This is a genomic window from Pseudoalteromonas fuliginea (assembly GCF_000690055.1).
Lineage (GTDB): Bacteria > Pseudomonadota > Gammaproteobacteria > Enterobacterales > Alteromonadaceae > Pseudoalteromonas > Pseudoalteromonas fuliginea.
In genome coordinates this window covers 1-57,671 of the sequence record NZ_JJNZ01000059.1, presented here as the reverse complement: position 1 = coordinate 57,671, position 57,671 = coordinate 1, and the positions used below count along the sequence as shown (strand labels likewise).

Below are 57,671 nucleotides of genomic sequence, written 5' to 3'. Positions count from 1 at the left end.
AAAAGCTAAATACACTAAATTATTTTATCAAGTGTCTAGTATTCATTGCTAACGTATAATTTGATTGATACAACGTAGTAGCACACAATGAATTTATAGCTTTTGTGGTCAAAAGCTCAAAAGTTAACGTGAAATAAAGTTTTTTTAAGTAAAACTGTAAACTAAATCAGCTAAATTAAGTTAGGCAATTTTGCCGCTTATATGATTTAACCTACAAAAATCTATCCTTTAGGAGAGGAAACATGAAAACAATGACTCAAAAACAACAGGGTTTCACCCTAATTGAATTAATGATTGTAGTAGCAATCATCGGTATTCTTGCTGCAATTGCATTGCCTGCTTACTCAAACTATCAAGCAACATCTAAATTGACTGCTGGCTTAGCTGAGATATCTGCCGGTAGAACAGGTTTCGAACTAACTTCAAATAGTGGCACGACTCCTACAAATGAACTTATTGGCTTACAAAACACAACAAAAAACTGCACAATAAAGACAGATGCTACTGGTATTGAGTGTGCTATTTTGAATGCACCAACCCAAGTAACTGGTGCAAAATTAAAGTGGAGTCGTACGTCTACCGGTGGCTGGTCTTGTGCTACAACTGGCATTACTGGTGACAAAACTTTAGCTCCTAAAAGCTGTCCACAATCTTAACCATTAATTGATTCTTAAAAGCGCCTCACGGGCGCTTTTAAGCGTGTAAGAATAAAAATTTATGAACCAAGTGAATATAATAAAAATATTAGTTATTAGTTTATTTTTTCTATTCACTTTGACTCCTTTAATGCCGATAACCTCCTACGACTATCATAATCACCAAAGAATCATTCAAATATTTTTTTTGTCTGCTATAAGCCTATTATTAGTTCTCATTTTAATACGCAATAAAGGTGTTTCTATTGTTTCATCATCAAATCGAAGAACCAAAGTATTACCTATTATTTTTATTTTTAGTGGCTGTTTGTCGTCGTTTATAAGTAAAGAAACTAGCTTCAGTTTATTTTATACACTCCACATAAGCTTGCTTTTTATAACTCTACAAAGTCTAAGTTCAATTAATAATAAAAAATCTATTTTGTTCATTATCTATGTGTTAATAATCGCTCACACAAGCTTAATTTTAATATGCTTGCTTAATATAATTTTTACACTTTCTGAGCAACAACCTTTAAATCCATACATCATCTACTCTGGCTTTATTAACATTCGTTTTTTTAACCAAGTACAGGTGTTTATTCTTCCATTTTTGGTGCTACTCCTAAAGTTTAAAGGCATTCAGCGTGTTGTATTTATTATTTTATTTTTAAACTTATTACTTATATTTATTGGGCAAGCTCGTGGGGCTTTACTCTCATTTTTAGCTTTCTCTATTTTTGCTCTTGCTTTAAAAACTACATTAAAAAAACAAGTACTTATTGGATTAGCCTGCCTTGCTTTAAGTTGTATTACTTTTTATGCCCTGGATTCATTAAATAAAGGAGGTACTGAAATACTACGCACATCCACATCAGGTCGTGTTGACCTATGGTTAAATACTCTTTCAAGCTTATCTATAAAGCATTTATTTATAGGAAATGGCCCTGGAATATTTGAAATGTCACTTGGAAACTCAGCCCCTTTTAGCCACCCACACAATTCATTAATTGAAATTTTAAATGAGTGGGGACTAATCGCCCTTATATGTATTTTAACTGCTGTTTTTACAACCTTTAAGAAAGCTGTCACACATTTAAGAGGCCATAAAAAAGACGTCATTACTGAAAGCCTATTTTACTCATTTGCTATTGGCGTTATTTATTCACTATTTTCTGGTGTTCATGTAATGCCTGTTTCGCAAACATTATTATTCATAATGTGGGGATTGTTACTTGGAAGAATCAATAAAAAAAATGGCCCACTTATTTACATAAATAAATGGGGAAAAGCTATTATTACTATTTTATTCATATTCGGTTGGTACTTTTATTTGCAACAGGCAATTAGCGTGTATAACAACATAGACCCTGATAATGGCTATATTTATGGGCCTCGATTCTGGTCTGTCGGTCAGCGGGAATAAATCGTGAATAACTTTTCTATCAAGGATCATTTGTTTACGTTATGCTTCTCTTATAAAAGTCGATTTCATTAAAAGATCAAGCTGGATATTTTTATGGCAAAAAAACAAGAAGACAAGGGACTCGACATATTTCAGTGGGTCGGTGTTAGTGCACGAGGAAAACGCCTTGAAGGTGAGCTCGCCGGAAATAGTATCGCGCTAGTAAAAGCACAGCTTCGTAAGCAGGGTATTACCCCCTCAAAAGTTAAGCGTAAGCCGAAACCTTTATTTGGTATTCAGAGTGTTCAAAAAATAACACCTAAAGATATCGCCTTGGTTACTCGCCAAATTGCCACTATGCTAATGGCTGGCGTCCCCTTAATTCAATCTATTGAGATGATAGCTTCTGGCTCAACAAATAAAAGCGTTACCAAGCTTATCTCAGCTGTAGGCGATGATGTAAAAGCTGGTCAGCCTTTGTCATTATCACTTAGAAAATATCCACGTTATTTTGATGACTTATATTGTGATTTAGTGGAATCTGGCGAGCAGTCAGGAGCACTTGATAAAATATTTGATCGCATAGCTATTTATAAAGAAAAATCAGAAGCGCTTAAATCAAAAATTAAAAAAGCAATGTTTTACCCCATTTCGGTATTAGTTATTGCCGGCATTGTAACCTCGATATTATTAATATTTGTAGTACCACAATTTCAGGATATTTTTGCAGGGTTTGGGGCTGAACTTCCTCCATTTACATTATTCGTAATTAGTATTTCTGACTTTATGCAGGCTTATTGGTGGATGATTCTGATTGCGATAGTGGTTTTTGGCTGGACTTTTAAAGAAGCTAAATTAAGAAGCCTAAAGCTCAGGGATGCAACCGACAGAGCCATACTTAAGCTCCCTGTTATTGGCATGATTTTAAACAAAGCAGCTGTGGCACGTTACGCGCGAACACTTTCGACCACATTTGCTGCCGGTGTTCCATTAGTTGATGCACTTGATTCAGCAGCAGGTGCTTCGGGCAATGCAGTGTACCGTTATGCTATTTTAGATATTAAAGCAGAGGTTAGCTCAGGTAACCAAATGAACTGGGCAATGAGAAACTCAAAAATCTTCCCTGACATGGTAATCCAAATGGTTGCTATCGGTGAAGAATCTGGCTCGCTCGATGGTATGTTAGCTAAGGTCGCGACTATTTATGAGCAAGAAGTAGACGATGCTGTAGATGGCTTATCGAGCTTACTAGAGCCATTAATTATGGCTGTATTAGGTGTACTTGTTGGTGGTTTAATTGTTGCTATGTACCTCCCTATTTTCCAACTCGGTTCTGTTATTTAATTATTTGGTTTTTATATGCAAAGTATTGTAGAAGTAATGCAAAATGAGCTGTGGTTTTATCTAACCACCGTTGGCTTGGTTAGTTTATGTGTGGGCAGCTTTTTAAATGTAGTGATTTATCGCCTACCACTTATGATGCAAAAAGAATGGCAAAGTGAGTGCAGAATAATGTTAGAAGACGAGCTTAAAAATAGTAAAGCAATAAATAACGAGCAATTTAATTTAGTAAAGCCAAACTCAACCTGCCCAAAGTGCAAAACAGCTATTAAACCTTGGCAAAATATTCCTGTTATTAGCTGGTTATTTTTAAAAGGAAAATGTGCAAGTTGTAATAACCCTATATCAATACGCTATCCTGCAGTCGAAGCCATTACAGCAATATTAAGCTTATTTATTGCTTATACTATGGGCGCAAATGAACAAGCTTTACTGTATATATTGATTACTTGGGCATTAGTTGCACTAACCTTTATTGATATAGACCATATGCTATTACCCGATCAACTTACATTACCACTAGTATGGCTTGCTTTAATAGCGTCAATAATGGGCTATACCGTAGCGCCGAGCGATGCAATTATGGGGGCGGTTTTTGGTTATTTGAGCCTATGGAGTGTATTTTGGCTATTTAAGTTACTAACGGGTAAAGAAGGTATGGGCTATGGCGACTTTAAATTACTCGCTGTATTTGGTGCATTACTTGGTTGGCAATCACTACTTAGCATTATATTACTTTCAAGTGTTGTTGGCGCTGTTATTGGCATTGTATTACTCAGTATTCAAGGAAAAGACAAAGCAACCCCGATCCCATTTGGTCCTTACCTTGCCATTGCAGGCTGGATCACTATGCTATGGGGCACTGAATTACAAAACATTTATTTTAATTTAATTGGTTATTAAAATGAGTGAGCAAATAACTAAACTCTCTAGCAATAAAAAAAACAATTGGGTTTTGGGTTTAACAGGTGGTATTGGCTGCGGAAAAACAGCTGTTAGTGACATGTTTGAGAAACTTGATATAACCATTGTTGATGCGGATATTATTGCTCGCCAAGTAGTTGAGCCCAAGAGCTGCGGTTTAAATGCAATAATAACGCACTTTGGCAATACGTTATTACTTAGCGATGGCACGCTAAACAGAAGTGCCTTACGAGAGCGCATTTTTACTAACGATGCAGATAAACAGTGGCTAAATAACTTGCTGCATCCTCTTATTCGCAAAAAAATAGTCGCTGATTTAAATGCCGCTAATAGTGCTTACGTGGTTTTAGTTGCCCCGTTATTATTTGAAAATGGTCTCGATAAGTACTGTAACCGAACCCTACTCATTGACGTGCCTAAAAATGTCCAAGTCGAGCGCACACTTAAGCGTGATAATGTGAGCTTTGAACAAGTAAATAGTATTATTGCAACACAAATGTCTCGTGAAAATAAACGTAAAAAAGCAGATGATATTTTAAATAATGATAGGGATTTAGCGTTAGTCAAATTATCACTTCGGTCTCTACATACTCGTTATATGCAATTAGCATTAAAAAATGCGAGTTAGATAACCCGAACTCTGGATAATAAATCTATCTTAAGCTGTTACTTTCAGCGCTAACTGCGTTGAAATATCTAGCTAGAGAAAACTAAATTTAAATATTATTATGGTTCAATATGTTAGTAAATCCCTTAATCAGAGTTCAGGTTAAGTAATTTAAAACAATAAGATAATTTATAAAACAATATTTAGTTAGCAAAACTAGTCCATCTGATGAAGAATAATATAATCTCCTTGTTTTTTCTGATAAATTGCTAATCATTAACGAATTAAGCAGGTGCGCAATGAATATTAACTCACCGTTACTAAGAAAATTTATTACCCTTGGCCGTATTGATGCAGATACCGTTAAAGTAAAACAACGAGATTTTGCCTCAACCGCCGAGCTTATTGCCAAATGTGGAAACATCAATAGCAAAGATTTAGCTGAGCAATGTATTGATTTATTTCGCGTACCTTATTTCGATTTAAAAGACTTTGAACCTGCAAGGATCCCAGCAGAACTTGTAAAAGAAAAGTTGATCCGTAAACACCATATTTTACCCTTGGTGCAAAAAGGTAGAAAAGTATACATAGCCGCGTCTGATCCGACCGATTATGGTGCGTTTGAAAACTATGAATTTAGTACCGGCTTATCCTGTGAAATAGTAGTAGTTGACTACATTGAACTTGATAAAAAAATTGACCAATTGCTTGATGCAACTGGTAGCTTAAATTTAAGTGATGACGAATTTAAAGAATTTGCTGATTTAGAGAGTGAAAACACTAAAGAAGCCACCCCAAAAGATGATGAAAAAGATGATGCACCTATCATTGTTTACATCAATAAAATCCTAATGGATGCCATTAAAAAAGGGGCCTCTGATTTACACTTTGAACCTTATGAGCATAAGTACCGCATCCGTTTTCGTATTGATGGTATTTTACATGAGGTAGCCAGCCCACCTAATACCTTAGCAACAAAACTTTCTGCACGAATAAAAGTAATGTCACGCCTAGATATTGCCGAAAAACGTAAACCACAAGATGGTCGTATAAAGCTAAAAATTACTGAACGTAAAAGTATCGATTTTCGTGTAAGTACAATGCCGACCCTGTGGGGGGAAAAAATAGTAATGCGTATTCTTGATTCATCAAGCGCAATGCTAGGTATTGATGTATTAGGCTACGAGCCGGAGCAGAAAAAACTCTATATGGATGCGCTTGCTCAGCCTCAAGGGATGATTTTAGTTACAGGACCAACGGGCTCGGGTAAAACAGTATCACTTTACACTGGTTTAAATATACTTAATCAACCAGAGCGTAATATTAGTACCGCAGAAGATCCTGTCGAAATTAATCTCGAAGGTATAAACCAAGTGCAAATTAATATTAAAGCCGATATGACCTTTGCAAATGCATTACGTGCATTTTTACGCCAAGATCCTGATGTCGTCATGGTAGGTGAAATACGTGACCTCGAAACAGCTGAAATATCAATAAAAGCGGCGCAAACAGGTCACTTAGTACTATCAACTCTGCATACTAATTCAGCACCTGAAACGATAACTCGGTTATTAAATATGGGCGTACCAGCGTATAACGTAGCAAGTTCAATTAGTTTGATTATAGCCCAGCGCTTGGCTCGACGTTTATGCCCTAAATGTAAAACACCGGAAATATTACCAAACGAAGAACTTACCCGCCAAGGTTTTAGCGAGCAACAAATTAGTGAAATGACCCTCTATGCACCAAAAGGATGTGATAGTTGCACTGATGGTTATAAAGGTCGTGTCGGTATTTATGAAGTAATGCAAATAACACCAGAGATAGCACAAATTATAATGCGTGGCGGTAATTCATTAGAAATAGCAGAAGTATCACTTAAAGCAGGATTTAATAACTTGCGATTATCAGGTATTCGTAAAGCGGCTGATGGAATGACTTCGCTTGCTGAAATTAATCGAGTAACAAGTTTTTAAAGATCCATAGTTAAAAGCGACAAGGTTCTGAACACTAAATTCAGAGCCTTACTTATACCTAGAGACTCATATCTAAGTAATGTAAAATGCAAAAAAAGATTGTAGAGAGTAAATTATGCCTACTATTGTAAACTGCCCAACCTGTAAAGCTAAAGTTGAGTGGTCAGAACAGAGCCCACATCGGCCTTTTTGTTCTAAACGCTGCCAACTAATTGATCTTGGTGAGTGGTCGTTTGAAAATAATAAAATTTCAGCGCCAATTACATCAGCACAAGAGTTTAGCCAAGATATGATTGAAGATATTGAAGCTATGATGGCCAAAAATGAAGATGACTTTTTTAAATAATTTATCTCCATAATGCCTAAAAACGAAAACCAGCATTACGCTGGTTTTTTAGTATTTACAAAAAAGTAAAATTAACTTTTTTGTTTACGGTGCTTTTTATTCATACGCTTTTGCATTTTAGTAAATTTCTCTTTTTGCTCAGCGTTAAGTACTTGCATTACTTGGTGCTGCGTTTTTAGTTTAATTAAACCAAATTGTTCACCCTTTTCATGGCGTTCATTTAATAACTCTTTAGCTGCATTTTCATCAAATGTTGCAGCCGAAAGTAACGCATCCATTTTTGCTTTATGCGCTTCTCGCATCGCTTTACGAGCTTCTTTATCGTCGCTACGTAATGCTTTCATTTGTGTTTTTTGCGCTGCAAAAATAGCTTTTAGCTTAGTTTGCTGCTCATCTGTTAGGCTTAATTTTTCAACGCCGCGCTCAGAAAGTAAAAAACGAGCTTGAGAATGACCTTGTTTATGCCCGTCAGCTTTAGCCATAACACTACCGGCACCAAGTGTTGCTGTTGCCAGGCCAAAAACAAGTACTAATTTAGAAAGTGTATTTAATTTAGTCATAATCATTACCTTAATTATTTGGTTTAACTATTGGTTCAATTTGTGTGGTTGTGACTGCTTAATCAACTAAGTTAACTATACCTAACTCAATGCAAAGTAACGCAAAGCAGTGTAAAGGTTGTGTAAAGATTCACTTTTGCACAATTTAGTGGGTAAAATAACGCCATAAGCAACTCTAAGGGTTTGTAAATGAAACTATTAATGATTGACGACGATACCGGCCTTTGTGAGCTATTAAGTGAATATTTAACTGCCCAAGGTTTTGAAATACAAAGCGTACATGACGGCGAACAAGGTCTTAAGCTAGCGCAAGTAAACGATTATGCGTTAATACTACTTGATGTGATGCTACCAACTCTAGATGGCTTTGAAGTACTTAAACAACTTAGACAAACAAAATTAACGCCGGTAATAATGCTTACAGCAAAAGGGGAAGATTTCGATCGTATTTTCGGATTAGAACTTGGCGCAGACGACTATATCCCTAAACCATTTAATCACCGTGAGTTACTTGCGCGTGTTAAAGCGATTACACGCCGTATAGAACATATTAATAGCTTTAACATTACTACCAGTAATAAGTTACAGGTTAATGGGATCACTGTTAACTTAGCCGCTCGAGAAGCGTCTGTTAATGATCATACACTTACATTAACAGGCACCGAATACGAAATACTAGCCCTTTTAAGCAAAAATGCAGGCGAAGTAGTCAGTAAAGAACTCATAAGTGAAGAGGTACTTGGCCGTCGCTTAGCTTCCTTCGATCGCTCTATTGATATGCATGTAAGCAATATCCGTAAAAAAATAGCTGAGCATATTTCAGGCGAGCGAATCAAAACAATGCGAGGAACAGGTTATGTCTTTATCCAAGGAGAATAAAGTAGGCTCTTTGTCTTGGCTTAAACATCCTGGGCATTACTTATTCTTTAAAATATTTATATGGTTTTGGCTAACTATAATAGGCACGATTACAGCACTGGTTTTCTTAAGCAACATTACGGCAATCAACGCCGTTAGTAACGAGCCATTACACGGTCCGATGGAAAAAAACTTACTCTATACAGCCAAAAGTATAGAACGCTCTGTTGTAAAACATAAGCGGACACTGAGTGATATGTTGTCTCACCCACGCTTATCTAAACGTAAGTTATTATATTTAAGTGCTGAGCAACAAGAAGACTCATTAACAAATAAAGAAGTCCCGAATGACGTTGATTTGAGCCTACTTAATTTTACTAAGACAATGTCACCGCAAATTATTTTTACTGAAAAGTATCAAGCATTTGGCCCTATTCAAATTACAGTACCCTCGGGCAACTTTTACTTGTATGAAATAGACATAAATCATCAGCCACCTTTGTTCCTTCGCTTAAAGCTTATGCCTGGATGGATGAAAGTTTCTATCGCCATCATCGCTTCTCTAATTTTAAGCTTTTTATTTAGTCGTAACTTAATTGCCCCTATAAATAGCCTAAAAAAAGCAGCTGTTAAATTATCTGGTGGTGATTTAAGTGCTCGAGCGGCCATTTCAGTAAGCAGAAAAGATGAACTCGGTATACTCGGTCGTGATTTTAACAGCATGGCTAATCAATTAGAGCAATTAATTAGCTCGCAAAAACGCTTACTTGCAGATATATCACATGAGTTACGCTCACCTCTTACCCGCTTAAAAATGGCAACGGGCCTTGCTCAAATGCAAGCAAATGAAGCGAGTCAGTCCTATTTACTGCGCATAGAAAAAGAAGCGAATCAACTAGACAAAATGATTGCTGATGTACTGCAAGTGTCTCGTTTAGAGGCGAAAAGTCAGGCACTTTCACTTCAACAACAATCATTGCAAATTATAATTGACCATGTGCTTAACGACGCACAATTTGAAGCAAAACAAAACAACAAGCAATTACAGATTATGGGAAGTGCAGACATTAGTGTTAACTGTGATGAAACACTAATTGCCAGCGCACTTGAAAATTTACTACGTAATGCGATTAAATACGCCAATAGCACTATTAGCATTACTCTAAAGCATACTGATGCCATTTATATAGAAATATGTGATGATGGACCTGGAGTCCCTAATAACCAACTTAATAAGCTCTGTGAACCATTTTTTAGACAGTCAGATGCGCGAGACCGAGTTAGCGGCGGTACGGGGTTAGGCTTGGCAATTGCCAAAAATGCAATTACTGCACATGGTGGCAACTTAGTATTATCGAATAAAGAACAAGGCGGCTTATGTGCAAATATAACGTTGCCAATAATTAAAGAGTAAACAATGTTTTATAGTAGTGAGAACGAGCTTAAAAGTAACCAACCGGCCATTAGTAACTTTTTTGATAATACACTGACAAAATCTTATTTAAATACACCTTATGGACAACTTTTTTACGCTTACGCTATCCCAAAAAATCCACACATTGCGATTGTTATTAGCTCAGGTCGTATAGAGGGCTTAGAAAAATATAAAGAGTTACTATGGGAACTTTATAATAATAATTATGCGGTGTTTATAATTGATCATCAAGGCCAAGGTCGTTCTTACAGGCATTTAAAAAACAAGCACAAAGGCTACGTAAAGCGCTTTGAAGATTATGCCGCCGACCTTCATTTATTTAATAAAGAAGTTGTAGATAATTATTGGCAAGGTAAAAAGGTATTAGTCAGTCACTCAATGGGGGGGGCTATTGCATTTGATTATCTTGCACATTTTGAACACACTTTTAGTGGCGCGTTTTTATCTGCGCCAATGCTCGACATTTACACCAAAGGCACACCAAAACCTTTAGCTAAATTAGTCGCAAGTACTGCAACATTACTTGGCTTTCAATACAGCTATGCGCTCGGACAAACAGATTATACGCCTGATGAGTTTGCTATAAATACCCTGACCAGCAGCCCAATACGTTACGAACTATTTAGGAAAGCCTACAAACAAGAGCCTAAATTACAACTTGGTGGTGTGACTTATGGTTGGCTACACACTACTTTTGCATTTATTTCATCCGTGAATAAATTAACGGTTAATATTCCACTTTATATTGCCAGTGCTCAAAATGATGAAATAGTTGATAACAGTGCGCAATATAAACTGGCAAACAGGCACGAAAATACAATACTTGAGAGCTTTGCCGACGCTAAACACGAACTATTTTTTGAACGCGATGAAATACGCCAACCACTGCTTAAAAGCTTATATCAGTTTTGTGAATCGGTGACGATTTAATAGCTAATTGTGTTAAGTTTTATTGTAATAGTGCAATTTAATTCATTAAATTGCTCAAAGATTTATACAGGCTGGTATTACAAATCAATATGCTAAAAATCGCTTAATCCGAGTTTAAGTTAAGCACCGACAATGGATCGAGGTGGATCAGAATATCGACCTCAGATTCAAACTCTTTGGTTATCAATACTTCTACTTCATCAGCCACGTTATGCGCACGAATCAAACTTAAATTGTCATCAAGCTCTAAATGCATTTGGATAAATTTTATCTTACCGCCTTGGCGAGTACGAATGCCATGTACGCCATGTACATCAGCATGCGCTTTAGCTATTTCAAATATGCTTTGCTTTTCGTCATCTGGCAGCTCTTTATCCATTAAGTGATCGGCACTATCTCTGGCTATTTCCCAGCTGTTATAAAGTAAGTAACCCGCTACGCCAATAGCAAAAACAGGATCGGCATACAATACGCCATAGTATGCTAATAAAATAGCGAGCAACACGGCGGCATTTAAAATCAAGTCGCCTTTGTAATGTACTGAATCAGCTTTTATTGCGATTGAATCGGTGTACTTAATCACTTTATTTTGTACAAATACAATAACCAAGGTACACGCAATAGCAAAAATGCTAACCCACACGCCTAATAAAGAATGACTGAGCTGTATTGGGTTAAATAATCGCTCAATACCATGAAATGCCAGTAAACAGCCTGAACCTGCAATAAAAGCGGCTTGCCCAAGCCCTGCTATAGCTTCAGCTTTGCCGTGACCAAATCGGTGGTCATCATCAGCTGGGCGCAGCGCATAACCTAAAACTAAAAAGCTCATTGCAGTAGCCGTTATATCCATTAACGAATCGGTTAGTGAGCCAAGCATTGATGCTGAACCCGATGCAAGCCACGCCCACGTTTTTGCAGTAATCATTAAACTAACCATTATCATGGTAACAATACTAGAAGTTTTAACCCAAAATTCGTAACTGCGGTTGTGCACGTTTTTATCCGTTAATAGGTGTATTCAATACAGAGAGTATATCATTTTTTTAAAAGGTTTCGTGTATACTGAAAATCGTTAAACTACTGATCATTTAAAAGGCTTATTATGCTGGATATCGTTTTATACCAACCTGAAATTCCTCCTAACACTGGTAATATTATTCGTCTGTGCGCAAACACAGGCTATTCACTGCATTTAATTGAGCCCTTGGGTTTTGAATGGGATGATAAACGTGTAAAACGTGCAGGCCTTGATTACCATGAATTCAGCCATGTTCAACGTCACGCTTCATTTGAGGACTACCTTGAAAAATGTAAGCCTAACAAAGTATATGCATGTACTACTAAAGGTAGCCAGTTTCATCATCAAGCAAGTTACGAAGCTGGCGATTGCCTTGTATTTGGCCCAGAAACCCGTGGCCTTCCTGATGATATGATCCAAGCCCTACCAAATGAGCAACGTGTTCGTATTCCTATGCAAGCTAATAGTCGTAGTATGAACTTGTCAAACGCCGTGGCTGTATTTGTTTATGAATCTTGGCGTCAATTGGGCTTCCCTAACGCACAATAACTAATGCACTTACTAATATTGTAAGCCAAGGTATGGCTCTTAGTTTAAATGAGCTCTAAATTAAAGCCCTTGGCTACACTATCAGCTAATATATGCAGTTATCAGAAAATACAACAAACTTAAAATGTTGAACTACAAAATTACAGCCCAGGAATAAAAGCAATAACCTATCTTCGGCTGCGTATTATCTAACCTGAACTTACTTACAATAGGCCCATTATTGGCGTGCAAATTCACCTTGCTTTCACTGCAAATCCCTTGCTATAGAAAAATAAATTAAAATATCATTATTGTTCAATATATTAGTAAATCCCTTAACCGGAATTCAGGTTATCTGTATGCATCTCATTTAAACCGCCCCAAAATAAAGACTATCCTGTATCAAATTAACATTCATTTTTTACTATACAGTTCTCATAATCATAATTATTGAACTAAGCTCAATGTCATACAATTATTTAATTACATTGAAACTCTATGAAAAAAATATTTCTTTGCTCACTTATTTTATGCTCTACATCGAGTATTGCTGCTACATCAGCGACAGTTACCTTAGCATCTGATTACTTATTCAATGGTGTAAGTCAAACTCAAGAAGACCCGGCTTTACAAGCAAGTTTTGATTGGGCCGGAGACTCGGGATTGTATGCCGGAATTTGGGGCTCTAATGTCGACTTTGGTGAAGGCACTGATATAGAAGCCGATGGCTACATTGGCTATTACACAAGCTTAGCAGACTCGATTAATCTAGATATTGGTATTGCGCAATATACTTACCATGGTGAAGATTTTAGCTCCGATTATAACTACGCTGAAACTTACGCCAAATTCAATTATGGCAACACGAACCTTAACTTTTGGTACGCATGGGATTACTTTGCTACAGGGGCTGGGCATAGCATCATTATGCTGACGCACAACGTTCCGATTAATGACGTTTTTTCAATTGATATAGGCGCCGATTACTCTATGAGTTTCGACGATGACAAGTGGGAATGGGAGCCTGGTGATGATAATTATATGCATTGGCGTATAACTGCAAACTATACTTGGAATGAGTGGAATTTTACTGCTGGTTATGAAGACACAGATTTAGAAACGTACGGTGATGCAACTTTACTAGCAACCGTTTCAAGAACATTTAACTTCTAAGGGTTTATAAATGAAAACCACATTATTCTTTCTTTTACTTACTTTTTCTAATTTTATAGCTGCTGAAACAGTTTATTTAACATCCTTGGCTTGGCCTCCTTATTCAGATAAATCATTAGAACAACAAGGAGCATCAGTCGCAGTCGCAAAAGCAGCATTTAAGGCCGAAGGACATGAGCTTATCGTAGATTTTTATCCTTGGTCACGTGCCGTTAACTCTGCTTCACAAGCAAATTCTAAGTATGTCGGCTACTTTCCAGAATATATGCATGAAACATCGGATTTTGTTTTTTCTGATGCAACAGGGACTGGACCTCTGGGGCTGCTACAAAATAACGCTAAACCAATTGCCTATTCATCGGTGGGAGACCTTAAAGGTAAACGTATTGGTGTTGTACAAGACTATGTTAATACAAAAGAACTTGATGACATGATTGCCTCTGGCACAATTAAAGGAGACGCAGCTCCTTCTGATGTATTAAATATTAAAAAAGTAGCTGCGGGGCGAATTGATGCTGCAGTAATAGACGCAAACGTACTTAAGTACTTACTGGATACCGATAAATCGCTATCAGCACTAAAAAATAAGGTGGCAATGAACACAACATTATTAGAAGATAAAAAACTATACATTGCCTTTAGAAATGATACTGAAGGGCAAAAATGGCAGAAAATCTATAATCAGGGGCTTACAAAAATAGATGTAAACACCATTATGGCAAATTATCTTAAGTAATTTGGACTTTGAATAGTAAATATATCCCAAGCAACTATTTTCAACATTAACCTCGTTGAATTTAGTTGCAACGAGCCAGCTATTAACGCGTAAATTCGCTTTGCTCTCCTAAAATACCTGGACAGAAAAATAAATGAACTATCGTTCAAAACGTTATCAACAACTTTAACCAGAGTTCCGATTAAGTAAGGAGATATTTTGACTCGTTCAATTCTATTTAGGCTGGTTATTACTACATTAAGCGCTATGGTTTTTGTTTTGCTTTGCTTTGGTGTTTATGATTACACCGCACAAAGCAATCAATTAAAGCTAAAGCTTGATACTGAAATCAATCTTGCAAAAGAGCGTATTGGACTGTCACTACCCAATGCGATGTGGAACTTCCAAGATGAATTAGCCAAAAAGCTAATAAATGCCGAAGTTGCATCCCAAAATATATCCAAAATAGTAGTATACGATACGAATGGAGAGGTATTCGTTGAAACAGATGGTGCAGAAACACCATCAATGACACAAACTGAGTTATTCTACGATGATGCAGGAACACAAAATAAAGTAGGCAAAATTAATCTTTATATTGAGTTTAGTCATATTGAGGCTGTGCTACTTGAACTGGCTATTTTTTCGGTTATAGAAATATTACTACTCGTCACTATTTTAGCTGGAGTTTTAATCTATATTTTCAAAAAATTAGTTGCTCAACCATTATCTGAAGTGGCTGAAAAAATGGCAACCATTGCCAATGGCGATGGTGATTTAACACAAGAGATAATTGTTCGTCGCAACGACGAAATAGGCCAACTCGCGGCTTCATTCAACCAATTTGAACACAAAATTGCTGAGCTTATTAACGGTGTGAAACTATCAGTAGAGGATTCCTTTAACGTTGCTGGGAGTATTTCTAATGTTAGCAGCGAAGGTGTTCACTATTTAACAGAACAACAATCAGAAACAGACCAGATAGCAACTGCAATTACGCAAATGGCATCGTCTGCGGTAGAAATTGAAAATAATGCCAAATTAACGCTAAGCTCCGCCGAAACAGCAAATATAGATGCAAAAAAAGTTCATGACGCATTCCTAAGCTCTATAAATTCAATAGAGAACTTGGTGGGACAATTAGATGAAGCATCAACGGTAATTGCTAGTCTTGAAAATAGCGTGCAAGATATTGTATCTATGCTGGATGTTATTCAAGCGATAGCTGAACAAACCAATTTGCTAGCATTAAATGCCGCTATTGAAGCAGCCAGAGCTGGTGAGCAAGGCCGTGGATTTGCTGTTGTTGCTGATGAAGTACGCTCTTTAGCAAGTAGAACACAAACGAGTACAGCTGAAATTCATGAAACAATTAACAAATTACAACAAGGCTCACAATCTGCTGTTAATGTTATGGGCTTAAGTAAAAGTATGAGTCAAGAAAGCATGAGTGCTGCAAATGCAGCCAGTGAATTAATAGAAAATATATCTGAAGTAATAGAATCTATTACACATATGTCGAGTCACATCTCTAGTGCTGTATCAGAGCAGAGCACTGTTGCTGAAGATCTAAGTAAAAATATCAATGAAGTTGTCAGTGCTGGTCAAAACAGCATGGGGAAAATTGAACAAGTTCAAACATATTCAGAAGATATGAAAACACTCGCTCTTAAACTGAAAAAATCAGTAACTGTTTTTAAAACGTAAAGAAAATAAGCCTTTCAGATATTAGCTAAAAGGCTTATTTTTTATTCCGACTTTTGCTCTCGGCCTAATAGCGCCATAGCTGCATCTTTCATGTCTTTATTTTCATAAAGAACTTTATAAATTTGTTCAGTAATTGGCATTTCCACACCAGTGCGCTGCGCTAACAAATACACTTCTTTAGTATTTCTAAAGCCTTCAACAACTTGGCCAATTGACTTAATAGCAGCATCTACACTTTCGCCTTTACCCAGCGCTAAACCAAATCGACGATTACGTGATTGGTTATCTGTACAGGTTAGTATTAAATCACCAAGGCCAGCCATTCCCATAAAGGTTTCTGGCTTTGCGCCAAGAGCACAACCTAGACGAGTAAGTTCGGCAAGTCCTCTCGTTATGAGCGCTGTACGTGCATTTGCACCAAAGCCTACGCCATCCGAAATACCTGCACCAATTGCAATTACATTTTTAACCGCACCACCAAGTTGAATGCCAATAAAGTCATCATTGTTATACACTCGGAATGAGCGACCACAATGAAGTAAATCCGCAAGCTGCTGGGCAAATTCAGGCGACGTAGAAGACACAGAAATAGCCGTAGGTGAACCCATCGCCATTTCTTTTGCAAATGTGGGACCCGAAAGTACCGCAAGTGGAATATCATCTCCCAATTCTTGCAGTGCAACTTCTTGTAACAAGCGTCCAGTATTAGGCTCAAGCCCTTTGGTAGCCCATGCTACTTTCGCGCCTTTTTGTAATGCTGGTTTAATTTGCTGAAGTGTATCGCCAAAAGCATGGCTTGGCACAACAACAAGTACAATAGCGCTGCTAGCAACGGCACGTTGTAAGTTGGCTTCAAGAGTAAGAGTATCTGGAAAAGGGGCATCTGGTAAGTAACGTTGATTTTTCCGCTCAGCTGCAAGCGTGGCAACGTCGTCGCTATTTCTTCCCCAAAGTGTCACGTTGTGACCATTTCGGGCTAAACAAATAGCAAGGGCGGTGCCGTAAGACCCCGCCCCTAATACAGTAACAGCTGTAGTTGCTGTATTCATGAGTTATGCGTCTGCTGTAACCTGGTCAGCAGGCGCAGTACGTTGTTGCATGTACTGTGCAAATAACGCATCAAAATTTACTGGCGCAAGATTAAGCTGTGGGAATGTACCACGGTTAACAAGGTTTGATACAGCTTCACGTGCATATGGAAATAACACGTTAGGGCAAAATGCACCTAGCATATGTGCAAGTTGCACTTCTTCAACATCAGCAATAGTAAAAATACCCGCTTGTTGAATTTCACATAAAAACGCAGTTTCTTCACCAAGCGAAGCAGTTACTGTTAATGCCAAAACAACTTCAAATACACCCTCATCTAACTTATTAGAACGTGTATCTAAATCTAACTTAACTTCTGGCGTCCATTCTTTTTGAAAAATAGCCGGAGAGTTTGGTGTTTCAAACGACACATCTTTAGTGTAAATACGCTGAATAGTAAATTGTGCGCCGGCTTCTGCAGCTGCTACGTTTTGAGTTTCTTCGTTCATTGTTATTCCTAACTTGTTCGTTATTATAATTAAATTAAGCGTTTAGCTTAGCGTCAAGTTTACCTTGCGCTTCAATAGCCATCATGTCGTCGCAGCCACCGATATGTTCATCATTAATAAAAATTTGCGGTACTGTGCTTGCACCACCTGCTTTGGCAATCATTTCATCGCGTAGCTCAGGCTGTACACCAATATCATAATTTGTGTATTCAACGCCTTTGCTGTTTAAAAGCGAAAGAGCACGCTGACAAAATGGACAATACGCCTTGGTGTATAAAACAACATTACTCATAATAAATCCTCTATCGGCCTAGCTAAACTGATTAGCGACCTGTTGTAGTTGGTAAGCTAGCAGATTGCCACGCACCCATGCCACCGGCTAATAAGTAAACTCGTTCAAAACCAGCTTTACTCATAGCGGCTGCAGTACCTTGGGCAGTCATACCTGTAGTACATACAACTATAATGGGTTTAGTCTTGTACTTTTCAAGGCTTGAAAAGTCAGATTTTTTCGCATTCTCTGGGCTTAAGTGCTCAGCACCAGAAATACGCCCTGTATTAAACTCTTTTTGCGCACGTATATCGATTACTTGACCGTCATCACGGTTAATAAGTAACGTAAGCTGTTGAGGATTTATTTGACGAACAGCTGAAAACTTACTTTTTATCCAGCCACTAACAATAAGAAATACAATACCCACCCAAGCAAGGCTTAAAATTGGGTGATTGGTGATAAATTCAATATATTGATCCATTCGACTTCCACTATAAATTACATCCTAAAACGTAGTGTTTTAGATATTTTAGACTTTAGCCACGCAAGTATACCCAAACCAACTTAAAATGCGAGTTTAGACGTTGTTTAAAAGTACATAAAACGCCCCATATATACCTTATCTAAGTGTGTGTTTACGTTTCTCAGCAGAGTGAAAAAAATTAATATGCGGCTTTGCATGCTGACCCTAGTTACAAAACACGGTATGCTAAAGCCAAACAGGTGCTAACTTTCAGGAGTGACTATGACAGAACATAAAAAACCACTGGTATTAATGATTTTAGACGGTTGGGGGTATCGCGAAGATGAGCAAAGTAATGCTATTTTGGCGGCAAACACGCCAGTACTAGACAACTTATGGGCTACACGCCCTCATACATTAATTTCAGCTTCGGGCTTTGATGTTGGTCTTCCTGATGGGCAAATGGGCAACTCTGAAGTTGGCCATGTAAACTTAGGGGCTGGACGAGTAGTTTATCAAGACTTTACTCGTATCACCAAAGCCATTAATGATGGCGAATTTGATTCAACACCTGCACTTGTTGAAAATATAGATAAAGCTGTGAAAGCAGGTAAAGCCGTTCATATTATGGGCCTATTGAGCCCCGGCGGTGTGCACAGCCACGAAGATCATATCGTTGCAAGTATTGAACTTGCTGCTAAACGTGGTGCTAAAGAAGTCTATTTTCACGCCTTTTTAGATGGCCGTGACACACCACCACGTAGCGCTAAAGCGTCTATTGAACGTATTGAAGCATTATTTAGCGAGCTTAAATGCGGTCGTTTGGCTTCATTAATTGGTCGCTACTACGCCATGGACCGAGATAATCGCTGGAATCGTGTAGAGAAAGCCTATAACGTAATGACTCTTGCCGAGGGCGATTTTAATTACGATAACGGCGTAATAGCACTTGAAGCTGCATATGAGCGCGACGAAAACGACGAATTTGTAGCTGCCACCACAATTACCCCTGCAGGCGCGACACCAGCAACAATAAATGATGGTGATACTATTATATTTGCTAATTTTAGAGCAGATAGAGCCCGCGAAATTACACGTGCATTTGTTGAACCTGATTTTGATGGGTTTACTAAAAAAAGAACGCCTGAGCTTAGTGCTTTTGTAATGATGACAGAATACGCAGCCGACATTAACGCACCAGTGGCATTTGGTCCTACCCCTTTAGTTAATGTTTTAGGTGAGTGGTTTGAAAAAAATGGTAAAACGCAACTACGTATTTCTGAAACCGAAAAGTACGCACACGTTACGTTTTTCTTTAGTGGCGGGCGCGAAAGTGAATTTGAAGGCGAAACACGCGAACTAATTCCTTCGCCGCAAGTAGCAACGTACGATTTACAACCAGAAATGAATTCAGAAATGTTAACCGACAAGCTGGTAGCTGCAATAAAAAGCGGTAAATACGATGCTATTATTTGCAACTACCCTAACGGCGATATGGTTGGTCATTCTGGTGTATTTGAGGCTGCTGTTAAAGCCTGTGAAGCTGTAGATAGCTGCATTGGACGTGTTGTTGATGCGCTAGAAGAGTTTGGTGGTGAAGCGTTAATAACAGCTGACCATGGTAATGCTGAGCAAATGGCTGATCTCAAAACAGGCCAAGCACATACCGCCCACACTAGCGAACCGGTGCATTTTATTTATGTTGGTCGCGATGCAGAGCCAATGCAAGGTAAATCCTTAAGTGATGTAGCCCCAACAATGCTTCACTTAATGGGTATAGAGCAACCAAGAGAAATGACTGGTACGCCTATCATGATGTTGAAATAAAATGAATAAACGTATTAACCGGTTAATTAAGTGCGGCTTAATACTTACTTCGTTAGCGGCTGCACCTGCAGTCGCTAACGAAGACCGCACTAAAAAAGATTTATCCGAAGTACAAAACGCGCTTGAACAAAATCAAGCGCAATATAATGAACAACGAAAAAAAATAGCAAAACTACAAAAAAATCTCAAAAGTCATGAGCTCAACATAGCAAAAAATGCTAAAGCGCTTAATATGGCTGAGCAATCGGTTAAAAAAAACCAACAGCAGCAAAAACTGCAACAACAAAAAGCAGAACAACTTGATCAAAAACACGCCCTATTTCAGCGCATTTTAGCCGCGCAATTAAAAAGTGCCTATATGGCTGGCGGCGATGACTACTCTAAAATGATTTTGAACCAAGAAGACACAGCAAAATTTGAGCGCACTCTCAGTTATTACAATTACTTAAATAAAGCCAGGATAGAGCAAATTGAAGACCTAAAAGCCCTTCAAGAGGAAATAGCTTCTAATCAGATAGAGCTGGCTAAAACAAAACAAAGGTTAATCGCTTTACATGACGAGCAAAAAAGGCGTCAAACTGCTTTGCTTAACGCTCAAAGTGAACGCCAAGCAAATCTTAAAAACTTACAAGCTCAGCTCACAAGTACCAAAAGCTCTATTAATTACCTTAAAGAAAACCAACAAACTTTAATTACAACCATTGAAGAGCTTGAAAAAGAGAAAACGCAAAAGATCGAATTACTCGGCCTAAATAAAAGTAAGGGTAAACTAAATTGGCCGACCAGAGGTAAGTTAGAACACACCTTTGGCCAGCGTAAGCATGGCGGTATTGATTGGAAAGGCGTGTTAATTGGTGCAAAAGAAGGCGTGAATGTTAATAGCGTGCACAATGGCCAAGTTGTATTTGCCGATTGGCTAAAAGGTTATGGCTGGGTGATCGTTGTTGATCATGGTGAAGGCTTTATGAGTTTATACGGCCATGCACAGACACTCCTCAGAGATGTTGGCGATATGGTTAGAGAAGGTGAAACTTTAGCTTTAGTTGGCCAAAGCGGCGGACAAGCAAGTTCTGGTCTATACTTTGAAATACGCCACAAAGGACGCGCAGTAAATCCTGTAAAATGGTGCAGACGTATTTAATTGAATAAACCGCTGCACCGCTCTGGAGCAGCTGATGAAAAACAAAACCCCAACGACATTCTACGAAAAAAAACAAAACACAGGTTTCATTTTAAGCCTGTGTTTACTTGTCTTTATTTTCTTTATCAATAGCGCCTCTGCCAGCTCAGTAAAACAATTGAAGAGGCAACAAATAGACGAAATTTTATTTAATATTCATGCTTATTATGTTGATGACTTAGAATTACAAAATAGCATGCATATAAAATACAACAATCATCAATTTGAACGCTTATATTCAAAGCTCGATCCTTATTCTAAATACCTCGACGAGCATGAACTCACTGCGTTATTTGACAACACAAACGGTCGTTACACAGGCCTTGGTATTGAAGTTAAAAATATTGACGAGCAAATGACTATTATCGATGTTGTTAATAACTCTCCGGCCAAAAATGCAGGGATTTTACCTAACGATATTATAATTAGTATTAATAACCATACTGTTGCAACACTTACAATTGACCAAGTAGCTGCTTTAATAAGGGACAGTAAGTTTGCAAGCATTCACTTAACAGTGCAACGTAATACAAATAAAACCCATATACCTTTTGATGTTACCCGCACCCAAATAGATTTAGAAAGTGTAACCAGTCAGCTTTTAGATACCGGCACTGGCTATTTAGCTATCAATAGCTTTTCCAATCACACACTACATGAGGTAGCAATACAAGTTGCAGCCATGCAAAATCACTATGGTTACCCACTCAAAGGACTGGTCATCGATTTACGCGACAATCCTGGTGGCACCTTAAAAAGTGCTGTGGCAGTATCAGACCTGTTTTTACAAAGCGGCACTATTGTAACCACTAAGGGGCGTTTTTTTGATGCAAATCAAGCCTTTTACGCCAAGCACGGTGATGTGTTAAAAGGTGCACCAATTGTGGTACTCATAAATGAAAACTCGGCTTCAGCAGCTGAAATTTTAGCGGCTGCTTTAAAAGATAATAATCGTGCAAAGATTGTAGGAAGCCAGTCATTCGGTAAAGGCTCTGTTCAATCTCTCATCCCATTAGGTGACGGTAATACAGCCTTAAAACTGACTACAGCAAAATACTTTACGCCTTCAGGTAAATCAATTGATGGTGTAGGAATAACGCCCGATGTGGCGATTAATCAAACAAACCTTTCACAAAACAATAAAGCCGTTATAATAAAAAACGAACAGACTAAAGGTACTCAGCAATTACTTTCAAGTAATTTGGCTGATTTACAATTAGTTAAAGCAAAACAGTTGCTCAGTATGCAATAACATTCGCTTTATTTAGAGCAACTTACTGAGCTTAATAAGATAATAAAAATTATAAATTTGAAAACTATTAACGCAAGCATTACAACGTGGCTTTTATTAGTCACTTGCTTTGTCTCTTTTGATGTTAAAGCGAAGCAAATAGCAATCGTAATTGACGATATAGGCTACCATCAAAGAGATTTAGAGTTCTTAACCTTACCAGGGCAATTGTCATATTCAATTTTGCCTCACACCCCCTATTCGCAAGCTTTTGCTTCGCTAGCGAGTCAGTCAAATAAAGAGCTATTACTTCATGTGCCCATGCAGGCGCTAAATGGGAAAAAACTAGGCCCCGGCGCGCTTACATTAAGTATGAGTAAAGAGCAGCTCCAGCAAACTCTAGGCACTGCCTTAGCTAGTCTGCCACAAGTTAAGGGCGTTAATAATCATATGGGCTCAGCACTAACACAACATAGCCAAGCTATGAAATGGACAATGGAAGTGCTTAAAAAACGCCATTTATACTTTTTAGATAGTCGTACCACAGATTTAAGCCAAGCTCAAAATGCGGCAAACTTTTTAGGTGTTGCTAATATTAGCCGCCAAGTATTTTTAGACAACATTATCACCCCCGAGCAATTGCAGTTAAGGTTTGATGAATTAAAACAGCAAGCAACCGATCACAATTTTGCCATTGCTATCGCCCACCCTTATCCTGAAACTATTGATTTTTTACGTGAAGCGTTACCACAGTTAATAGATCAAGGCTTTGAACTTGTGCCGGTTTCGCAGCTGGTTGAGCGTAAATACATTCAGTTGGCGCAGGCTGAGGGCAAAGGGGTTAGTGCTCGATGATATGTACTTTAATAAGGAAATTATATGTATAGCAAACATGAAAAATAACTAATTTTTTTCCTTGCTGATTATTTTCTGAATCATGGTAAAGAAATACAAACAATTAAACTCCATAGCCAAAGCTTTTACTCTGAAGCTTCAATTAACAAGCTACGTAATTTTCATTTAATAAAATTTATTGTTGCTGAAGTTATAGAGATTTCACCTACCATGATTTCTGAAAGAGAAAAATTAAAAGCCCCACCCAACTATTTTCAAACTTCAAAAGTATGGTGGTTTAGTAAACCTTGGGCTGTCGCGTTAACTACATTAATTATAATTTTACCAGCCATAAAAACATATATAGATATTCTCAGTTACTTATTTAAAGTAGAACCGGTTATCAATTTTAGCACTAGGCAGGTGAAAGCTTACGGCCGTAAACAAAAAAGCCCCGCATTTTCATGCAGGGCTTTTTAAATTTTGCTGCTTGAGCTGTGTTTAGCTCATAGCGCTTTGTAACTTTTTCATCGCTGTTTTTTCAAGCTGACGAACACGTTCGGCTGATACACTGTACTTTTGTGCCAGCTCTTGAAGAGTCGCCTTATCATCAGACAACCAACGTGCGCTAACAATATCTTGCGAGCGTTCATCAAGTGTTTTAAGTGCGCTAAATAAACGCGTATGCGCCTGCTCTTTCCACTGTTGTTGTTCAACGTCGTCAGCCAGATCAGCTGCACCATCCGTTAAATATTGTACTGGAGAGTAAGTACTTGTTGGTGCGTTATCATCGTCGTCACCTGTCAAGTCGAAGCCCATGTCTTGGCCGCTCATACGCGATTCCATTTCACGAACTTCCTTTTCACTCACACCTAACTCGCTCGCAACAGTGCTAACTTCTGCTTGGTTAAACCAACCTAAACGCTTTTTATTTTTGCGAAGATTAAAAAACAATTTACGTTGTGCTTTAGTTGTCGCAACTTTAACTATGCGCCAATTTTTAAGCACAAACTCATGAATTTCTGCTTTAATCCAATGAACTGCAAACGATACTAAACGAACTCCCACTGTAGGGTCGAAACGCTTTACCGCTTTCATCAGGCCTATATTGCCCTCTTGGATTAAGTCTGCTTGTGGTAAACCATAGCCAGAGTAGCTTTTAGCAATATGTGCTACAAAGCGTAAATGCGACATAATGAGTTGCTTGGCAGCACTAAGATCGCCTTCTTCCTGAAGCCTTTTAGCAAGCTCTTGTTCTTGTTCAACCTTAAGCATAGGAATAGTGCTTACCGCTTGAAGGTAACCGTCCATGCTTGCGCTTTGTTGTCCGACTGTAAGTGCCATTGCGTATAAATCTTTACTCATTTTTCACCTCGGTGATAAACATTTGAAACCATCTTAGCACTCTTTAACCAAGAGTGCTAACCCCAATTTAAAACTTTTTTTAATCATAAATCAAGAGGTTTTTTTGCGTTATTTAAGTCTACTATAAGCGGCTGAATAAGTGATGAATTAAAGGGATGCAAGAGGTTCACCTCATCGCAGCACCTCATTTATAACTTATTACCTTGAGGAGAATAGTACACAAACATGACAGTTTTAATAAAGGAGGTACTACCCAACCCGATAGCATACGCATACCGAGCAGGGTTAGTTCACTTATATGGTACATAAGCATCGAACGACTAATAGATTCGAATTATACTTTATCGGGTTCTATTTCTTTAATGTATCGATTTACAGAAAGATACGAACCAATAAAGCCCAAGCTTGTTGCAAGTAAAACTAACAGGCCAAACTCTTTTAATGTTAAACCAATTAACGAAAAACTTGTTTGGTAAACACCCGCTACACTACTAACAGCAGAAGATAGCCACCACATCATTAAAGCAACCGATATGAAGGCAAATAGCCCACCGATAACACCATACCAAATACCTGTCCATAAAAATGGTGCATGAATAAATGTATTAGTAGCCCCAACTAATTTCATTACTTGTATTTCTTCTTTTTTATCCATAATAGATAAACGAATAGTATTACCAATAATAAGCGTGACTGAAGTAAGTAACAGTAGCGTGATCGTTATTACACTCTCTTTTAACAAACTCAACAATGCATTTAAACGCTCTAACCATGCTATATCGAGCTTACCAAAATCAACCTCACGCTCAGCTTCCAGCTTAGTTAAAAGAGCTCTAGCTGCATTAGGCTGACGATCACGCTTAGTTGGCGTGACCAACACAACATCAGGAAGTGGGTTACTATCTAAGTACTCTAATGCTTGCCCAAACCCCGAGACACTTTTAAACTCTGTAAGTGCTTGCTGCTTTGAAATAAATGCCACACTCTCAACTTCGGGATACAGTGCTAAACGTTTCACCAAAGTTTGTGTTTGTTGCTCGCTCATCGTCTCTTTTACAAACAAAGATATTTCGCTTGCTTCTTCAAACCCGCTACTGACTTGTTGAACATTTTTAACCACTAAATAAAGTGTTGCTGGTAGCGTTAAACTCAAACCTAGTACAGCAATTGTCATCATCGAAGCTAAAGGCGTACGCCACATTTCACCAAGGCTGTGTATTCCTTGACGAAAAATATTAATAATAAAAAAATAACCGCCAGCTAATATAGATTTTTTTTGCTTTTCGTTTTTATTTTGGCGCCCCTTAAATAGTAAGCTCATAAAACCTCCTGCGCTAAGGGGTCTTGAAGCATTCGCCCGTCTTTTAAAGTTAAGCTTCTATATCTCATACGCGCAACCAAGCCCAAATCATGAGTAGCAATAAGCACGGTTGTACCGTGTTTATTAAAATCTTCAAATAATCGTAAAATTTCCATCGAAAGTTCAGGGTCAAGGTTACCTGTAGGCTCATCGGCCAATAAAATTGGTGGCGAGTTAACTATCGCGCGAGCAATACCTACGCGCTGTTGTTCGCCGCCAGAAAGCATAGACGGGTGGCACTTCACTTTATCAATTAAGCCCACTTTATCGAGCGCCCCATGAACCCGCTTTGCAATTTGATTATGATGAGTACCCTCAATAATTAATGGCAATGCCACATTATCAAATACAGTATGGCGCTCTAATAAGCGATGATTCTGAAAAATAATACCAATGTCACGACGGGCATAGGGAATTTGACGCGAGTTAACCTTATTTAAATCAACACCGTTGATAAACACGTTACCCGCAGATGGGCGCTCCATTAAGCTAATTAACTTTAATAACGTACTTTTACCTGCACCACTGTGACCAGTTAAAAATGCAAGTTCGCCCGGCTTAATATGAAAATTAACTTTTTCAAGGGCCCGATGCCCTCCTGGGTAGGTTTTACTTACTTGCTGAAAATTTATCATTTTTTATTATGCCAACCTCACCATAAACACGAATGCAATTGGTATTCCTCGCAATTAAAAAGGGAGCAAGCTCCCTCTTAGTAAATTAAACGTCGTCCTCATCTTGGCTAAATAACGCATCAATAAAGTCATCACTCTTAAATGTACGTAAATCATCGATACTTTCGCCAACACCAATATAACGAATTGGAATATTAAACTTATCAGCCACCGCAAAAATAACACCACCTTTTGCAGTTCCATCAAGTTTAGAAAGGGTAATACCAGTTAAGCCTACACACTGATTAAACAAATTCACTTGGCTAATCGCATTTTGCCCTGTGCCTGCGTCAATCGTTAACATCACTTCATGCGGCGCATCAGGGTCAATTTTTTTCATTACACGTGCTATTTTTTCAAGCTCTTGCATTAAATTATCTTTATTTTGCAAGCGCCCAGCTGTATCGGCGATTAATACATCCACTTTACGAGCTTTCGCGGCTTGAAATGCGTCAAAAACAACTGAAGCACTATCAGCGCCAGTGTGTTGTGCAATAACAGGAATACTATTGCGCTCACCCCATACTTGAAGTTGCTCAACAGCAGCCGCTCTAAACGTATCACCAGCAGCCAACATAACCGACTTACCTTCGTTTTGAAATTGCTTAGCCAGTTTACCAATAGTCGTGGTTTTACCTACACCATTCACACCCACCATCAGTATTACGAATGGTTTTTTATCAGTTGGTATCACTAAAGGCTGCTCTGCAGTTTTAAGCATAGTGGCCATTTCTTGTTTCATTAGCTCGTAAAGTGCATCGCCATCTTTTAACTGTTTACGATTAGCCCCATCTGTTAATCGATCGATTAACTTCATGGTTGTATCAACGCCCAAATCGGCAGTTAATAGCTGGGTTTCCAGCTCTTCAAATAAATCGTCATCAATTTTTTTGCCGCTAAATATAGATGCAAATCCAGATCCAATATTAACGCGAGTTTTTAATAAGCCTTTTTTAAGGCGAGAAAAAAAACCTTCTTTTTTGGGTTTATCTTCTTTCTCCGCTTTAAGTTTTTCAGCCTCAATACTCGCTTGCTCTAAACGCTCACTTTCAACTTTTTCAGCCGCAACTCGCGCTTGTTCTAGACGATCGCTTTCAGCTTGTTCAGCTGCAACACGCGCCAGCTCTAAGCGCTCGTTTTCAGTTTTTTCAGCCGCAACACGCGCCAGCTCTAAACGCTCGCTTTCAGCTTGTTCTGCCGCAACACGCGCCTGCTCTAAACGCTCGTTTTCAGCTTTTTCAGCCTCAATACGCGCTTGCTCTAAACGATCGCTTTCAGCTTTTTCAGCCTCAATACGTGCTTGCTCTAAACGCTCGGTTTCAGCTTTTTCAGCCTCAATACGTGCTTGCTCTAAACGCTCGGTTTCAACTTTTTCAGCCTCAATACGCGCTTGTTCTAGACGATCGCTTTCTGCTTTTTCAGCCTCAACACGCGCTTTCTCTAAACGCTCGATTTCAACTTTTTCAGCCTCAATACGTGCTTGCTCTAAACGCTCGGTTTCAACTTTTTCAGCCTCAATACGCGCTTGTTCTAGACGATCGCTTTCAGCTTGTTCAGCTGCAACTCGTGCTTGCTCTAAACGCTCGGTTTCAACTTTTTCAGCCTCAATACGTGCTTGCTCTAAACGCTCGGCTTCAGCTTTTTCAGCCGCAATTCGCTCTTGCTCAAGGCGCATTTGCATTTCTTGTTCGGCTAAACGCTGTTGCAGCTCTAATTGTTTTGCGTGGGCATCAGCTTGTTCTTTTGCCAATAATTCAGCATTTGCTTGTTCAACCGCTAACTTTTCAGCTTGCTCTGCATCGTGCTTCTCTGTTTCAGCGCGCTCTTGCTCTATACGCTCAGCTTCTTGTTGTTCGGCCAACGCTTGTTGGTTATTAGTTTCTTTTACTTGCTCTGCTTGTTTTTCATCTGACTTACCAAAACCAAACCAAGACAGGAATTTACTTTTTTTTGCCATACTTGCTAATAACCACTTATAAAAATCTGATAAACTAAAATTTGAAAATAGCTTTATTGTGCTCGGCAATATCTGCCAGCAAAAAAACAGTTCAAAACATTAAGAGCTAAATAGTAACACTTTTAATGCAGTTGAAAAATGAAGCTATACGTAATCTACTGCAATATTATCTGAGCTAGATCCCAGATACCATTTTTTAGTGAGCTAAATGAGAAATAAAACGGCGCAAAATAAAGTAATTAATAAATCAAGTGATGGCTTTATTAGAATTATAAGCGGTCAATTTCGTGGCAGAAAGCTACCAGTAAAGGATGTGCAAGGTCTGCGTCCAACCACCGATCGCATAAAAGAAACAGTATTTAACTGGTTAATGCAAGATACACGAGATACAAACGTACTTGATTGCTTTGCCGGCTCTGGTGGTTTAGGGTTTGAAGCATTATCTCGTTTTGCTAAAAGCGCTACTTTTATTGAGCTTGATTTATTAGCAGCAACGCAATTAGAACACAATATAACAACTTTAAAATTGCAAAACGCGCACGTAAAAAATATAAATACATTATCGTTTTTAGAACAAAAAAACCTAAATGAACCTTTTGACCTCGTTTTCGTTGATCCCCCTTTTCGTAAAAACCTAGCCCAAATTAGCTGCGATTTTTTAGAAAAGAATCAATGGCTCAGCTCAGAAGCTTTAATTTACGTTGAAGTTGAAAGTGATTTAAACTCATTCACAAAACCAGATAACTGGCTGTTAATTAAAGAAAAAAAAGCTGGCCAAGTGTTTTCTAGGTTGTACCAACGCCAATCAAATTAATACTGTTTTACATGATGTGTTTCTGTTAATATTGTCCTTTACATGTGGTGTTGCTTCGGATTACAATACCGCACCATTTTTGAACCACTTGATCAATGTTTGATCAACTTGAGCAACGCTCATAATTTAGGTAGGTGAATTTTTAATGCCAGTAATTAAAGTAAGAGAGAACGAACCGTTTGACGTAGCACTTCGTCGCTTCAAGCGTTCATGTGAAAAAGCAGGAATCCTTTCAGAAGTTCGTCGTCGCGAGCACTATGAAAAACCAACAGCTGAACGTAAACGTAAAAAAGCTGCTGCAGTTAAACGTCACATGAAAAAACTTTCTCGTGATAACGCTCGTCGCGTTAAATTATACTAATATATTAGGTTTTGTATAAATGAGCCTTTTAATAACGCTAAAAGATGCGCAAAAAGATGCGATGAGAGCCAAAGACAAGCAACGTCTTAACCCTATTCGTATGGTACTTGCTGCAATCAAGCAACGTGAAATTGACGAGCAAATAACGCTAGACGACGCAGGTATTACCTCCGTTATAGTGAAGCTTGTTAAACAACGTCGTGACTCTTACACTCAGTACAAAGATGCTGGGCGTGATGATTTAGCTGATATTGAAGCCAATGAAATAGTAGCGCTTGAAACTTTTTTACCTCAACAATTGAGTGAAGAAGAAATCATTGCTCTCATTGACGCGGCTATTGCTGATACTAATGCAGCAGGTATGCAAGACATGGGTAAAGTAATGGGTATAATCAAAAGCAAGGCTGAGGGTCGCGCCGATATGGGCAAGATCTCTGGTTTAATTAAGCAACGATTAACTGCCTAATACTCCCACATACATTAAAGTATGATTGAAGTAAACCGAGCCTTGTGCTCGGTTTCTTTGTTTTTAACTTTAATAAAAAGTGCTTCAATGTGGTTATTTAAAGATAAAATTATTTATAGCTACTCTGTTTATTTAGCTTTCGTTTTGGTAAGTTAAAGCACGTTATACTCTGCGCCAAGCGAGTATAAAAAGTAAATTTCATATTCGTTATTTTTATCATTATCTCAGGACTGCATTTTACTAATGGCTGGAAAGATCCCACGTAACTTTATAGACGATTTACTTGCCAGAACCGATATTGTCGACCTGATAGACTCAAAAGTAGGTCTAAAAAAAGCAGGTAAAGATTATCAAGCTTGCTGCCCTTTTCATAATGAAAAGTCCCCTTCGTTCACGGTATCTCAAGATAAGCAGTTTTATCATTGTTTTGGCTGTGGCGCTAACGGGAATGCGATTTCATTTATAATGGAATACGAAAAGCTCGAGTTTGTTGATGCTATTGAAGAAATAGCCAGCATGCTTAATTTAGAAGTACCTCGAGAACAAGGCACAAGTTCAGCACCAGAACGCACCGCAGCACAAAAGCGCTCTGATTACGATTTAATGCTTCACACAGCACGCTTTTATCAACACCAATTAAAACACCACAGCAATTCAACGGCTGTAATAGACTACGTTAAGGGCCGAGGTTTAAGTGGTGAAATAGTTAAAAAATTTATGATTGGTTACGCTCCAAGTGAATGGGATGGTTTATGCCTACAGCTTGGCCGCAACAAAGAACAAAAAGAGCAATTAGTTGAGCTAAAGCTCGCTTCAGAAAAAACACCAGGCAGACAATTTGATTTTTTCCGCGACCGCTTAATGTTCCCTATTCGCGATAAACGCGGACGTGTTATCGCCTTTGGTGGGCGTGTAATGCAAGCCGACCAAGGTCCTAAATATTTAAACTCTCCAGAAACCAGAATTTTTCATAAAGGTTTTGAGTTATATGGTTTATATGAGGCAAAACAAGCTCATAAAAAGTTAGATCATGTACTTATTGTAGAAGGTTATATGGATGTGGTGGCGCTTGCTGAACAAGGTATTGAATATGCTGTTGCTGCACTTGGTACTGCAACTACGAGCGAACACATGCACACCCTTTTTAGAACAACAGATAAAGTTATTTGTTGTTACGATGGGGATCGCGCAGGGCGAGATGCAGCGTGGCGAGCACTTGAAAATGCTCTTCCTTATTTGAATGACGGAAAAGCCTTAAATTTTGTTTTTTTACCCGATGGTGAAGACCCTGACTCTCTAGTACAAAAAGAAGGTAAAGAGCTGTTTGAACAACGCTTGAGTGAAGCCGATGACTTTACTAAAGTATTATTCAATAAATTAAGCCTAGAAATAGATTTAACACTCGATTCTGGCAAGGCAAAATTACTTAGTGCTGCACTGCCATTAATAGAAAAAATACCCAGTGAGTTTTATCAAGAAAACATTCTTGAACAACTCGGTCGTTTAATTGGTCGAACACGTGAGCAGCTTAATAGTCGCTTAAAAACACCTAAGCAACAGCACTCTATTGAGCGAAAATTTAAAATAACACCTATGCGACAGGCCATTGGTATTTTAATTCAGCACCCACAATTGGCTAAAAGTATTCCTTATTTGCCCGATTTAGCGCAAATGAGCATAGCCGGTATTGGATTATTACTGCGCCTACAAGAACAAGCATTAGAAAAAGAGAATGTTACCACCGCGCAATTACTCGAATTTTTTAGAGGAACTGAAGATTACGAGCCATTAATCAAGCTTGCAACGTGGCAACACGAAATAAATGAAGAGCGTTTAGAGACTGTTTTTCAAAATACTTTTAAATTTATTGAAGATCAGTGTTTAAATTATCGACTAGAGACCTTATTAATAAAGGACAAGACACAAGGTCTCAATAGCGATGAAAGACTTGAATGTCATTTGTTAATGACAGCGTTAAAAGCCACTAACAGCTAGTCAGATCTAATTTTGGCTGTTATACTGTGCTATTCACTGCGTCACATTATTCTAGTTGGCTTAAATGCAAACTACATGATGGCGCCTGTTGTATCAACTTATCAGAGTGGAAGAAAAAATCTCTATGGATCCAACTCCTCAGTCACAATTAAAACTTCTGATTCAGAAAGGTAAAGAGCAAGGCTACTTAACTTTTGCAGAAGTAAATGATCACCTTCCACAAGACATTATAGACTCAGATCAAGTAGAAGATATCATAAGCATGATTAATGATATGGGTATCAAGGTTAGCGAAAATGCGCCTGATGCTGATGAATTAATGATGCAAGAAACAACGACAGACGAAGACGCAGCAGAAGCTGCCGCTGCAGCCCTTGCGACTGTAGAAAAAGAAATCGGCCGTACAACTGATCCGGTACGCATGTACATGCGTGAAATGGGTACTGTTGAACTTCTGACACGTGAAGGCGAAATTGTAATCGCTAAACGTATTGAAGAAGGCATTAATCAAGTTCAGATTTCTGTTGCAGAGTACCCTGAAGCAATCACTTACCTACTTGAACAGTGGGATAAGTTTGAAGCTGAAGAAATGCGTTTAAGCGATATCATCGTTGGATTTATCGATCCGAATGAAGATACAGCGCCAATTTCAGCAACTAATATTGGTTCAGAATTAAGTGCTAAGCAACTTGACGACGATGATAAAGACGACAAAGACGATGCTGATAGCGACGATGAAGATGAAGAAGAGATAGACACAGGACCAGATCCTGAAGAAGCTCGCATTCATTTTGAAAATCTACGTGATTTATACAACAAAGCACGTGATACGTTTGAAGCTAAAGGTCGTTCGCACCCTGAATCACAAGCAGCCATTTTTGAAATTGGCGAGCTTTTCAGAACCTTTAAATTAATACCTAAACAGTTTGACCGCATGGTAAATAACATGCGTGAAATGATGGACAGAGTTCGCGTTCAAGAACGTCTAATCATGAAACAAGCTGTACAAATTGCTAAATTACCGAAGAAAACGTTCGTTAAGCACTTTGCTAACAACGAAACTGACGCTTCTTGGGTTGATTTAGAAATTTCAGGTAACGAAAAGTATTCAGCTAAGCTTGAAGAAGTTAAGCCAGAAATTATTCGTAGTATTAATAAATTATCTGTTATTGAACAAACAACAGGTTTAAGCATTGAGCGTATTAAAGACATTAACCGTCGAATGAGCATTGGTGAAGCGAAAGCACGCCGCGCGAAAAAAGAAATGGTTGAAGCTAACTTACGTCTTGTAATCTCAATTGCTAAAAAATATACAAACCGTGGCTTACAATTCTTGGATTTGATCCAAGAAGGTAACATTGGTCTGATGAAAGCCGTTGATAAGTTTGAATATCGCCGTGGTTATAAGTTCTCGACTTATGCTACGTGGTGGATACGTCAAGCAATCACTCGCTCTATTGCTGACCAAGCAAGAACAATCCGTATTCCGGTACATATGATTGAAACGATTAATAAACTTAACCGTATTTCTCGTCAAATGTTACAAGAAATGGGTCGTGAGCCAAATCCAGAAGAATTAGCAGAACGCATGATGATGCCTGAGGATAAAATCCGTAAGGTACTTAAGATTGCTAAAGAGCCAATTTCAATGGAAACACCAATCGGTGATGATGAAGATTCTCACTTAGGTGACTTTATCGAAGATACAACCATTGATTCGCCAATCGATTCGGCAACAATGGAGTCTCTTCGAGGCGCAACTAACGATGTACTTGCAGGCCTAACAGCTCGTGAAGCTAAAGTACTACGTATGCGTTTTGGTATTGATATGAATACCGACCACACCTTAGAAGAAGTAGGTAAACAGTTTGACGTAACACGTGAACGTATTCGTCAAATAGAAGCGAAAGCGCTGCGTAAATTACGCCACCCTTCTCGCTCAGATTTACTGAAAAGCTTTTTAGACGCTAAATAATTTAGCGCTACTATATAAACTAAAAAGGCCGCTATAGCGGCCTTTTTTCTATTTGAAGGAAATAACCATGGCTTGGATCCAAATTCGTATTAATGCCAATGCTGCAACAGCTGATGCCGTAAGCGACCTATTAATGGAAGCGGGTAGCGCTTCAGTAACCTTTATTGACGCAAAAGATACCCCTATTTACGAGCCTAAAATTGGCACTGTTGTGTTCTGGGCTGATACCACAGTCATTGGCTTGTTCGAAGCTAATCACGATATGAATGCAGTCGTTGCGTTATTGAAGCGCCATGATGAGCTAAAAGACAATTTAGTATACAAAATCGAGCAACTTGAAGATAAAGACTGGGAACGTGAATGGATGGATAACTTCCACCCTATTCAATTTGGCGAAAAACTATGGATTTGCCCAAGCTGGCGCGACATTCCAGACCCTGATGCAGTAAATGTATTGCTAGACCCAGGCCTTGCTTTTGGCACAGGCACACATGCAACAACGGCCTTGTGCCTTAAGTGGTTAGAAAGCCAAGATCTGACGGGGAAAACGGTTGTTGATTTTGGTTGTGGCTCAGGCATTTTAGGTATTGCAGCTATAAAACTAGGTGCAGAGCGTATGATTGGGATAGATATTGACCCTCAAGCGCTTGAGGCAAGCCTTGATAACGCTAACCGAAATGGTGTTGCAGACAAACTCGAAGTATACCTTCCAGAAAACCAACCTGAGTTTAGTGCTGATATTGTGGTGGCTAATATTTTGGCGCAACCGCTGCGTGAACTTCACAGTGTAATTTTGGGATTACTCAAGCCAGGTGGAAAAATTGCTATGTCGGGCATATTAGAAGAGCAAGCCCAATCGGTTGCCGATATTTACGCGCCGTTTATTGAGCTAGATGACATTGCCGTTGAAGGTGATTGGACTCGAGTGAGTGGCACTAAAAAAGCGTAATAAACTGCACAATCAAATTTAGAGCATTAACTCAAAACATGCATGTAAAGCCTGTATTTAACAGGCTTTACTATTTTTTTACATAATAAAAAATAAACTTATTTTGTTGCAAAAACAAAATACGCTCAAATTTCGCACAAATAAAGCCATTCCTCATACGGTTATCAAATGTCAATACGAAAAGGGCAAAAAAAAGTCACTTTTGTTCAATTTATAGCCTTTGATTTTTGCTAAAAAAACCGTAAACTTAGCGCCCCTTGAAAAGAGGCCTATTGAATATAGTGCGTATCGGTAAATACCAACTTGAGAATAATGTAATTGTCGCGCCAATGGCAGGCATTACAGACAGACCATTTAGACAACTTTGTCGACGCTTAGGTGCGGGCTTAGCTGTGTCTGAAATGCTATCGTCAAATCCTAAGGTTTGGAAAACAGAAAAGTCGATGAATCGTATGGATCACAGCGGTGAATCGGGTATACGTGCTGTGCAAATTGCAGGAGCAGATCCTGAGCTTATGGCGCAGGCCGCACAATTCAATGTTGCTAACGGTGCACAGATCATAGATATCAATATGGGGTGCCCAGCAAAAAAAGTGAACAAGAAACTCGCAGGCTCTGCCTTATTACAGTTTCCTGAACTTGTGGAAGAGATTATTGATGCAGTCGTTAACGCTGTAGATATACCTGTAACACTTAAAATCCGTACAGGATGGGATCCGGATAACCGTAATGGTGTAGAGATTGCGAGAATAGCTGAACGTTATGGCATTGCATCACTTGCTGTACATGGGCGAACGCGCGCATGTATGTACAAAGGTGATGCTGAGTACGCCACGATTAGGGATATAAAACGTTCAGTGTCGATTCCTGTTGTTGCCAATGGTGATATTACATCACCAGAAAAAGCAAAACAGGTTTTAGACTATACGGGTGCAGATGCCATTATGATTGGCCGAGCCGCCCAAGGTCGCCCTTGGATATTTAGGGAGATAGACCACTATTTGCAAACTGGGGAACATTTACAGCCGCCTGCTATTGCAGAGGTGCGCAGTATATTAATGGAGCATTTAACAAACCTCCATATGTTTTACGGTGAGCCAATGGGAGCGCGAATTGCTCGCAAACATGTATCTTGGTATTTGCAAACCCATGACAGTGATGGTCAGTTTAGGCGAGTATTTAATGCGCTCGACAACCCACAGGCACAGGTCGTCGCATTAGAGCAATACTTTAAAACACTAGCAGCTAACTAAGAAAGAAAGAGACTTAATAATGTTCGAACAAAACGTGACTTCTCCATTTATCACTAACCCTCATGTTCAGTCACACGAGAAACCGCAGCCATTGCGTGATGCAGTAAAAAAAGCTGTTCACCACTATTTAAAGCAGCTTAACGGTCAAGATGTGCAAGACGTTTACGACCTTGTTCTTTCAGAGCTAGAAGCGCCATTACTTGAAGAAGTGATGACATATACACGTGGTAACCAAACTCGTGCAGCAATTTTACTAGGTATCAACCGTGGTACTTTACGTAAAAAGCTTAAAAAATACGGCATGAACTAATACCAATTATATTGAAAGCGTAAGTATTCTAACGAGCTAAACAAGCCCATAACGTCGTTAATAATTTTTTATGTAGAATAACTACACAGCAAAATTTTTGCCTTGTTATAGACTTGTTTTTCTATCGTTATAACTACTTACTAATCCAATACAACTGGTATTATGCAAAAAAAGCACCCTCGGGTGCTTTTTTTATGCCTACAACTTATTAACCAAATTGCAAAATGCTCACCCTCATCGGCGCTTTATAAGTCGTTTTTTGAGTTGTAATCAGTTAAAATGCCCGCTTCTAAGCTAGCTCATTAACTGAGGAAATCAAACTACAATGGATACTCATCGTCCCATTCGTCGCGCACTATTAAGTGTGTCTGATAAAACCGGTATTGTTGAATTTGCCCGCGCACTAGAAGCGCAAGGCGTTGATATATTATCAACTGGCGGCACATGTAAACTACTTGCTGATAACGGCATAAAAGTGACTGAAGTATCAGATCACACAGGCCACCCTGAAATCATGGATGGTCGCGTAAAAACTCTTCACCCAAAAATTCACGGCGGCATATTAGCCCGTCGCGGACAAGATGAAAGCGTAATGGCAGATAACAACATTTCTGCTATCGACATAGTTGTAGTTAACTTATACCCCTTTGCGAATACAGTCGCTCAAGAAAACTGCAGCCTTGAAGATGCTATTGAAAATATTGATATTGGCGGCCCTACAATGGTTCGTGCAGCCGCTAAAAACCACAAAGACGTAACAATCGTGGTAAACGCGAGCGACTACGACCGTGTTATTAGCGAAATGCAAAACAACAATGGCTCTACTACGTATAAAACACGTTTTGACTTAGCGATTGCTGCTTACGAGCACACTGCCGCATACGATGGCATGATTGCTAACTACTTCGGTAAAATGGTTCCTGATTACACCGAGGAAGCTGCTGTAGAGACTAAATTCCCACGTACTATCAATATGCAGTTCACTAAAAAGCAAGATATGCGTTACGGTGAAAACTCACATCAAGATGCTGCTTTTTATGTTGAAAGTGACATTGCTGAAGCATCAGTTGCAACAGCAACTCAATTGCAAGGTAAGGCCCTTTCGTTTAACAACATTGCAGATACCGATGCAGCACTTGAATGTGTTAAAGAATTTGACGTACCTGCGTGCGTAATTGTAAAACATGCTAACCCGTGTGGTGTTTCAATTGGGGACGATATTCTACAAGCATACGAGCGCGCTTTTAAAACAGACCCTACATCAGCATTTGGTGGCATTATTGCCTTTAACCGAGAGCTAGATGCAGCAACGGCACAAGCAATTGTTGATCGTCAGTTTGTTGAAGTAATTATCGCACCTAGTATTTCGAGCGACGCTGCAAAAATTGTTGAAGCTAAAAAGAACGTTCGTTTATTAGAATGTGGACAGTGGACAGGCAAAGCCGCTGGCCAAGATATTAAACGCGTTAACGGCGGTATTTTAGTTCAAGACCGCGATTTAGGCATGGTAACGCAAGGCGACTTAAAAGTTGTTTCTAAACGCCAACCTACAGAGCAAGAACTTAAAGATTTACTGTTTTGCTGGAAAGTAGCTAAGTTTGTTAAATCAAACGCAATTGTTTATGCCCGTGACGGTATGACTATTGGCGTAGGCGCAGGCCAAATGAGCCGCGTATACTCAGCTAAAATTGCAGGCATAAAAGCTGCAGACGAAAACCTTGAAGTTAAAGGTTCAGTTATGGCGTCTGATGCGTTCTTCCCATTCCGTGATGGCATTGACGCAGCCGCAGCCGCTGGCATTACTGCGGTAATTCAGCCTGGTGGCTCAATGCGTGATGAAGAAGTGATTGCAGCTGCTGATGAAGCTGGCATGGCAATGGTACTAACTGGTATGCGCCATTTCCGCCACTAATCACACAAAGGGTTAAACGTTGGTTTAACCCTTTTTGTTTGCTATAAATTCACGTATTCTGATTATTCAATAACCTATTTAAAATTATAATGTGAAGGAACAAACAATGAAATTTGCGCTAAAATCGCTACTTGTAGCCACACTAACGATGACATCGACTATGGCGCTTAGCCATAACCACGAATCGAGCCTTGAACATGCACTTCAATCAAGCGAACGCAGTGCTAAAAACAGCGTTCGTGACGAATATCGTCACCCGGCTCAAACACTGGCATTTTTTGGCTTTAAACCAACTATGACAGTTGTTGAAATTGCGCCCGGCGGTGGTTGGTATAGTGAAATTTTAGCGCCAGCACTAAAAGAGCAAGGCACTTATTATGCCGCGCACTTTCCTGCTGATTCATCAGTTGGCTACTACCAACGCTCTCTTGCGGGCTTTAAACAAAAAGTAGCTGAAGATAAGCGCTTTAGTAGCGTTAAAATTACTGAGTTTGCACCTGTAACACATTTAGATATTGCGCCAGCTGGCAGTGCCGATATGGTTTTAACATTTCGTAATGTACATAACTGGTACATGGGCAAAGATAAAAGCGGTGCATTAAGTGCATTCCAAGCTTTTTATAAAGCCCTTAAACCAGGTGGTACATTAGGTTTAGTTGAACACCGTTTAGCTGAAGAACGTGCTGACGAAGATCAAAAAACATCAGGTTATATGAAGCAGAGCTACGTAGTAGACCTTGCTAAACAAGCAGGGTTTGAATTAGTAGCAAGCAGTGAAATAAATGCAAATCCAAAAGATACAGCCGATCACCCTAAAGGTGTATGGACGCTACCACCAAGCTTAAGACTCGGCGAACAAGATGCTGATAAATATAAAGCCATTGGTGAAAGCGACCGCATGACGCTGAAATTTAAGAAACCGCTTTAAATAGGAATTTTCGCCATGAATGTTTTAGTCATTGGCAGCGGCGGCCGCGAACACGCACTTGCGTTTAAAGCCGCTCAAAACACCAAAGTAAATACTGTATTTGTAGCCCCTGGTAATGCAGGTACTGCACTTGAACCAAAACTTGAAAACGTAGCAATAAACGTTGACGACTTAGATGGTTTACTTAATTTTGCACAGCAAAATAAGGTAGAGCTTACTATTGTAGGTCCTGAAATACCGTTAGTACTGGGTGTTGTTGATAAGTTTCGTGAACATAACATGGCTATTTTTGGACCAACGGCGGGCGCAGCTCAGCTTGAAGGTTCTAAATCGTTTACTAAAGACTTTTTAGCACGTCATAAAATCCCAACGGGCGACTACCAAACGTTTGAACAGATTGAGCCTGCCCTTGCTTATTTAAAAGAGAAAGGCGCACCAATTGTTGTAAAAGCAGATGGTTTAGCTGCGGGTAAAGGCGTAATTGTAGCCATGACGGAGGCCGATGCCGAAGAAGCTATTCGCGATATGCTTGCGGGTAATGCTTTTGGCGATGCGGGAAGTCGTGTTGTTATTGAAGAATTTTTAGACGGTGAAGAAGCGTCTTTCATCGTAATGGTTGATGGTAAAAATGTATTACCATTTGCTACCAGTCAGGACCATAAACGCGCTTACAATGGCGATGCGGGTCCTAATACGGGTGGCATGGGTGCATACTCACCTGCGCCAGTTGTTACTGATGAAATCCACCAGCGTATTATGAACGAAGTGATCTACCCTACGGTAGAAGGCATGGCAAGCGAAGGCCATCCATACACAGGCTTTTTATACGCAGGTTTAATGATTGACGAAACAGGCACCCCTAAAGTCATTGAGTACAACTGTCGCTTTGGCGACCCTGAAACTCAACCAATGATGCTACGTTTGCAATCAGACCTAGTTGAATTAATTGAAGCCGCTAACCGTGTTGAACTTGATAAAACAACAATTAAGTTTGACCCACGTGCAGCTGTTGGTGTTGTACTTGCCGCTAAAGGTTACCCTGGCGATTACCCTAAAGGCGATGCTATTTCGGGGCTAAAAGTTGATTACCCTGCGGGTGAAAAAGTGTTTCATGCGGGTACTAAGCAAGATGGCAATGACGTTGTAACCGCAGGCGGTCGCGTATTATGCGCAACAGCACTTGGTAATACTGTTACGCAAGCGCAGCAACGCGCCTATGAGCTTGTTAAACAAATTAGCTGGAATGGTATGGAATATCGTACAGATATTGCTTATCGTGCTATTGCACGCGAGCAATAGGCTTATAATACCAGTTTATTGGTATAACCAGTTAATTTAACTACAAAAGCGCAGTCTCTCTGCGCTTTTTTAGTGCTACACTAATTAAAAGTTTTTTTAAAAGTACGCAAACGTTGGAACTAAGAACTTTACGTTATCATGCAATTGCTGTTGCCATACTAGTACTTATATTTTTTATTATAAGTACACTGGCATCAAACCTCGTCGTGCCTACACGATATACAATTGATAAAACCGCGCCCGTATATCTTGATTACGCGTACTATATTGATGAAACTAAGAGCCTTACTTTTGACGATGTTATAACCCAGCCGCAGTTACTCTCTCATCAAAAATTTTCGGAAATACCGTGGAGTTTTACTCAACAAAATTATTGGCTGTTTCTCGATTTAGAAAATAAGAGCTTCAAAAAAGAAAACGTTGTTGCCCATTTTGATAACCCCATGGTTGATCACCTAACTATTTTTCGACTCAATAAAAACAACCAATTAATTGATACTTATAAGCTCGGAGATAAAGAACAAGCACTTACTTTATTTCAATACAGTGTGCCGCATATCCGCTTTTCGCTCGAAAGTAAGTCCTCACAACGACTCGTAATGAAAATAGATACGATAGGTATAAGTAAAACACCTGTAAATTTATATCGTGATAAAGAGTTTATTGACTTAGTGCGTTCGCAAACAGGGATTTGGGGGATTTTTGTTGGCGTATTGCTAATGGCTGCACTGTACAATCTTGTTCTTTATTTTGGTATAAAAGACCGAGTTTACTTAATTTATATTGGCTACATTATTAGCGCTATTATACTAATGGGAGCGGTATTAGGTTTTGGCTTTTATTTATGGCCAATGGAATGGCAATTATTTATTCACGAAAAAATAGTACTTGGTAATTACGGCGTTGCTTTTTTTACCCTCTCCTTCTGTATTATGTTTTTACGTTACCACAAAGAAAAATGCTGGCGCTATAAAATGAGTACAGCGCTACTTAAGCTTATGTTTGTTCTTGCTGTAAGCAGCCTTTTTATCCCTGAAAATATAGCAGCACCTATTTTTTTTGGAGTGATGAGCCTACTTTATATAGCGTGTATTATTTTAATTTATAACAAATTACGTAGTGGTTTTAGATGGGCTAAATTTTATGTTTTTTCATGGGTGCCACTAATTTTTGGCGCGGCAATTCAACCTATGGAACTGACTGGCCTTTTACCTTATAGCTTTACCACACGCCACGCCTTTTTAATGGCTATACTATGCGAAGTAATATTAATGGCAATGGCATTAGCAGACCGAGTTAGGTATCAGCGTGAACGTGCTTTATATCACGCTACGCACACTCAACAAACAAAGCTTCTTAATAGTGCTAAGCTCAAGCAAACCTTTATGGAGTTACAAGCAAAAAACCGCTCAACAACTTTGTGTTTGATTAAAATACGCCACTTTAACTCTCTTAATACTATAATTACCCCTTCTCAAGGCTATGCACTTATAAAACATATAGCGAGAGAATTAGAGTTAGAATTGAGCCACGAGCGCGAATTTATAAATCTTGATACTAACTTAAACACCATCCCTCGATTAGCCGATCTCAATAGCGGCGTATTTGCCTGTATTTCGACTAAAACACAAAACCAAGAAATGCTAGAAGCACTTCTCACCAAAGTAATTAGCAACTTACCAAAACAATACGAAATAAAAGGGCTAAACCTGCAACTTAATTACAGTATTGGCATTAGCTGTGCGGGTAAAACTAACGACTTTGAGTATTGGTTAAAACGTGGATATTTAGCACTTAAAAAAGCAAAAAGTAGTGTTAATCAAGTAGGGTTATCATCAAACGTGAATAACCAAATGATGGACGTTTCCTTAGCTGCAAAGCTACAAAAAGCCATAAAAACAAATCAACTTACACTCTATTACCAGCCACAAATAAATTTATTAAATAACCAAGTAATTGGCGCAGAAGCTTTACTACGCTGGCCCGATCCAACCTTTAATAATTTACCGATTGAAGAGTTAGTAATTCTTGCTGAACATACAGGTATTATTAACGAACTAACACTGTGGGTCATTGAACAAGCGTGTAAAGATATTGCCGAACTAACAAAAAATGGTTACATCAATCATACTATTAGCGTCAACCTCAGCGCTAAAAACTTGACCATAAATAACTTAGCTGAAAAAGTAGAAAATATACTCATTAAATACCAAGTACCGGCTCGTTTACTTAAGTTTGAACTAACCGAATCAGCTTTTGTAGAGAGTCAAGATGCACTCATTAAATTAGTTGATGAATTATCGGCATTAGACATTAACGTTGTTTTAGACGACTTTGGTACAGGTTACGCATCACTTAACTACTTAGTTAACTACCATTTTAGTGAACTAAAAATAGATAAGTCGTTTGTTTTTGATTTACCTAATAACCCCACTCATCAAGTTATTGTACAAACAGCCATTGATATGGCGCACAACCTTAATTTATCAATAACAATTGAGGGGGTAGAAACTCAGGAGATTCATCACTTACTTAAAGACATGAATGCTGATTCTGCCCAAGGTTATTTATACGCAAAAGCACTGCCTTACACCGACTATTTACACTTCTTAAAAAGCCAATATAGCTTAAAAATGTTAGACTCCTCTTTTTAACATCTTTAGGGGCCAAGTAAAGATGCAAGGCACACTGCGTAAACTAAAATCGAGTTTAACCGAACCAGTACAATATCACTTACCTGTAGGTGAGCACTTAGTAGACTTAAATGCATTTATAGGTAAGGAGCTTACGCTCACCTTTAGTGGCACTATTTTATGTTCTAACTGCGGTAAAAAAACCAAAAAAAGCTATTCTCAAGGTCACTGTTTTGTATGCATGCGCAAGCTCGCTAGTTGCGACATGTGTATTATGAAACCAGAAACTTGCCACTACGATCAAGGCACTTGCCGAGAGCCACAGTGGGGCGAAGAAAATTGCATGATCCCACACTATGTGTATCTCGCTAACACTTCTGGATTAAAAGTAGGTATTACCCGCCACACACAAATACCGACTCGTTGGGTGGATCAAGGCGCTACTCAGGCATTACCTATTTTTAAAGTGCAAACTCGCCTGCAATCGGGTTTAGTGGAAGTTGCTTTGGCTGAATTTATTGCCGATAAAACCAATTGGCGCAATATGTTAAAAGGCCAAAACGACGCACTTGATTTAAAAGCAGCAGCGGCTGAGTTAATTCCACAAATTAGCGAAAAACTAAACGAGCTAAGTGAGTTATTTGGCGCAACAGCAATAGAGCAACTTGACGAAGATGTGGTTGATTTAGATTTTCCAGTAACCGAATACCCAACAAAAATCAGCTCATTTAACTTTGATAAAGACCCTGTTGTAAGTGGTGTTTTACAAGGTATTAAAGGTCAGTACCTAATCTTTGAAAAAGGCGTTATTAATATTCGTAAATTTACGTCTTATGAAGTAACCGTAGGCTAACGGGCTATGTTAAACAGCTACCCACAGTTATTGGTTATTTATAATGAGCTTGAGATAGCTCAAAACCAAAAAGAGCAACAAGAGTGCTTACACAGCGTTATGCAAAGTGAGCTAAGCGACGTGCGAGTACTTAATAAGCAAGGTGACTACCTTAATTTACAAGGCACTGTTTGCCCTGAATTGAGTGGCGAGCAGCTAGCACAGCTTGTTACAGCTTACTTATTAAATGAAGGACAATGTTGCCTTGGTAAAATAAAAACCCTAAGCACAGCGCAGGCGTTTGATTTACTAGGGCTATAAACACTCTTATTATTTAAACCTCAGTAAGCACTTTTATATGCGCTACAGCACTACGACCTAACGCTGATAGCGCATAGCCACCTTCTAAATACGAAATAACCCCTTTGCAACCGCCCTCCTTTGCCACACTGCATAGCTGCTCGGTGAGCCAAATGTAGTCACTTTCAACAAACTTTAAGCTTGCCATATCATCTTCTAGGTGTGCATCAAACCCTGCGCTTATAAAAAGTAATTCAGGCTTAAACGCTTTTAATTTTGGTAACCATTGCCCAGTAAACACCTCTTTTAGGTCGTCGCCATTACTAGCAATTGGCAGAGGGGAATTAACTATATGGCTATTATTTTTAACTGCTGTATTTGGGTAAAACGGATACTGAAATAACGAACAAAGCAGTACATTTTCGTCATCAATAAAAATGTCTTGTGTGCCATTACCATGGTGTACATCAAAATCCGCAATAGCAATGCGTTTAACCCCTTTGCTTTGTGCGTACTTAACGGCAATAGCTAAGTTATTAAACACACAAAACCCAGATGATGAATCCTTATTCGCATGGTGTCCTGGCGGACGTACTGAGCAAAAAGCAGCATCGAGTTTATCGGCAAGTATTTCATCAACAGCTAACAATCCTGCACCTACTGCACGCTCAATCGCTTTAAACGAATCGGGGCACAGCCAAGTATCGCCATCTAAATTAGCGAGTCCTTCCGTTGGTAGTGTAGTTTCTACGTGTTTAACTAAAGCTTCATCGTGAGCAAGTAAATAATGCTCACGCTCGGCCTTAGGTGCTTGCAGGTGTGTTAAGCCAACATCTACACCGCTGGCTAATAATCTGTCGGTAATTGCATCTAAGCGCTCTGGGCACTCAGGATGGTCGTCTATCATTTTATGCTTACGGCAATGAGGATGAGAAATAACTGCTGTACGCATAAAAAAGTCCCTTACAAGGTGTAAAAGCTTAATATAACAAAGCCACCGGCTGGTGGCTTTGCGACTTTGGTGTATATCAACACTTTAAATATCAAAACTATTAACTACTTTGCTTTTAAATGCAGGTTTCTAAAATCAAAGCTAAAGTCGGTCACTTGTGTTGATACTGCACGCATTTTAGCGCTGTTTACACGATTACTAACATCCATATCAAAGGTAATAAACGCATCTGCTTCAAGTAGCTTTTCATCCCACTTAACAATAAATGTATTGCCAGTGTAGTGCTCAAGTGTGCCTTTTAAACGTTTAGTATGCGTAAAATCAATGTGTAATTTGCTATCGAGCTGCTCAATAATCACATCGCCGTACCAGTCATCGTGCAATGTACCGGTGTAATTAATATTTGGTAATTGTGGCTGGTAGTCAGCAGGTGCTTCTGGTTTTGCATTAGCGTACGCGAGTTGCTTGCCTTCAAAATGTTTTTTAGCTAGATCTTCTACCCAGTCTTTATCTTCAAGTTCAAGCGCATCTTCAAGTACTTCATGGGTTACTGCCGAAAGCGCACCAAAAGCTTGTTGGTTAGATAAAATAACAATACCGAGTTTTTTCTCAGGCAATAAAGTAACTTGCGATACCATACCTAAAATACCACCGCCGTGACCTAACTTTTTAAAGCCGTGGTAGTCTTCAATGCTCCAACCTAGCCCATACCCTCTAAATTGCTGATGGTACGACTCAAACGCGCTTTTAGATGCCATAGACGTAATATGTGGGTGCCACATTTGCGCTTGTTGCTTTTCGCTAAACAGCTGCTCGCCATTAGGCATTTTACCGCCCGCTAATTGCGTACGAAGCCATTGACTCATATCGCTTACACTTGAAGCGATGGCGCCTGCGCCTCTAAAGTCTTCTAGGTAGTTCACAAAAAAGGGATGAAGTGAGCCATCCATAGGAATATGACCTGTTGCCCAGTTAGTGTTGCTTTTTGGGATGCGTGAAAAACCTGCGCGTGAGTTGTCCATGTGTAGCGGCTGTAATATATTTTTTTCGATGTAATCGTTCCAGCTCATACCCGACACACGTGCAACCACTTCGCCAGCGGTAACAAACATCAAGTTGTTATAAGCGTACTTACTACGAAAGCTGCTCGCTGGTTTTAAATACTGTAATCCCGCTAAAATTTCATCAACGGGCTTATCCGTGCTTGGCCAAATCATTAAATCGCCTTGCCCAAGCCCTAGCCCACTGCGGTGACTTAATAAATCACGAATACGCATTTCGCGTGTTACGTACGAGTCGTACAATCTAAACTCTGGTAAATGATCAATTACGCGGTCATCCCAGCTCAACTTCTCTTCATCAACCAACTTGGCAAGTGCCGCTGTTGTAAACGCTTTGGTGTTTGAAGCAATACCAAACAAGGTGTCTTTGTTTACTTTTTTGTTGGTATCGAGATTAGTTACACCAAAGCCTTTAGCAAATATCACTTTATCGTTTTCAACAATGGCGACTGCCATACCTGGTACGTCAAAACGTGCCATTGACGCTTTAATAACGTCGTCAATTTTGTTGGTATCGACTTGTGCCCAGCTACTAAACGTAGTGCTTGCTAGTAATGCAATTGCGGCTAATTTGGTTAATTTCATATCAATCCTATTTTATTATTTTTGATGAACTGCAAATTCAATTTCGGCACGCTCTTTATTGGTATCGCTTTTGTGCGGCCTATTGAGTATTGCATCACTGTATTCTTTTGGTACGCCTGCTTCAAGTGCGCCGCGATGAACGTGTTTTATGTACCAATCATATGGGAGTACATCGCTGTCATGGGTATTAGCTATATAACAATGTGCGGCTACAGTCTCACCCGTTAAAAGCGTTGGGGTTATATCTACGCAGTCGTAACCTGCGCCCTCAATACTGTCTAAAATGGTTTTTTCTTCTTCATTAAGCTCATAAATAACGCCATAAACCAACGCATCTTCTTTATTGCTTGGGCAAATACTGCACTTACCTGAGCCATCTTTAAATAACATATCAAAAGTAAGCTCGTAACCTTTAAGTACCGCTGTTCCTACACGCTTTACATTCGGTAAACGCGCCAACAAACGGTTAGATGACATATTAGAGCCAAACGAAAAATTATATAACGGCATTTTATCTCCTGCGCTTTTTAAATAAGTTAAATAACAACACGTACTGCAAGGGCAATTAAAATAACGCCAATTCCACGGTCAAACCAATAACCACGCTGCTGGAAAAAGCCCCTCACATTATCTCTAGAAAGCATTATTGAAAGCATTGAAAACCACACCCAAGTAGCCAGTGCCATGTACACGCCATAAACGATCTGCACGCTAGTAGGTGTTGTTGGACTAATCACGAGTGTAAATAACGACATAAAAAATAACGTGGCTTTTGGGTTTAATGCATTGGTGAAAAAGCCGCGCCTAAAAGCCACCCAAACGGGTTCCTCTTGAACGGCTTTGTTTTCAATATTTTTTGCAGCCTCGCCTTCATTACTTGCAGGCGGTTTTGCAGCTCTAAGAGCTTGTACGCCTAAATACGCTAAATATGCACCAGCAAGGTACTTAAGCGCCATAAATAAACTAGGCGATTGCGTTAAAATAAGCGCTACACCTAACACGCAATAGGCAACGTGCAGTAAAATAGCAGCGCCAACACCGGCGCTTGTCCACAATGCATTGCACCTACCTTGTTGCACACTTTGCTTGAGCACAACGGCAAAGTCAGGCCCAGGGCTTGCTACTGCAAAAAAATGAGCAATAACAATCAGTAAAAATTCATCTAAGTATTCCACGCAAGTCCTTGCTAGTTTGGCGAATAAGCTAATAACAGCGGGTTGGCCGAGTTATTTACCAATGCTTTAATTTCTTTTTGTGCTTTTTTAAACTGACCACGCAGATGCGGTTTTAAGTGTTTTTTAGAGACTTTATCGTTTTTAAAGTAACTAATAAGGGCATGCATAAATACCGTATGTGTTTCACTTAGCTTAGCTTCACGGTTAGCGTATGGGTTGTAACAAGAACCACAACCGCCCTTAAACTGATACACCGTGTTGCTCATCATCACACCAAACCCTAAAAAACAGGCAAGCGCATCGGCAGCTTGTGGTAAATACTCCCTACCACCTGGCGGTAGCACCCCAACGTGATGAATAAGTATAGTGGCCAGAGTACCCGCATAACTTGCTACTAAATCTTGTGGCTGATTAATCTGATTAGGATTAAAAGAAATGCTGACCTTATGGCTTGGCGGCACAATTAAATGGCTGCCTTCTCCACGTATTTCATTGCTAAATTCAAAGTGTGGAAAAACCTGAGGCTGCAATTGCTGAGGTGCAACTAACTGAATAGGCCACGCGCTCATACCTGCATAATTAGTAACGCGGGTAAAAACGTTAGTCGCCATTTCTTCAATACTTGATACCGAATCAGGAAAAAACGCTGCTGTCGGCAATACTATTTTTGTTTGCTTAGTAAAGTACTCCGCATCAAAATTCTCTACCGCCCAAATAAACGTATCAATAAGCCATTGCTGTTCTTGATCTTCCAATAATGGTACCGATTTAAATAAAGCTAACATAAGGTGCTCTTATAAGTTTTAGGTGCTAGTTTAGTTTTTTTGTGTAAGCGCCCATTCCCACGCTTGAGTATTGTATAGCGGCACTGTTGATAGCGCATGATGATGGCTGCCACTGGATTCTTTCGTTGAGTACGATAAATACAATAAGGTGCGGTTTTCAGCATCGTAAATACGACGCACCTTTAAAGATTTAAATAAAATACTTTTAGATGATTTAAATACCACCTCGCCCGACTTACTTCGGTCAATTTCTTGTAGCTGCTGTGCTGTAATAGGCCCCGTTTGACGGCACGCAATTGACATATCAGACGGATCAGAAAAGTCTAAATCAGCTTCAATATGGCTAATGTGGCACGTAACACCTTTAATAATCGGATCTTGCTGCGAATTAACCACGACATCTTTAGTTGTAAATAACCCAAGGCTTACCGACGCAACATCATCAGAGCAAGCACTCAACGTAACTAGCGCACCTGCAAGTAAAGCTAAACGTTTAAATTTTTGTGGTAATTTCATACTTATCCTTATCTATAATAGGTAACTTAGCATCTACGTCACTAAGCAAAGGTTCACCTGTTTGTTTTATACTAACATCAAAAATAAATACGACTAAATTAGTTTAAAGTAAAGATTTTAGATAGCCCTAGGTTTAGCGAACCCTGTTGTATTTGATACAATTAACCCTCGCTAATGCAGTAACTCATAATAGGAAACGCCTAAATGCCGCATATTATTATTGAACACTCAGAAGACCTCCCTGTTTTACCACAAGTACTAGTAGAGAAAATTCATAACAGTACTTTTGAAAGCGGACTTTTTGATTTAGAAACAATTAAAACACGCGCAATTGCATACCAACAATACCAACTAGGTATAGGTAAAGAAGGGTTTATTCATATTCAAGTGCATATAATGGCAGGGCGAACGGTAGAACAAAAACAAATGTTAAGTGAGCACCTACTCGCATGTTTAAAAACCTACTGCAGAGACTCTGATAGCTTAAGCGTCAATATTTACGATATGGATCATGATGTATATCGAAAAAATTAGAAAGTATTTTTAGAAAACGAATAAACATTCGATGACGCTGCATTACTGTTGCACAAAACTTTTTTAAATTTAAAGTATGCGCTTCTCAAGGTTACCAATAATCTGACTCGCAGGGCTCGCTTTGTGATAAAGCCAACCTTGGTGTAAAAATACCCCTTTTGATAAAAGGTAATCAGCTTGCTCTTGGGTTTCAACCCCCTCAGCAACAACATCAATTCCAATCGTTTTAGCAAGCTCAATTAATGCATCAAGCAAAATAGCCAGTTGTGACTCAGTGCCTATAGCACTGACATAACTTCTATCAATTTTTAATATGTCTAAAGGCAATGCCTTGAGGTACTGTAAGCCCGCATAACCAGTTCCAAAGTCATCAATTGCAATTAGAATATTTTGATCTTTGAAGTCTTGCATAGTCTGAATGACTTCTTGATCGTCTAAATCAATTAACTCATTTTCTGTCAGCTCCAGAACCAAGTGAGGAATAACAGCGTTTAACGCAAAAACTAACTGTTTAAAATAAGCATCCTTTAAATGCTCACCTGTAATATTAATGTTTATTTTTATATTGCTATCCCAACCAATTAACTCTGCGGAGTCTGCTATTAAGTTTTTAATTACAGCATAGGTAAGGCTTATATTCAGATGATTGCTTTCGATATCAGGTAAAAAACGATTTGGTGTTAAAACACCTTCAATAGGATGCTTTAAACGAACCAATGTTTCAGCCCCAGCAAACTGTTTTATATTCGAATCCCAAATGAGTTGATAATAATTAACAAAACGCCCTTGTTTTAAATAATTTCGCAATTCACTTTTTCTACTTTGGTAGTTTTGTTGATACACCTCAGTAAAAATGAAAATCAACAAAAAAATAATGATATACAAAGCAACATGGCTATATGAGGGGTAATACACATCTTCGTATAGTACGTTTTCATCAATCGCTATCATTAAGGCAAGGCGTGGTAAATATTTCAGTGGCTCAATAATTAAAAAATGTTTTTTTGCATCATCAAATACGACACCTTTTACAGTAAGCGGTTTTGTTAATGGAAATAGCGGGTAGTTAATCGGTAAAGTATAATCCCCAACCACTGTTACTACTTTACCTTTTCTAGCATCAACAGTAGCAACATAAGTATAATTTCTATCGAGTTCATTAATACGGCGATTTAACAGCGATTGCGGTAGCAATGCATTAATTTCGTATCCATCACTTCTGGTTTTAGCGATAATTAAAGCGGTTTCACCAATAAAATTAGCAGCAATAGGCCCAAAAAAGCGTAATCGTTTAGATTTAGTTGGTTTAATTCCGGATGTTTTCATAGGCTTTTTAAGTTTTTGCCAACTCGTACAAATTAAATTACCTTTAGGGTCTCTAATCCCTAGTTCAGCTATATTTTGAATATTAAAGTGCGCTTTACGCAGTGCTAACAACGTTGCTGGGGTACAAGAAGGAGTAAGGTTGTCATTTTCAACAAAAAAGTCATTAAGCTGCTTTAACTGTTTATTTAAATCGCTTTTAAACCAATTAAAATCAGCCTTTACTTGAGAGCGCAAAAAAGCTTTTTTAGAAACAACCTCTAATGGGTAGTCAATCAACATAACTAGCAATACGCTAATAGTAGCAATAACGAATGCTTTAAACTTATACTGAAACTTTGGCACTATACAATTCCCAGAATGAATGGCTTTCAAAACTCCAATAAACATAACCTAATACTAACAATAAATTAATTTACATAAACACTTAAATTTTACTTTTGACTAGCAATATTGCTAAAAACAGTATTATTTCACTTCCATCAATAGTGGCTAAAAATTTAATTGTATTTAACTCTCAGTTAAAAAATAGCAAAGAGCGTATGAGCTATTAACAATTGCCAAAGTGTCAGAGCGTAAAGCTGATAGCCGTCCAGCCCTAGACAGTAAATGACTACATCGAGAAAGAAGTATTTATACAGTAAAAGGCAAAGGTGGCCTAATCCGTGATGTATTAATACCTAACGCACTGGCTACACAACTAGAACAAAGGCGCTTAGCACAGCCTATTACCGTTCGTGACAGGGAAATTAATTATCTGCAACGCTACGATCTTGGTGGTGGTCATAAATGCTCATTCTCAAAAGCATCTAGCCGCAAACTCTTTTTTTCTAATGGCGGGATTACCATGGTCTCAGGCATAGCTACGCACAAGAGGGAATGGATGAACTAAAAGGTTTAGGGCTTTCTCGAAACCGTGTCGCAAGAGCTTGGCCATTTCAGAGCTGAAATTACATTAGCATATATTTAAATGAATGAAGCTATTTAGGCTTGACTATACCTTCGTAAAACCTCTGTAAGAAGCTCTGGGTTACTTTTAAGCTTATTAACAATCTCTGATACTTCATCTGTATCGGATATATTTTCTGTACTGTAGTTTGAATACTTATAACAAAAACGTAGTAAACCGCAAATCTCGACAGTCTCCCTCCCTTTTTTACTAAGAGGCTTAAAAACAAGAACGTTACCATTTTGATTCTGTATTTCTATATGTTCATCGTATTCGTCAAAGTGAGGATGTATAATTTTAAAAGAAGCTGAACTTTTGGGGTAACGAGGTTTTTTTGCTTTTGATGGTTTAACTAACACTTGTTTTGTACCTTTACCATCAGCCCCATTACAATCAGGGCATGAGATGCATAAGTTCAAAGGTTCAAATGTAAAAATTCCATGACTATGCTTATCAACGATATGCTCTGTTTCCCATGTTTTTTTATTAAGAGTTAAATTTTTCTGTTTGCAATATGCACATTTAAAATCCTGTTGCACTAGGTAGTGTTCTTTTATTGATGACTTTATCTCTCTAATAATTGATGCCTTTGATTTTAATTCATCTGTTTTAGCACTTGCATGGAGGGTCTCAAATTCATAGTCATAACCCCAAATTCCTTTATCGTGGGAACTAAGACTTTTTCTGAAGTTATCAACGAAAGCTTCTTGTTCTTTATTATATTTAACAGCCTTCATTAAGATTTGCCTTTAGAGTTTTTTTAACTGCATATATTAGCTCAAGCATTGGGTCACTACTGTCCAGCTTAGACTCTAATTCGACTATTCTCCGTATTGTCTTATATGTTTCATCAGTAATTTCCCGACCTTTACTTACTTGAACCAAGTAAGAAATCAACTCCCTATTAACATATTCATTTCTAAAGCCTGGATATTCAAAGACTTCTGCTAATTGAAAATCTACAGACTGAGATGATATCTTTCCCCCCTCAACAGTATGAGAGCTTTTGTCATTACTATCAAAAATTACCACGGATGAATTTATATTACTTAGGTTAGAAATAATATGAGGCGAATGTGTAGCCAAAATAAAGTGGCAATTTATGTAATTTGAAAACGTACTATTCAATAAAGGAATAATTTGCGCTTGCCAATATGGATGTAAACTAATTTCGGGTTCATCCAATAAGATAAGAGAGCCATTGCTTATCTTAGACGCAATCGAAAAAAATAAAGTTAGCAAACAGTATTGACCGGAACTCAATCTAGTAGAGTCAACATAATCTCCACTATGACTATTCTTAAAAGCTATTTTATTAACTGATAAAACTTCGTACTCGATTAGAGAGTTAAGTGCCTCAAACCCTTCATAATCTCCTATTATATCTAAAAGAATTGAAGTACTCGAATGACTTTCTGTATACGACTTACCCTGTAAACTAGATAAATCAAACCTTTCGCTTAGGTATTCCCAATATTTTCTTAACTGAGCAGGTGTTTTTTCAAATAATACACCCTCAGCCTGCTTTTGAACTACTTTAACATCTATAAATTTCAAAACTCCAATCTCTGAATGTTTCGCGTAGCGATCTTTCAAATCTATTGATACTTTAATTTTTAATTCAAATTTTAAAAGTTCAAATAACGCTCTTAAATTAACTTTTGTTTTACAAGCTATTGAATGAAATATTGACTTAACTAAACGTTGGGTTTGAGGAAGCACATAATCATCAGCATATACGGTAACAGTATCTTTATTTTTAAGTAATTGTGGTGAAAATAGGCTATATGAGTTCTTGTACTCTGAGTTTAAAATCGGAAACTTTGAATAAGGGCTTTCAGAAATCGCAATAATGTTTAAATATATCTCTTTGTTTAACAAGGGATAAGTTTTAAGTGAATGTCTAAAATATCCATCATTTAAAGTCACCTCACTACCATCAAACTTTTTAATTATTCTTGCGCTATTAGATTTCTTAAATTTAACCATTTCCTCAAGCTTGGAGTTTGTACTTTCAGAAAAAGTTAGTTTAGTCTCAAACTCATAACTTTCTTGATACCTTTTAAATTCGTGTTCAAGAATTTCATCTAAAGGATCTATATAAGGAGAGTTATTTTTTTTAAGCTGTAATCTTAATAAACAACCAATTACTTGTATTAAGCACTCTGTTTTTCCTGCACTATTTTTTCCAACTAAAACAGTATAGTAATTATTATTGTCTTCGAAGTTATTGCAAATTAACTTATGCTCAAATCCATTTATAGTGACTTCTTTAATTTTCATCTGATAACGCCATTAAAGAGTATACATTTTGAAAGGTCCCTTTTTTGAAATTTGCATTACCTAAAACCAATTCTTTATGATCTCCATAAACATTTAAACCAATAGGTCGTAAATCTAACTTATAAATCTCCAAATGCTTTCCATCGTTATTCCCAGCCTCCAAGATTACATTCTTCCCTAACGATACTTGAATTCCACTTTCAGAGCATTGAACATTCGATTCTAAAATCTGAGAGGTAGAATCTTTAACTATTTCTACAAACTTTCCCTTTTCAGCTTGTGCCGTCAACCACACTCGCGGAATCTTACCGGCCCTAATAACCAACGGAGACCATAACCTTTGCTCTGATTTTATAATATGAGAAACGTTCTTTAAGTAGTTACTACATAAAACAAGCTCTTCATATAATCCAAGATCATAATATGAAAGATTAATTTCAGACATTTCTTTTGAGATATCCACTATCGGCCCCTTTCCATTTAAGTATAAAAACCATTGGATTACAGATATATGAAATCCAATGGTTTTAACTTCTAAAATATTAAAATTTAAATTAAGCTGGCACGACTTGCAATAGAGAATGCGTACGAAATACAATTAAAGTAGCACAGGGTAATTTCGGTTAGTCGATATTTACTTGGAAAGCTTTGAAAAGTGGTGGCCCCTCCCAGACTCGAACTGGGGACCTAACGATTATGAGTTGCAAAACAAAGACTTACTACGAGTTACTTTTTGATATAACTATTTACTAATTTTCATAGCTATATCATAGGGTTATTGAATAAACCCTATCTCTGATGCATAAATCATTATGTATTTCAGAACGTTAAATTTTACGTTCAAAGTAGCACAGAGGTAGCACCATATGTCAGACACAAAATTTCGCTTCACAGAGTTGTCGCTTGAAAAGATAGAATCAAACGGTAAACGCACTCGTTATTATGACAATCTATTGTCAGGACTCATTTTAGATGTGAGCGTAGCTGGTAAAAAGTCATTTAGAGTTTATAAAAAGATACCAGGGAGAGATACTCCTATTAATGTCACCCTTGGTTACTTTCCATCAATTGCACTCGATGATGCAAGGCGAATGGCTAGAAAGGTAATGGCAGATATAGCTGAGGGTATTAATCCTAATGACCTTAAGCGCCAGTTTAGAGCGGCTTCGATTACTCTGAAAGAAGCTTTTGATTCATACATCGAATCTAGAGATCTTAAGCCTATAACTGAAAGAGGTTATCAACAAAAAATAGATTGCTATCTATCGGATTGGCATAACAAGCGCCTAGCCGATATTAATCAAACAATGATTTTAAAGCGCCAGCGAGAAATAACCTCAAGAAGCCCTGCTCAGGCAAATTATACCATGCGCCTAATGCGTGCTTTATTTAACTTTGCTAAAGCTGAATACAAGTCTTCAGAAGGTCGTTCACTATTTCCAGAAAACCCTGTAGATGCTCTTTCTGAAAAACGTAGTTGGAATAATATAAAACGTAAAACAAGACGGTTGCGCCGTTCACAGCTAAAACCTTTTGTAGATGCATTATATGAAGTAAGAAATGAAGCTGCTAAATATCGTCAAAATACTCGCGTTGGTTTTTGTGATTACCTAGAATTTTTAACCTTTTCAGGCCTGAGAAGGTCTGAGCTACTGCAACTTCCTTGGTCACAAGTACACCTTGAAGATAGGATATTCATTTTAGAAGATACAAAAAATGGCTTGGACGTCGAGTTTCCTATTACAGATCGATTAGCTGAGATATTTAATCGACGAAAAGAATACAAAGTATCTGACTATGTGTTTGGGACAGATAGTAAAAAGGGCTACCTCACTGATCCTAAAAAAACGTTGAAACATGTATGCCAAATTGCAGGAGTAAAAATTACTTCGCATGATTTGCGCCGCACATTTACATCGATGGCTGAGAGTAGCGGAGTATCAGGATACCTTCTGAAACGCCTTTTAAACCACATTACAGATAAAAGTGATGTAACTGCTGGCTATTTAATTTTAACCGCTGAGGAGCTTAAAGAGCCCGCAGAAAAAGTAACAGAAACGATAGCCAAATATGCAGGTTTGATTGAGCAAAAACCTGATGATCAAATGAGTGAAATGAAAAGTCTGTTAGCAAGCTTAACTAAGGAACAAAAAGTTGAGCTGATGAGCACTTTATTAAGTTAATTACAGCACTTTCACAGAGGGCATTTAGTGAAGACTATCTAATTACAAGCTAATTGCCCACTGACTAAAACTCGCTATGTAGTGGCATAGTTAATTTGGCCACCCATTAAGAAAGAAATGTTATGCTAATAAGCATACAAATTTGGGTGAAAAAATGACAAAATTAAATCGTGCAACGTACTCCGCTGCAATCAAATTAGAAACGGCTCAACTTGTAGTTGACCAAGGTTATACACAAGAAGAAGCAGCCAAAGCGATGGGTGTTGGTAAATCAACTGTAAGTAAATGGGTTACTCAATTAAAGCAAGAACGTAATGGTCAGTCACCATTGGCTTCACCAATGACGCCCGAACAAATTGAAATCCGCGAACTTAAAAAACAAATCCAACGCATTGAATTAGAAAAGGATATATTAAAAAAGGCTACCGCTCTCT

Annotated in this window: 55 protein-coding genes; 35 read left to right on the top strand and 20 right to left on the bottom strand. The window is 38.5% G+C overall.

The genetic code is table 11. The annotated features are described in order from the left end of the window. The first annotated feature begins 242 nt into the window (after positions 1–242). From DC53_RS05310 to yacG, 7 genes are all read left to right on the top strand, one after another. Positions 243–656: a pilin gene (locus DC53_RS05310; RefSeq protein WP_033031074.1), complete on the top strand. Its 414-nt coding sequence runs from the start codon at positions 243–245 to the stop codon at positions 654–656. A 61-nt stretch (positions 657–717) separates the two neighbouring features. Further along, positions 718–2,061 (top strand): O-antigen ligase family protein, encoded by a 1,344-nt coding sequence (locus tag DC53_RS05315; protein WP_033031072.1) that lies wholly within the window; start codon positions 718–720, stop codon positions 2,059–2,061. 93 nt (positions 2,062–2,154) lie between these two features. Then, positions 2,155–3,384: a type II secretion system F family protein gene (locus DC53_RS05320; protein ID WP_033031070.1), complete on the top strand. Its 1,230-nt coding sequence runs from the start codon at positions 2,155–2,157 to the stop codon at positions 3,382–3,384. Positions 3,385–3,399: 15 nt separating this feature from the next. After that, positions 3,400–4,284 carry a prepilin peptidase gene (locus tag DC53_RS05325; protein ID WP_033031068.1) on the top strand — a complete coding sequence of 295 codons (885 nt, stop codon included), beginning with the start codon at positions 3,400–3,402 and terminating at the stop codon, positions 4,282–4,284. Between the two features lies 1 nt (position 4,285). After that, a complete protein-coding gene (coaE, locus tag DC53_RS05330) occupies positions 4,286–4,933 on the top strand; it encodes a dephospho-CoA kinase (RefSeq protein WP_033031066.1) in 648 nt (215 codons plus the stop codon). Positions 4,934–5,211: 278 nt separating this feature from the next. Then, positions 5,212–6,888 (top strand): type IV-A pilus assembly ATPase PilB, encoded by a 1,677-nt coding sequence (pilB, locus tag DC53_RS05335; RefSeq protein ID WP_033031063.1) that lies wholly within the window; start codon positions 5,212–5,214, stop codon positions 6,886–6,888. 115 nt (positions 6,889–7,003) lie between these two features. Then, positions 7,004–7,234 carry a DNA gyrase inhibitor YacG gene (gene yacG, locus DC53_RS05340; RefSeq protein WP_007376049.1) on the top strand — a complete coding sequence of 77 codons (231 nt, stop codon included), beginning with the start codon at positions 7,004–7,006 and terminating at the stop codon, positions 7,232–7,234. Positions 7,235–7,305: 71 nt separating this feature from the next. Here yacG and DC53_RS05345 read toward each other — a convergent pair whose 3' ends face one another. Beyond that, positions 7,306–7,794, bottom strand: coding sequence for a Spy/CpxP family protein refolding chaperone (locus DC53_RS05345; RefSeq protein ID WP_033031060.1), 489 nt, complete (start codon positions 7,792–7,794; stop codon positions 7,306–7,308). Positions 7,795–7,983: 189 nt separating this feature from the next. Here DC53_RS05345 and DC53_RS05350 point away from each other — a divergent pair, with 189 nt between their 5' ends. From DC53_RS05350 to DC53_RS05360, 3 genes are read left to right on the top strand one after another with little or no spacing between them, the layout of a single operon-like run. Next, entirely contained in the window at positions 7,984–8,673 is a 690-nt protein-coding gene (locus DC53_RS05350) for a response regulator (protein ID WP_007376047.1), read from the top strand. Continuing rightward, on the top strand, positions 8,651–10,066 hold the full coding sequence (locus tag DC53_RS05355; RefSeq protein ID WP_007376046.1) for an ATP-binding protein: 1,416 nt from the start codon (positions 8,651–8,653) through the stop codon (positions 10,064–10,066). The genes DC53_RS05350 and DC53_RS05355 overlap by 23 nt, the downstream gene beginning before the upstream one ends. Positions 10,067–10,069: 3 nt before the next feature. Beyond that, the gene (locus DC53_RS05360) at positions 10,070–11,017 is read left to right on the top strand and encodes an alpha/beta fold hydrolase (protein WP_033031057.1); all 948 of its coding nucleotides are present in this window, start codon (positions 10,070–10,072) and stop codon (positions 11,015–11,017) included. Positions 11,018–11,120: 103 nt separating this feature from the next. Here DC53_RS05360 and DC53_RS05365 read toward each other — a convergent pair whose 3' ends face one another. Next, complete coding sequence (locus DC53_RS05365; protein WP_475440307.1) at positions 11,121–12,014, bottom strand: cation diffusion facilitator family transporter; 894 nt, start codon at positions 12,012–12,014, stop codon at positions 11,121–11,123. Positions 12,015–12,122: 108 nt separating this feature from the next. Here DC53_RS05365 and trmL point away from each other — a divergent pair, with 108 nt between their 5' ends. The 4 genes from trmL to DC53_RS05385 all read left to right on the top strand — a co-directional run bounded on the left by trmL (position 12,123) and on the right by DC53_RS05385 (position 16,161). Next, the gene (gene trmL, locus DC53_RS05370; RefSeq protein WP_033031055.1) at positions 12,123–12,587 is read left to right on the top strand and encodes a tRNA (uridine(34)/cytosine(34)/5-carboxymethylaminomethyluridine(34)-2'-O)-methyltransferase TrmL; all 465 of its coding nucleotides are present in this window, start codon (positions 12,123–12,125) and stop codon (positions 12,585–12,587) included. A gap of 477 nt (positions 12,588–13,064) precedes the next feature. After that, positions 13,065–13,739 (top strand): TorF family putative porin, encoded by a 675-nt coding sequence (locus DC53_RS05375; protein ID WP_033031053.1) that lies wholly within the window; start codon positions 13,065–13,067, stop codon positions 13,737–13,739. A 10-nt stretch (positions 13,740–13,749) separates the two neighbouring features. Further along, the gene (locus DC53_RS05380) at positions 13,750–14,475 is read left to right on the top strand and encodes a substrate-binding periplasmic protein (protein WP_007376041.1); all 726 of its coding nucleotides are present in this window, start codon (positions 13,750–13,752) and stop codon (positions 14,473–14,475) included. 198 nt (positions 14,476–14,673) lie between these two features. Next, positions 14,674–16,161 (top strand): methyl-accepting chemotaxis protein, encoded by a 1,488-nt coding sequence (locus tag DC53_RS05385; RefSeq protein WP_007376040.1) that lies wholly within the window; start codon positions 14,674–14,676, stop codon positions 16,159–16,161. A 41-nt stretch (positions 16,162–16,202) separates the two neighbouring features. Here the strand turns inward: DC53_RS05385 and gpsA are convergent, their stop codons facing one another. From gpsA to DC53_RS05405, 4 genes are read right to left on the bottom strand one after another with little or no spacing between them, the layout of a single operon-like run. Continuing rightward, on the bottom strand, positions 16,203–17,210 hold the full coding sequence (gene gpsA, locus DC53_RS05390; protein ID WP_007376039.1) for an NAD(P)H-dependent glycerol-3-phosphate dehydrogenase: 1,008 nt from the start codon (positions 17,208–17,210) through the stop codon (positions 16,203–16,205). 3 nt (positions 17,211–17,213) lie between these two features. Beyond that, complete coding sequence (gene secB / locus DC53_RS05395; protein ID WP_007376038.1) at positions 17,214–17,699, bottom strand: protein-export chaperone SecB; 486 nt, start codon at positions 17,697–17,699, stop codon at positions 17,214–17,216. Positions 17,700–17,733: 34 nt separating this feature from the next. Further along, positions 17,734–17,991 (bottom strand): glutaredoxin 3, encoded by a 258-nt coding sequence (gene grxC / locus DC53_RS05400; RefSeq protein WP_002957783.1) that lies wholly within the window; start codon positions 17,989–17,991, stop codon positions 17,734–17,736. A 31-nt stretch (positions 17,992–18,022) separates the two neighbouring features. Beyond that, a complete protein-coding gene (locus DC53_RS05405; protein ID WP_008136789.1) occupies positions 18,023–18,454 on the bottom strand; it encodes a rhodanese-like domain-containing protein in 432 nt (143 codons plus the stop codon). A gap of 264 nt (positions 18,455–18,718) precedes the next feature. Between DC53_RS05405 and gpmM the strand changes: the two genes are divergently transcribed. The 4 genes from gpmM to DC53_RS05425 all read left to right on the top strand — a co-directional run bounded on the left by gpmM (position 18,719) and on the right by DC53_RS05425 (position 23,529). After that, positions 18,719–20,263 (top strand): 2,3-bisphosphoglycerate-independent phosphoglycerate mutase, encoded by a 1,545-nt coding sequence (gene gpmM / locus DC53_RS05410; protein ID WP_033031051.1) that lies wholly within the window; start codon positions 18,719–18,721, stop codon positions 20,261–20,263. A gap of 1 nt (position 20,264) precedes the next feature. Then, entirely contained in the window at positions 20,265–21,404 is a 1,140-nt protein-coding gene (locus tag DC53_RS05415; protein ID WP_008136785.1) for a murein hydrolase activator EnvC family protein, read from the top strand. A gap of 34 nt (positions 21,405–21,438) precedes the next feature. After that, positions 21,439–22,695, top strand: a complete 1,257-nt coding sequence (locus DC53_RS05420) for a S41 family peptidase (RefSeq protein ID WP_007376034.1) — start codon at positions 21,439–21,441, stop codon at positions 22,693–22,695. Between the two features lie 66 nt (positions 22,696–22,761). Then, positions 22,762–23,529 carry a divergent polysaccharide deacetylase family protein gene (locus DC53_RS05425; protein WP_420892174.1) on the top strand — a complete coding sequence of 256 codons (768 nt, stop codon included), beginning with the start codon at positions 22,762–22,764 and terminating at the stop codon, positions 23,527–23,529. A gap of 480 nt (positions 23,530–24,009) precedes the next feature. Here DC53_RS05425 and rpoH read toward each other — a convergent pair whose 3' ends face one another. The 4 genes from rpoH to ftsY all read right to left on the bottom strand — a co-directional run bounded on the left by rpoH (position 24,010) and on the right by ftsY (position 28,864). Beyond that, a complete protein-coding gene (gene rpoH / locus DC53_RS05435) occupies positions 24,010–24,873 on the bottom strand; it encodes an RNA polymerase sigma factor RpoH (protein WP_007376032.1) in 864 nt (287 codons plus the stop codon). A gap of 334 nt (positions 24,874–25,207) precedes the next feature. After that, the gene (gene ftsX, locus DC53_RS05440) at positions 25,208–26,194 is read right to left on the bottom strand and encodes a permease-like cell division protein FtsX (RefSeq protein ID WP_007376031.1); all 987 of its coding nucleotides are present in this window, start codon (positions 26,192–26,194) and stop codon (positions 25,208–25,210) included. After that, positions 26,191–26,868: a cell division ATP-binding protein FtsE gene (gene ftsE / locus DC53_RS05445; protein ID WP_007376030.1), complete on the bottom strand. Its 678-nt coding sequence runs from the start codon at positions 26,866–26,868 to the stop codon at positions 26,191–26,193. The genes ftsX and ftsE overlap by 4 nt, the downstream gene beginning before the upstream one ends. An 85-nt stretch (positions 26,869–26,953) precedes the next feature. Next, positions 26,954–28,864 (bottom strand): signal recognition particle-docking protein FtsY, encoded by a 1,911-nt coding sequence (gene ftsY, locus DC53_RS05450; protein WP_033031085.1) that lies wholly within the window; start codon positions 28,862–28,864, stop codon positions 26,954–26,956. 208 nt (positions 28,865–29,072) lie between these two features. Between ftsY and rsmD the strand changes: the two genes are divergently transcribed. The 14 genes from rsmD to DC53_RS05520 all read left to right on the top strand — a co-directional run bounded on the left by rsmD (position 29,073) and on the right by DC53_RS05520 (position 44,912). Further along, positions 29,073–29,678, top strand: coding sequence for a 16S rRNA (guanine(966)-N(2))-methyltransferase RsmD (gene rsmD / locus DC53_RS05455; RefSeq protein WP_007376028.1), 606 nt, complete (start codon positions 29,073–29,075; stop codon positions 29,676–29,678). Positions 29,679–29,823: 145 nt separating this feature from the next. Further along, positions 29,824–30,039, top strand: coding sequence for a 30S ribosomal protein S21 (gene rpsU, locus DC53_RS05460; RefSeq protein ID WP_002957797.1), 216 nt, complete (start codon positions 29,824–29,826; stop codon positions 30,037–30,039). Positions 30,040–30,058: 19 nt separating this feature from the next. Further along, positions 30,059–30,505, top strand: a complete 447-nt coding sequence (locus DC53_RS05465) for a GatB/YqeY domain-containing protein (protein WP_007376027.1) — start codon at positions 30,059–30,061, stop codon at positions 30,503–30,505. A gap of 243 nt (positions 30,506–30,748) precedes the next feature. Next, positions 30,749–32,500: a DNA primase gene (gene dnaG / locus DC53_RS05470; RefSeq protein ID WP_008136894.1), complete on the top strand. Its 1,752-nt coding sequence runs from the start codon at positions 30,749–30,751 to the stop codon at positions 32,498–32,500. A 124-nt stretch (positions 32,501–32,624) separates the two neighbouring features. After that, positions 32,625–34,475 carry an RNA polymerase sigma factor RpoD gene (gene rpoD, locus DC53_RS05475; RefSeq protein ID WP_007376024.1) on the top strand — a complete coding sequence of 617 codons (1,851 nt, stop codon included), beginning with the start codon at positions 32,625–32,627 and terminating at the stop codon, positions 34,473–34,475. Between the two features lie 67 nt (positions 34,476–34,542). Next, positions 34,543–35,424 carry a 50S ribosomal protein L11 methyltransferase gene (prmA, locus tag DC53_RS05480; protein ID WP_002957801.1) on the top strand — a complete coding sequence of 294 codons (882 nt, stop codon included), beginning with the start codon at positions 34,543–34,545 and terminating at the stop codon, positions 35,422–35,424. Positions 35,425–35,705: 281 nt separating this feature from the next. Next, the gene (dusB, locus tag DC53_RS05485; protein ID WP_198022396.1) at positions 35,706–36,677 is read left to right on the top strand and encodes a tRNA dihydrouridine synthase DusB; all 972 of its coding nucleotides are present in this window, start codon (positions 35,706–35,708) and stop codon (positions 36,675–36,677) included. A 19-nt stretch (positions 36,678–36,696) separates the two neighbouring features. After that, a complete protein-coding gene (fis, locus tag DC53_RS05490) occupies positions 36,697–36,987 on the top strand; it encodes a DNA-binding transcriptional regulator Fis (protein ID WP_002957804.1) in 291 nt (96 codons plus the stop codon). Positions 36,988–37,312: 325 nt separating this feature from the next. Beyond that, entirely contained in the window at positions 37,313–38,899 is a 1,587-nt protein-coding gene (purH, locus tag DC53_RS05495; protein ID WP_033031043.1) for a bifunctional phosphoribosylaminoimidazolecarboxamide formyltransferase/IMP cyclohydrolase, read from the top strand. A gap of 106 nt (positions 38,900–39,005) precedes the next feature. Then, entirely contained in the window at positions 39,006–39,827 is an 822-nt protein-coding gene (locus tag DC53_RS05500; protein ID WP_007376020.1) for a class I SAM-dependent methyltransferase, read from the top strand. A gap of 15 nt (positions 39,828–39,842) precedes the next feature. Continuing rightward, positions 39,843–41,126 (top strand): phosphoribosylamine--glycine ligase, encoded by a 1,284-nt coding sequence (purD, locus tag DC53_RS05505; RefSeq protein ID WP_033031041.1) that lies wholly within the window; start codon positions 39,843–39,845, stop codon positions 41,124–41,126. Positions 41,127–41,239: 113 nt separating this feature from the next. Further along, positions 41,240–43,780 (top strand): EAL domain-containing protein, encoded by a 2,541-nt coding sequence (locus tag DC53_RS05510; RefSeq protein ID WP_033031038.1) that lies wholly within the window; start codon positions 41,240–41,242, stop codon positions 43,778–43,780. A gap of 22 nt (positions 43,781–43,802) precedes the next feature. Next, the gene (locus DC53_RS05515) at positions 43,803–44,612 is read left to right on the top strand and encodes a DUF2797 domain-containing protein (RefSeq protein ID WP_008136908.1); all 810 of its coding nucleotides are present in this window, start codon (positions 43,803–43,805) and stop codon (positions 44,610–44,612) included. A 6-nt stretch (positions 44,613–44,618) separates the two neighbouring features. Further along, positions 44,619–44,912 (top strand): DUF4144 family protein, encoded by a 294-nt coding sequence (locus DC53_RS05520; RefSeq protein ID WP_007376015.1) that lies wholly within the window; start codon positions 44,619–44,621, stop codon positions 44,910–44,912. Between the two features lie 13 nt (positions 44,913–44,925). Here the strand turns inward: DC53_RS05520 and DC53_RS05525 are convergent, their stop codons facing one another. The 6 genes from DC53_RS05525 to DC53_RS05550 all read right to left on the bottom strand — a co-directional run bounded on the left by DC53_RS05525 (position 44,926) and on the right by DC53_RS05550 (position 49,965). Beyond that, positions 44,926–45,843 carry a histone deacetylase family protein gene (locus tag DC53_RS05525; RefSeq protein WP_007376014.1) on the bottom strand — a complete coding sequence of 306 codons (918 nt, stop codon included), beginning with the start codon at positions 45,841–45,843 and terminating at the stop codon, positions 44,926–44,928. Positions 45,844–45,947: 104 nt separating this feature from the next. Then, positions 45,948–47,489, bottom strand: coding sequence for a serine hydrolase (locus DC53_RS05530; RefSeq protein WP_033031036.1), 1,542 nt, complete (start codon positions 47,487–47,489; stop codon positions 45,948–45,950). Between the two features lie 15 nt (positions 47,490–47,504). Further along, positions 47,505–47,999, bottom strand: a complete 495-nt coding sequence (locus tag DC53_RS05535; RefSeq protein WP_033031034.1) for a gamma-glutamylcyclotransferase family protein — start codon at positions 47,997–47,999, stop codon at positions 47,505–47,507. A 26-nt stretch (positions 48,000–48,025) separates the two neighbouring features. Further along, positions 48,026–48,664, bottom strand: a complete 639-nt coding sequence (locus tag DC53_RS05540) for a LysE family translocator (protein WP_007376011.1) — start codon at positions 48,662–48,664, stop codon at positions 48,026–48,028. Positions 48,665–48,675: 11 nt separating this feature from the next. Continuing rightward, positions 48,676–49,449, bottom strand: a complete 774-nt coding sequence (locus tag DC53_RS05545; protein WP_033031032.1) for a hypothetical protein — start codon at positions 49,447–49,449, stop codon at positions 48,676–48,678. A gap of 30 nt (positions 49,450–49,479) precedes the next feature. Then, positions 49,480–49,965, bottom strand: a complete 486-nt coding sequence (locus DC53_RS05550) for a CreA family protein (RefSeq protein WP_033031030.1) — start codon at positions 49,963–49,965, stop codon at positions 49,480–49,482. A 204-nt stretch (positions 49,966–50,169) separates the two neighbouring features. Between DC53_RS05550 and DC53_RS05555 the strand changes: the two genes are divergently transcribed. Then, entirely contained in the window at positions 50,170–50,499 is a 330-nt protein-coding gene (locus tag DC53_RS05555; protein ID WP_007376008.1) for a 5-carboxymethyl-2-hydroxymuconate Delta-isomerase, read from the top strand. 69 nt (positions 50,500–50,568) lie between these two features. On the opposite strand, the gene DC53_RS21405 is transcribed toward DC53_RS05555, so the two are convergent. The 4 genes from DC53_RS21405 to DC53_RS05560 form a co-directional block, all read right to left on the bottom strand. Continuing rightward, entirely contained in the window at positions 50,569–52,167 is a 1,599-nt protein-coding gene (locus DC53_RS21405; RefSeq protein WP_050484159.1) for an EAL domain-containing protein, read from the bottom strand. A gap of 639 nt (positions 52,168–52,806) precedes the next feature. Further along, positions 52,807–53,508, bottom strand: a complete 702-nt coding sequence (locus DC53_RS0120660; protein ID WP_050484158.1) for an HNH endonuclease — start codon at positions 53,506–53,508, stop codon at positions 52,807–52,809. Then, entirely contained in the window at positions 53,495–55,054 is a 1,560-nt protein-coding gene (locus DC53_RS21750; protein ID WP_050484157.1) for an AAA family ATPase, read from the bottom strand. The genes DC53_RS0120660 and DC53_RS21750 overlap by 14 nt, the downstream gene beginning before the upstream one ends. After that, positions 55,044–55,517, bottom strand: coding sequence for a hypothetical protein (locus tag DC53_RS05560; protein WP_050484156.1), 474 nt, complete (start codon positions 55,515–55,517; stop codon positions 55,044–55,046). The genes DC53_RS21750 and DC53_RS05560 overlap by 11 nt, the downstream gene beginning before the upstream one ends. Before the next feature lie 403 nt (positions 55,518–55,920). Between DC53_RS05560 and DC53_RS05565 the strand changes: the two genes are divergently transcribed. Beyond that, positions 55,921–57,237, top strand: a complete 1,317-nt coding sequence (locus tag DC53_RS05565; RefSeq protein ID WP_033031028.1) for a tyrosine-type recombinase/integrase — start codon at positions 55,921–55,923, stop codon at positions 57,235–57,237. A gap of 154 nt (positions 57,238–57,391) precedes the next feature. Continuing rightward, on the top strand, positions 57,392–57,671 hold a 280-nt coding region (locus DC53_RS05570; protein WP_033031026.1), incomplete at its 3' end, for a transposase.

What these genes read in the sequence shown, in the direction of transcription:
- DC53_RS05310 (WP_033031074.1), top strand. Translation starts at nt 243, where the DNA reads ATGAAAACAATGACTCAAAAACAACAGGGTTTCACCCTAATTGAATTA.
- DC53_RS05315 (WP_033031072.1), top strand. Translation starts at nt 718, where the DNA reads ATGAACCAAGTGAATATAATAAAAATATTAGTTATTAGTTTATTTTTT.
- DC53_RS05320 (WP_033031070.1), top strand. Translation starts at nt 2,155, where the DNA reads ATGGCAAAAAAACAAGAAGACAAGGGACTCGACATATTTCAGTGGGTC.
- DC53_RS05325 (WP_033031068.1), top strand. Translation starts at nt 3,400, where the DNA reads ATGCAAAGTATTGTAGAAGTAATGCAAAATGAGCTGTGGTTTTATCTA.
- coaE (WP_033031066.1), top strand. Translation starts at nt 4,286, where the DNA reads ATGAGTGAGCAAATAACTAAACTCTCTAGCAATAAAAAAAACAATTGG.
- pilB (WP_033031063.1), top strand. Translation starts at nt 5,212, where the DNA reads ATGAATATTAACTCACCGTTACTAAGAAAATTTATTACCCTTGGCCGT.
- yacG (WP_007376049.1), top strand. Translation starts at nt 7,004, where the DNA reads ATGCCTACTATTGTAAACTGCCCAACCTGTAAAGCTAAAGTTGAGTGG.
- DC53_RS05345 (WP_033031060.1), bottom strand. Translation starts at nt 7,794, where the DNA reads ATGACTAAATTAAATACACTTTCTAAATTAGTACTTGTTTTTGGCCTG.
- DC53_RS05350 (WP_007376047.1), top strand. Translation starts at nt 7,984, where the DNA reads ATGAAACTATTAATGATTGACGACGATACCGGCCTTTGTGAGCTATTA.
- DC53_RS05355 (WP_007376046.1), top strand. Translation starts at nt 8,651, where the DNA reads ATGTCTTTATCCAAGGAGAATAAAGTAGGCTCTTTGTCTTGGCTTAAA.
- DC53_RS05360 (WP_033031057.1), top strand. Translation starts at nt 10,070, where the DNA reads ATGTTTTATAGTAGTGAGAACGAGCTTAAAAGTAACCAACCGGCCATT.
- trmL (WP_033031055.1), top strand. Translation starts at nt 12,123, where the DNA reads ATGCTGGATATCGTTTTATACCAACCTGAAATTCCTCCTAACACTGGT.
- DC53_RS05375 (WP_033031053.1), top strand. Translation starts at nt 13,065, where the DNA reads ATGAAAAAAATATTTCTTTGCTCACTTATTTTATGCTCTACATCGAGT.
- DC53_RS05380 (WP_007376041.1), top strand. Translation starts at nt 13,750, where the DNA reads ATGAAAACCACATTATTCTTTCTTTTACTTACTTTTTCTAATTTTATA.
- gpsA (WP_007376039.1), bottom strand. Translation starts at nt 17,210, where the DNA reads ATGAATACAGCAACTACAGCTGTTACTGTATTAGGGGCGGGGTCTTAC.
- secB (WP_007376038.1), bottom strand. Translation starts at nt 17,699, where the DNA reads ATGAACGAAGAAACTCAAAACGTAGCAGCTGCAGAAGCCGGCGCACAA.
- grxC (WP_002957783.1), bottom strand. Translation starts at nt 17,991, where the DNA reads ATGAGTAATGTTGTTTTATACACCAAGGCGTATTGTCCATTTTGTCAG.
- DC53_RS05405 (WP_008136789.1), bottom strand. Translation starts at nt 18,454, where the DNA reads ATGGATCAATATATTGAATTTATCACCAATCACCCAATTTTAAGCCTT.
- gpmM (WP_033031051.1), top strand. Translation starts at nt 18,719, where the DNA reads ATGACAGAACATAAAAAACCACTGGTATTAATGATTTTAGACGGTTGG.
- DC53_RS05415 (WP_008136785.1), top strand. Translation starts at nt 20,265, where the DNA reads ATGAATAAACGTATTAACCGGTTAATTAAGTGCGGCTTAATACTTACT.
- DC53_RS05420 (WP_007376034.1), top strand. Translation starts at nt 21,439, where the DNA reads ATGAAAAACAAAACCCCAACGACATTCTACGAAAAAAAACAAAACACA.
- rpoH (WP_007376032.1), bottom strand. Translation starts at nt 24,873, where the DNA reads ATGAGTAAAGATTTATACGCAATGGCACTTACAGTCGGACAACAAAGC.
- ftsX (WP_007376031.1), bottom strand. Translation starts at nt 26,194, where the DNA reads ATGAGCTTACTATTTAAGGGGCGCCAAAATAAAAACGAAAAGCAAAAA.
- ftsE (WP_007376030.1), bottom strand. Translation starts at nt 26,868, where the DNA reads ATGATAAATTTTCAGCAAGTAAGTAAAACCTACCCAGGAGGGCATCGG.
- ftsY (WP_033031085.1), bottom strand. Translation starts at nt 28,864, where the DNA reads ATGGCAAAAAAAAGTAAATTCCTGTCTTGGTTTGGTTTTGGTAAGTCA.
- rsmD (WP_007376028.1), top strand. Translation starts at nt 29,073, where the DNA reads ATGAGAAATAAAACGGCGCAAAATAAAGTAATTAATAAATCAAGTGAT.
- rpsU (WP_002957797.1), top strand. Translation starts at nt 29,824, where the DNA reads ATGCCAGTAATTAAAGTAAGAGAGAACGAACCGTTTGACGTAGCACTT.
- DC53_RS05465 (WP_007376027.1), top strand. Translation starts at nt 30,059, where the DNA reads ATGAGCCTTTTAATAACGCTAAAAGATGCGCAAAAAGATGCGATGAGA.
- dnaG (WP_008136894.1), top strand. Translation starts at nt 30,749, where the DNA reads ATGGCTGGAAAGATCCCACGTAACTTTATAGACGATTTACTTGCCAGA.
- rpoD (WP_007376024.1), top strand. Translation starts at nt 32,625, where the DNA reads ATGGATCCAACTCCTCAGTCACAATTAAAACTTCTGATTCAGAAAGGT.
- prmA (WP_002957801.1), top strand. Translation starts at nt 34,543, where the DNA reads ATGGCTTGGATCCAAATTCGTATTAATGCCAATGCTGCAACAGCTGAT.
- fis (WP_002957804.1), top strand. Translation starts at nt 36,697, where the DNA reads ATGTTCGAACAAAACGTGACTTCTCCATTTATCACTAACCCTCATGTT.
- purH (WP_033031043.1), top strand. Translation starts at nt 37,313, where the DNA reads ATGGATACTCATCGTCCCATTCGTCGCGCACTATTAAGTGTGTCTGAT.
- DC53_RS05500 (WP_007376020.1), top strand. Translation starts at nt 39,006, where the DNA reads ATGAAATTTGCGCTAAAATCGCTACTTGTAGCCACACTAACGATGACA.
- purD (WP_033031041.1), top strand. Translation starts at nt 39,843, where the DNA reads ATGAATGTTTTAGTCATTGGCAGCGGCGGCCGCGAACACGCACTTGCG.
- DC53_RS05515 (WP_008136908.1), top strand. Translation starts at nt 43,803, where the DNA reads ATGCAAGGCACACTGCGTAAACTAAAATCGAGTTTAACCGAACCAGTA.
- DC53_RS05520 (WP_007376015.1), top strand. Translation starts at nt 44,619, where the DNA reads ATGTTAAACAGCTACCCACAGTTATTGGTTATTTATAATGAGCTTGAG.
- DC53_RS05525 (WP_007376014.1), bottom strand. Translation starts at nt 45,843, where the DNA reads ATGCGTACAGCAGTTATTTCTCATCCTCATTGCCGTAAGCATAAAATG.
- DC53_RS05530 (WP_033031036.1), bottom strand. Translation starts at nt 47,489, where the DNA reads ATGAAATTAACCAAATTAGCCGCAATTGCATTACTAGCAAGCACTACG.
- DC53_RS05535 (WP_033031034.1), bottom strand. Translation starts at nt 47,999, where the DNA reads ATGCCGTTATATAATTTTTCGTTTGGCTCTAATATGTCATCTAACCGT.
- DC53_RS05545 (WP_033031032.1), bottom strand. Translation starts at nt 49,449, where the DNA reads ATGTTAGCTTTATTTAAATCGGTACCATTATTGGAAGATCAAGAACAG.
- DC53_RS05550 (WP_033031030.1), bottom strand. Translation starts at nt 49,965, where the DNA reads ATGAAATTACCACAAAAATTTAAACGTTTAGCTTTACTTGCAGGTGCG.
- DC53_RS05555 (WP_007376008.1), top strand. Translation starts at nt 50,170, where the DNA reads ATGCCGCATATTATTATTGAACACTCAGAAGACCTCCCTGTTTTACCA.
- DC53_RS0120660 (WP_050484158.1), bottom strand. Translation starts at nt 53,508, where the DNA reads ATGAAGGCTGTTAAATATAATAAAGAACAAGAAGCTTTCGTTGATAAC.
- DC53_RS21750 (WP_050484157.1), bottom strand. Translation starts at nt 55,054, where the DNA reads ATGAAAATTAAAGAAGTCACTATAAATGGATTTGAGCATAAGTTAATT.
- DC53_RS05565 (WP_033031028.1), top strand. Translation starts at nt 55,921, where the DNA reads ATGTCAGACACAAAATTTCGCTTCACAGAGTTGTCGCTTGAAAAGATA.